Here is a 51696-nt window from a genome sequence, read left to right on the forward strand (position 1 = left end):
GTGCCCCCGCAGGGCCAAGTTGTAGTAGTTGCTCGACGCCACCGTGTAAGCCTGCAGCGAGACGAAGATCTCGTCGGCCCCGGCAAGGCCCCGCCCCTTCAGCGACACGAAATCATTGGCGGCGAGCGCACCGCTGGCCACGCCCCCCACCACGGCCCACTGTTGGCCAGCGGCCACCAGCGCCGCATCTGCCGTGAGGAAGTCACGAAGCTGCTGCAGCAGGTCGCGGTGATTGGCGGCGGTTCCCGTTTTCCATGCCATGTTCAGAACTCCAGAAGCTTGCGGATCGCCGCCGAGTTGCGGTCGATTTTGTTGACGAAGGTTCGGTCGCTGGTCGGGTCGTCCAGGTAGTGCTCAACCAGGGCCGGGTCGACCACGTTGACCATGCGCAGGCCAAGCTGGGCGGCTGGCGCCCGCGAGGGGCTGGCCATCGAGTAGGACGGCGCGGCGCTGACGACTGGCGCCACCACCGGCCCGCCGTCGGCATAGCCGTTTCGCCAGCCATCGATCGCCGCCATGCCCACCCGGTTGAACGCGGACAGGAACGCCATTGCGCCTGGCTGGCGTACCACCTCCTGGCGATGCACGAACTCGCCGGCATGGACGATGCCGGCGGGCTGGTATTTGCCGCCAGGACCGGTGTAGCCACCGGTAGCGAAACTACTGGCCGCACCGATCGCATTGGCGGTGGCCATTGCAGCTGCAGCAGCCTGCATCTGAACAGCGGCGGCGGTGACCGCTGCTGCGCCGCTGATCAGGCCGGCGCTGGATGTGGCCAGGGCAGTAGAGCTGGTGGTCACGGCGGCGGCGCCGGCGGTGACGCCGGCAGCGGCTGTGGACAACGCTGCCGCAGAGGCCTGGGTAGCCGCAGCGCCTGCCGCCTCGGCGCCGACGTCGACACCCTTGTCGAACACCATCGAGGTGATGCGATTGGCAAGCTGCTGTGACCATTGTTCTGCGACGAACTCGGCCAAGCCGGTGGACACCGACAGGAAGAAGCTGCGCACGATATCGCCCAGTGATCCGCTGCTCGATGCCAAGGACATGAACGCTTCCTTGAAGGCGCTCTGGAACGTGCTGCGGACGTTCTGCTGCAGCAGGTTGGTGGTTTCGGCCATCTCCCGGAGCTTGAGCTCGATCTGCTCGACGGCCGCCAGTGCTTGGGGATCGCCCAGGGCTGTTGCTGCCGCGCGCATCTGAGGCACGAGTTCGCGCAGCGTGCCCAGCTTGTCTCGGTACAGGTTGACGATCCGCTGCTGTGCATCGCCCTCGGTGGTCAGCCCGGCCTGCAGCTCGACCTGGATGCGCTGCTGCTCCAGCGCAATCTCCCCCATCGTGCGGTTGTAGACCTCCTGCAGTTCCTTCAGCTCGGCGTTCGCCTGGGTCAAGTTCAGCAGCTTTGCGACGTCGGCCGCATCGCCCGTCTTGCCCAGGTTCTCCAGCTGCTGCTGCAGGCGCGTCAGCTCTTTGGTGGTCTTGGTCAGCTCGGCGTCCTGGCCGGTCCCCTGCAGCTGCGCCAGCCGCAAGCGGACGTCGACCATCTGCTTGGCCATCTCGATTCGCTGGCGCTCTCCGTCCAGAAGCTGGGCGTAGTCGACCAGCTCGCTCTTGAGCGCTGCGCTGGCGTTCTTGTAGGCGCCTTCCTCGATCTCGTAGCGGATCCGCGCGGCCTCGCCGGCCTTGGCTTGGCCTTCTTCCAGGTCGCCAAGCATAGAAACCTGCTTTTGCAGGTTGTCCAGCTCTCGGCGGCCGGCTTCTTCGGCCTTTTGGCCGTCGCTCTTCGGGGCCTTCCTTCCAGCGGTGCTGGAGGTTTCCTTGGCTTTGTCCTGGAGGGCTTTCTTGGCTTGGTCGTAGGCGCCACCGCTAATGCTGCCATCTGCCTTGAACAGCACGTCAGTCAGCAGCGGGCTATCGCTGTCCCCAGCCTCGGCCGCGTCACGCAATGCCCGGAACTTTTTGTTCAGGTCATCCAGCGCCTTGCCGTACTTCTCCGCCTTGGGCGCGCCGGCGTCGAGCTGGTCCTGGATGGCCTTCGACGCGGCAATGCCTGCGTTCTGCACGTCCTGGTTCTTCTTGTCGGCGGCAGCGCGGGCCTCCAGGCCTGACCGCTCCGATTCAAGGGACGCGATCAGCGCATTGGTGTTGCGGATGCCCGCCGTCGCTCGCCCCTTGTCGCCCGGGATGGGGCTGTCGGCTAAGGTCTGGAAGAACTGCAGATCTTCCTTTGCACGCTTGAGACGGGCGTCCACATCGTCACGACCGACGTCCTTGATTACCTGCCAAGCACCAAGCACGGCTGACTTGACCCCCACCCATGCGCGCTCCAGCATGCCGGCTGTGGCGCGAGCTTCTGCGACCCGGCGTTCGTGGACCTCTGCGAAGGCATCGATCGCGGCACGCGCAGCATCGGTCTGCCGGCCCTGGTCTTCAAGCGCCCGAACATGTTCGTACACTTCCAGGGTCAGGAAGTTGTACTGCTGGTTGAGCTCCTGCAGCTGCGCGCTGGGCGCCTTGGCCAGGGCGATGATCTTGGCGGTCGTCTGCTCGATGCTGTCCCCGGTCAGCTCGGACAGGTCCATTGCAGCCTGGGTGGCCGTCTGCAGGCTGTCGCTGGCGATCTTGCCGGAGTTGCCGAGCGCGATCACGGCCTTCTGCGCGTTGCCGTACTCGCCTGTGGCGCCGGCGGTGGCATTGCGAATTTCTGCCAAACGGCCTGCATATACCCCGCTCGCATTGCCGGTGGCGATGAGCGACAGCTCCAGCTGGCGATTCTCCTGATAGCCCTTCCAGGAGGCGACAGCGAACAGACCGAGGGTGGCCACCACACCGCCCAGGGCAACCCCGTATGCGCCAAGGCCGGCGGTGCCGCGCGTGCCGAGATTGAGCAGCGCACTACTGGCACCGGAGAGATTGCCCTGCAGCAGGTTGGCGCTGACGCCGGCCAGGCTGGTCCTGACTTCACGGGCGGACAGGTTCAGGTTGCGCATCTTGCGATCGGCCTGGTCGACACCGTCGCTGATTTCCTTCCAGTGGGCGCGCTGGCTGCTTACCCCGACCATTGCCCGGTTATAGGCCTCGCGCGACAGCGTGCCTGCGTCGACGGACTTCTTGAGCTTGGCCTCATCGGCGTCCAGCTTTGCCAGCGCCGCGTGCGCCGGGTCGTAGGCACGCAGCAGCTGCTGCACCTGTCGCTCTTCCTTGGTGCGCGCGGCCGCCATCTGCTCCTTGCCCGTGAGCAGTTGCTTTTCCTGCTTATCCAGCTTGCCGAAGATCTCGGCCTGTTCCTCGCTCGACACCAGGCCGGCGCGCACGGTGCGATCGAGCAGCTGCTCGGTTTCGGCCAGGTCTTCGAAGGACCGCGCGCCGCGATCGACGCGCTGCTGCAGCTCGGTGATGGACTGGATCTGCGTGGTGGTGGCGGCCTGGGAGGCGAAGGCTGCCTGGACGGCCTGGCGCGAGGCTTGCGCCTGTTCGGCCGTGGCGGCGGCACGGTGCGACTCGGCATCGCCTGCAGCCCGGCTGGCCGCCAACTGGTCCTGCAGGGCGCGCTGGTAGGCAACAGAGGCCTGTACCACCTGGCGAATGCGGGCGGCGGCCTGCTCGGCCGTTTCACCCTCGCGCTGCAGAGCCGTGGCTGCCTCGTTGGCGCCTTTGCCGACATCGGCAATGTCCTTGGCGTCCTTGCCTACGCCAGACAGTGCCGTCGATGCACCCTTGGCCGACTTCTCCACACCGGAAAGCCCGGACTGAACCGTCTGCAGGGCGCCAGCGGCCTGGTCCAGATCCGCTCGGATCTTGAGCGCAAGTTCCAGGTTGCCGTTGTTGCGAGCCACGGGCGATTACTCCAAGTCTTTGAGCAGCTTCTTTGCTGGGTCACCGCCTGCGAAGGCAGCGTTGATATCGATCAACCGGCTACGCCTGTCGCGCCGCTCGCGGTTTTCCTCTTCTTTGAGGAAGAGCATTAATTGCCGCTGGGTCAGCTGTCCGATTTCGGCGGGGTTTCGTCCGTATCCGGCTCGGATGAGGACTGCGTAGACATGCCCCCAGCCAACGACCTGGCCACGCTTTCCTGGGCGGCCTTGCGCAGTACGCGCCGGATAAAAAAATTGGCATTGGCCTGCCACCAGAGCATCGCCAGAAAATCGCCGTCCTGGTCGCTCAGTCCGGCCACCCATTCGGGCTCGACATCGGCCGCGATCGCAATCAGTTCCAGGACGTTGTCGATATGGCTGGCCAGCACCTCGCTGATGGCATCGAAGCCCGGCGGCGTGGCGGCATCGGCGATCAGTACATGCAAGTCATCGGTCAGGGGCTTGATCTTCGGCGCCAGGCGTGCGCCCTCGATAAAACCGTACTCACGGACAGTTACCTCCCGGCCATCGATCACGGTGGATCGCTCGGGGTGCAGTACGTCCAGGTCATCGGGGGCGCCCGACTTGGGCGCCCCCGACTTCTTCGTGCGGTCGACCTTGCGGGCCATCAGCCGGCCGCCTTCTTCTGCAACATGCGGCCGAAGCCGCCCAGAGCGGCATCAGCTGCACGGGTGGTGTCGTACAGGACCGCCGCGCTGAGCGCCAGGTTGCCGTACTCCTGGTTGATCAGGCCCAGCGAGCTGACCGGATCGAAGCGGACGCGCCACAGGTCGATGATCACCGGCTCTTCGGTTTCGGTGTTGATGCCATCGAACTGCAGGAAGGTCACCTTGCCCGGTGCCGAGAACAACACGATGTTCTCGGCGGCTTCGTGGCTGTAGGCCGCCTTGAACGGCTGCTGCAGGGAGCCGACGTTCTTCACTTCCACGATGTTCTTGCCGTGGCCGACCAGGTCGTAGTTGGCAGGCGGTACCGTCGCCGGGGTCGTGGCGCTGTCGGTGAGCACCAGGGCGCTGGCAAAGGGATGATCCAGGCGAACCTGGTCACCCGCCACGAGGCCCGAGGGGAACACCTCGCCAGTCACGGTGGAGGCCGCGATGTCGGCTACCGTGGCCTGGAAGCCCAGTGCCAAGTTGGCCGCAGACCAGTAGTCCAGGGTCAGGTTGAGCGCGGCGGTGGTACCGGTTGCCAGGCGGCCGATCTGCAGGCGCTTGCCCGAGAACGATTCGTTCTTGTCGGTGTTGCTGGTGGCCAGCTCCAAGGTGGCCTCCGGGACGTTGCCGACCCAGCGCATCTTGCCGATCTTGCCGGCGGCGTCGACCTCGCCAGTACGGATGTATCCCTGCAGGGAAAAAAGCGAACCGCTCATGATTACTTCTCCTTCGTGGCGGCGACGACTTCCTGAGCGACCAGCCAATCGCGCTCCGGTTCGGTCACCTTGATCTTGGCGCCAACCTCATAGGCGGCGCCGGCATGGGTGTGGCTCTTGGCGAGGGTGACCTCGACCTGCTTGGGTTCCGGCTTTTCGCTCACGGTTTTGCTCCTCCAATGGAGTGTTGGGTTTGATAGACGTCGGCCCACAGGGCGGTGCCGGCGTCGTAGTCCTGGATGTCGCCCTGCAGGAGCTGGCATGCCCGGGCGCCCCGGACATCGGGCACCCATCCGATCAAGACGCCACGGGTGGCGCTGAGCATTGCGGCGAGGTCGTCAGCCACCTGGGACCCTCGCTGCTCGCGGTAGTTGCGCACCGCCAGCACCACGGCGAAGGTGACCACCATGATCTGGCTGACCGCTGCCATCTGGCCGCGCGGCGCATGCCCGGGCTCGTTCGGCTGGCCCTTCTCGCGTGCCAGCACCACGTAGGCACAAGGGGCTGGGAAGTCTTGCAGGCTGGTGATCGACTGAAAATCCGCAGAGCCCTCGACGCTGCGTAGCGCCGGGACGGAAGTGCGCAGCCGGTCCTGCACCAACCGGACATCGAACGGTGCGGCGTTCATTCGCCGTAGTCCCGCAGCGTGCGACCAGAGAACTGCCGCTCGGGGGCGCACCATTCGGGCGCGCCACCACCAGCCGGCGGCAACGGATCATCGACGCCCAGGCTGAACTTCCCGTCTCGGGTGAGTTCCAGGAACTTGATGGCCTGCTGGTAGTCGCGCACCACTGGATCGGTGCGCTCCTGGGTATTGACTCGGTCCTTGTGCAGCAAGTACCTGGCGATCCAGCGCGCCCAGGTCGATACGATGCCCGGCACAGGATTGAGCGGCACTTTGTAGGCGACCGGCTTTCGCATGACCAGGTAGCCATCGATCACCCCGTCAGCGTCGACCAACGCCGTACTGATCACCGCCAAGGCTTCATCGGCCACCAGGATTTCGTCCGGGTCGAACTGGCTCCGGTCTTCGTCGCGCAGCGTGGCTTCCATCAAATCGTCAGCGACGATCCTATGCCGCTCCGGCGTAGCGACCTGTGCCAGCTCGCGGGCGAGCTTGGCTGCAGCCAGATGTGTGGGCGTGCAATACATGTGACGGGCCTACTCGGTATCGTCCGGCAGCTCGCGGGGTTTGTCGCCCACGACACCGGCAGCCAGGTACAGCGGGGCTTCCTCGATCGGCAGCTCGATCCAGGCCCGTGGCTTCACGACACGGCCGCGGAACTTGAAGGGCGTCAGTACTTCGAAAAATGCCGTGGGCTGCAGCCAGCCCGGCGCCGTGTTTTCCAGCGAGGCGGCGACCGGAGCACCAGTCACGATCAGCTGGATGGGGTTCTGGATAGCAGAGTGGATGTCCGCCTGGTTGGGGGATTCAGCGACGGTGGCAGCCTGCGCGCCTTCCTGCAGATCATCAGCCTGCGGGGGAAAAATCTGCGCGGCAGCTGCCTGATCTTCCGCCGAGGGGGATTTCGCCGCCGCCGGATCTTGCTGCACGGCCGCTTCCTGCGCACTTGCTGTCTGGGCCGCAGTGTCCGGCGCTTCCTTCTTGCTGGATCCGGCGGCGTTGTTGGTGCCTTGGCGCTTGGCCACGGACATTCTCCTGGTGGTGGCAGGGTTGGCGGCGGCTCGCCGCCAACCCTGCGGGTCAACGTCTGCGATCAGGCCGCCGGGGCGCCAGCGTTCTGGATCAAGTAACCAGCCAGCAGGCCGGTCAGCACCGGCGTGCGATCGGCATCGACCGGGTACACCCAGGAGCGGGCGTTCTCGTCGCGGTACGGCTTGCGCACCAGCGGCATCCCGGTGATCGAGTAGGTGTAGCCGTAGCTGGGACGAGCATTGCTACGGCTGTTGCCACCGGTCGGCGGGGCCACATAGGCCACGATCACGTCGTCACCCCACACATCGCCCAGATCATCATCCTGGCCCGTCGCGCCCACGGCCTCACCGACAACCACGCTCTGCACGCCCCAGAGACGGGCCAGAATTTCGGTGGTTACCGCGTCGCGACCGGTGTACTTCAGCCGGTCGATAATCGATTTGTTCGACTCCAGGCCTGCGAAAGCAGAGGCCGAGAGCAGAACGGTGTTGGGACGTACACCGATCGAACCCCGCACGGCGTTCTTGGCGGCGCTGATGTCCTGGGTCGGATCGCTGCTGTCACCGGTCCAGCGGTCGGCACCCACCAGGGCGGCCTTATGGCTGTTGTCGTAGTTGGTGGCGTTGCGGGCGATTTCGGCGCACTCGTACTCGTGGGCCAGCTCATGGGTGTCAAGCACCAGGTCGATGGCGTCGCTGGCCAGGTCCAGACCGGGCACCGCCGACGCATCGTTCTGGTTCTCGTCGGGAACCAGGGCTTCCAGACCCGCAGGGGTGATGGCATAGGGCTTGCCGGCGTACCCGAAGGTGATGCGCTTGGTCGCCGAGCCTGGAGCGCGCTTGGTGTTGTAGCGACGGAAGCTTTCCTTGCCGAACTCCAGCACCTGGCCGCCGTAGGCACGAACGGTAGCGATCGGGAAAAGAAGGCGGCCGACGTTGCCCGGGCGCAGATAGCCCTGGGCATGGGTGGTCAGGATCGGATCGATTACGCGGGTCTGAGCGAGCGTTTGCTGGGTCATGACGGGATCTCTTGGATTCGAAGGAGGTGGACGGCGGCACAGCGCCGCTCAAACTGGTGGTTACGGCGCAGGCGCGGCCGGGCCGTTCGGGATCAGCAGCACCTCAATGCGATCGCCATCGGCGGCCGCAGCCTGGAGCGCCTGCGCCACCGCGATGCCGGTGGTGCGACTGACGGCCTTCCCGGCCGCGCCGACCTGGACGAAGGCGTTCTTGGCAATCGCGCCACCGGCGGTGATCACGGTGGTGCCGATCACGTCGGTAGCCACCAGCTCGCCAGGCATTGCCGAGGTGGTGGCGGCGCCAAACGCATTGCTGCCTGCGGCCGGGTAGTCGCCACCGGCGGTGATGAAACGCTCGGCGGCCAGCGCGGCGACCGCGCTGATGGCCAAGGTCAATACGGAGATCTTCTGGGTCATGATCGTGCGCTCCAGGCGCGGGATGCGTACAGGGGACAGAGCGAGTCAGGTTGTGGCGCGGTCAGCGCGCACCCACCGCCTTGGCGGCGGCCAGGTAAGTGATGCCGGGGTTGGCCTGCTGGTGTGCGAGCGCCTTGCGGTGCAGCTCCATGCCGGCAGCGTCAACCTGCAGGCCGCCGGGCTGGGCGAAGTCAGCCGGCGCGCTGGTATCGATGCCGTCATGACGTGACTTTTCGGAAAAGTCGACCGCCTTGGGCAAGCCAGCCAACAGCTCGCGCAGCACCTGCTCGGCCGGCTTGCTGACCTGGCCATCGCCCTCGGCGAAGTTCAACGGCTGGGCGTCTGCCGGCAGGGCGAGCAGCAGCTCGACGATGGCGTCCTTGTTGCGCGGCAGAACCTTGCCGTCGTTCACCAGGACTTCCGCGAAGGACGCGGCATCCTGGCGGCGGGCGGAATTTTCACGCTCGGCAATGGCCTTCTCGCGCGCTTCCAGGTTGGTAGCCTGCTTGTCGAGCACCTGCTGGCGCTCGGCGAACTGGGCGGTATCTTTTTCTTGGGACATGGGTTCGCTCTCCGTTTGGATCTGGTCACGGTTGTTGGTCACCGCAGTGATGACATTGATGAGGCGGCCCCGGTGCGGGGCTGCAGGGACGCCGCGTTCGGAATAGCTGATGGAGGCACGGCTGCCATCGTCATCGCGCGTGGTTTGCTCGATCGAACGGATCTGCCACTGCGGAATGACCAGGTCAGCAGTCTCGAGGCCTTCCTTGTCGATCAGCCAGTCGCGGAAGCGCTGGAACAGATCGGTCAGGTTCCAGCCGAGCGAGGTCAGCGACATCGCGAAGCACGCGCTTTCCCCGCCATCGGAGAAGGACGCCGATTTCAGACCTTTGATGGCCGGCGGCTGGGCCCCGAGGAAGCCGATGTGGCGCAGGTAGAACTTGCCGGGGGTCGGGTTGCCAGGCGTATCGGGGAGGAAGATCGAGGCGCTGATCTTCTTGAAGCGTCCAGCGTTCACCATTTCGGCGAAGGTGGCGTCGACCTCGTGCGGCTCGGCGAACAGAACGCCATCGCGCGAGGACAGCGATTTGCCCCAGCCATAGGCCGGGTCATCGGTCTTGGGATGGCCGACAACGATGGGCGCTTCGTGAAGCGCGGTGTCATAGCTGTCGGCGATCTGCTGCACGTCCGCCTCGCTGAAGGTCAGCGTGCGGCCGTCCTCGGCAACATGAGTGCCAGCTTTGAAGATCTGCAGTGCGGCGGTGGGCTTGTTCATGGCGCCATCGTCGGCGCCGGCCGGGCTCAGGTCATTTGCACGGGTTCACAGCATTTTGCCTCGCGTGTACGCGGGCAATTGCCGTCACGGAAGCATACGTCGTTGCATGAGGCGCTCAGTCGTGCTGAATCGCGCACAGAGCGCTGTCAGACACTTCCCCACCCCGATGCACGTGTGCGTGTGGCGGGCGGCGCTCTGCGGGCCGCCCATGCGCTTCTACGTGACTATTGCGAAAACAGGCCCGCGAGGTGATCGGAGGCAATCGCAACGACTTCCTTCTCATCTTCCGACGACAAACCCAACCACGGACGCGCCGTCATGTTGACCTGGTATGCCGGCATCGTGACCCATTGCTCGAAGTTGGATTGCTTGAGCGGAACGAATCGATTTCCAACCTCACCGCTGCGCTCCTGGCGGAAGTGGACGCGCGTGGATCGAGCGGGCCGATTGATCTTGCCGCCGAACTGGTGGATTGCACCATAAGGCGCATTGGTGCCCACGAAGAGTGTGTCGCCCACGACCTGGTGTGACAGTTGGTCGCCGAGCATATGAAAGTCGAATTTGAGGATGGGTACGCCTGGGCGCTTGCGGTCCTTGTATCGCTTGTAGGACGGCGATAGCGGTGCCCAGGGCGTGCCATCCGGTGCCACCTGACGCGCGCCGCGATCGCGCGTGGCACGGAGAAGATACTCGCCGATATCCGACAGCATCAGCCGCATGCCGTCGGCGCGCATGGCTTGGATAGCCTTTGCAATGCCCGGGCTGGCGGTGTCTTTCGTGATTTCGATGTTCGCCATCAAACCTCCCCCTGCAGCAGCTGCAGGGTGCCGCTGGCCACCTCGCGCCGAAGCTCTGCATTCGTGACCATTCGGGGCTGTGCCAGCACGGTATTGACCCCGCTATCGGACACGGCGACATCGATCACCAGGTGCTGGCCCCGACCGGTAGCGAGTACGTAGCGCAATCGGCCGAAGAGCACATCCAGCAGCACAGCCAGTGGACTGCGAAGGTGTGTGGGCAGATCCGCAACTGCAATGGCCATTGCACCTGGCACCACCTTGGGCAACTGCGTGGCCAGGACTTGGATGGCGGCGGTGGCCGGCTGCAGCCCAGCCTGCACCATTGGCGGGAGCATCTGCGGCGACAGCGCGCCGACCAGGTATCGCGCCGGGTGGCTGGCCTCGGATTCGATCGCAGCCCGCCATTTGGAGTATCCAGCCTGCAGCGCGTCGGCTGCGCGCGGCAGGGCCAGGCTCTGGGCAGCACTGGCCGCCGCCGGGGCGGCAGGCAGGCGCGCAGTGGTTGCCAAGGCGCTCTGCAAGGCAGCATCAAGCTGGCCGGCAAGCGATGGCGGTGTGACGGGGCCACCACGGCGCGTCGGCCAATGGTCCGCGCTTGCACCTGGCGCATAGCCGAAGCCAGGATCCACGCCGGCTGGTGTCAATACCTCCCTGGGCCCACCAGGACTGCGCTGACCGATCAAGACTGGGTGCATTTCCATCGGCGGTGCCTGGTCGGGGCCATCCTTGCCCAGCCTGCGCAGGTCACGTTCGTTCAGGGCATCGACATAGCACTGGCAGCCGTAGCCGTTCGCCGGGAAGTGCCAGCGCCACCAGGGGTCATCATGCCGAAGCACCAGGCCGTTCCAGGACACGTGCAGTGGACGCGGCTGCTCGACGGCGTCGTTGTGGTTGTAGCGCCAGAACGGTCGAACCCTGATCAGCGCCTGCAACTGGGCCCAGCGGCCAGCGTTATAGCTCTGGCGCAGGTTGGTCTCGTAGATGACCCGGGAGCGCCAGTTCCGACCGCCTTTGTAGTCCCAGCCGTAGGTGGCCACGATCCGATCGAAGTCGGAACGGAACTGCTCCAACGTGCGCCCCTCGCTAATCGATCGCTCGATCACCTGCCGGAAGTCGGCCAAGAGCGCGTCGCGGTTTGCACCGGCCACCATAAAACTGGTGTCGTGCTGGGCTCCCCAAACGTCCAGGTAGCTCTCGGTGAGCACGTTCGCTTTGCGGCGGAAGAACTCGATCTGCTCCTGGAAGGGCAGCTGTCCATAGGCGAGCGTAGCCATCGGTCAGGTTCCGTCGCCCTGCACGTCGAAACGGCCGGCCAGGGTCGCTGCGGTCATCGCATCGGCCATCACCGCAGCGTAGTCGTCCAGGGCGATGTCCGGCTGCAGTTCGAACAGCCGGTCTCGCAGATCCTCCAGCGACTCGGCCTGGTTGACCAGGTTGCGGACCAGATCGACCCAACCGCCACCGACCGCAGCCAAGCGGCGATCCAGCTGGCGTGCCAGGGGCGACGACGGATCCAGCGAGGCGCGATTGCCATCGGCAAAAGAGGCCGGATAGTGCCGGCGCAGCAGGGCGACCACAGCATGGCCAGCATCGGCAAACTGCGGCCCATCCAGGGCCGTAGGCGGCGATGCCGGCTCTGCCGGCGGCTGCACCGTCTCGTAGTTGGGGCCATAGGTCTGCTCGATGTAAACCTGCTTGGGCCGGTAGCCCAGGCGCAGCAACTTCTCATCGCGGGACGCCATTGCGTCCAGGTCTTCGGACTCTTCCGTGACGCGGAACACGCGCGGGATCGCCGCCCCTGGGAAGTTCCACTCGGTAAGCCAGCGCGCCGGCCCCCTGGTGAAGGACTCGCACACCAGATCGGCATCGGCCTTGATGATGTCGGCACGCACCTCCCGCTGCAGCTGATCGTTGCCCAGCTTTCCGGGCGTGCCTTGGGTGCTGGCCGTCTGGCCGAGCACGACCTTCTGGATGGTTGCATCCATGTAGTCCTGCATGGCCTTGTAATCGGCGGTGCCGCTGCGGCCGGCTTCCAGCAGCATCAGCTCCATGCCCTTGGGCATGATGATGCCGCTGTCAGTCTGGATGGCCCGGGTGGCCTGCAGCAGTTTGTTGCGCTCAGCATCGGTGGCTTCGGCCTCGTATTTGCCCACCGCCGTGGGCATGCCGAACTTCTCCAGGAAGATCAGCCAGAACTTCAGCCCGTTGCGCTTGAACAGCACCGGCCAATACAGCCAGTGGGCCAGGCCCAAGCCATAGGGCTCGTCGTCGTGATCGGCGCCGCAGCAGTAGTTCCAGAAGTACGGTGCGGACGCCGGCACACCCTCCGCCATCTGCGACTGGGTGAGCAGACGTAGGTCGCCCTCTTTGCCGAAACGGAAGCGGCGGCGATTGCGCACCTTGATGGCCTCCAGGCCGATGCGGCTTCCATCAACTTTGTAGAGAATCTCCGCCGGGGCATAGCCGTAGAACACGCCGAAGAGCATCTTGCGGGTCACATTGTCCCAGCCAACGTTGTGCAACTGCTCGCGCAGATAGTCTGCCGCCACCCGGTCGATGCGCTTGTCGCCGCCTGGTTCAACCTGCCATTCACAGGCCACCACGGAATCTTGACGTGACCCGAACGTGGTCTTGACTTCCGGGTCGGAAAGCACCTGTTCGTAGATCTGCAGGTCATAACCGCCGCGATTGCGCAGCACGCTGTCGAAGGGCAGTAGCAGCGGCCCGGTGTAGCCCCGGGTAATGTCGATACCGTCGGCGGTGGTAGCGATCTCGCGGCCGATATCGGGGCGGGAGCTGGTCATACGAATCCTCCAAAATCATTGCCGCCGGCCACGGTGCCGAAGCCCTGGTCGGTCACTGTGCCGGCCACGCCGTCGGCGCGGCCATCGCCGATGTAGGCGCGCTGTCCAGTCGATTGGTACTCGACGGGCGCGTGCACTACGTGGTTTAGCGCCGCGAACTGCATCAAAGCCCCGGCGATCGCGCCGTCACCGTGACGGACCAACTCAGCGTCCTTGAGGTCTTTGCGCTCCAGCTTGGGGACCATCGGAATACCGTCAACAAACTCCACGGCGCGATGGTCATCCTCCAGCGAGGCGTCCCTGGGCAGGGTGATGTAGCCATCTTCGAAGAGGGCGATGTACTTGTTCATCCACTCGCCATACCAGGGGCGCGACAGCGTAACCTCATGCACCGGGCCGCCGTCGTAGCGCCCGGTTTCTTTGTTGAGTTCGGCACGGCCGTACCTGTCGCCCGTGTACTCCATCAGCGTCTGGCCGGGACCGGTGGCATCACCGGCAAACGTCCAGTTGTTCAGATAGTCCAGCAACGCCCACAAAATCTGCTCCTGCTGGCGGGTAGGCGCATTGGCCAACTCGATCAGGAACGGGGCGTCTCGGCGCAGGTCTTGGCTGATCTTGGCTGGCACGATCACCGAGAAGTGGCGATGGCGCGCGAAGTCCATGCCCACCGCCCAGCGGCCGCTGAACCCCGTCCCGGCCTGTTTCATCGCCGGCAGCAGGGTGATCGCAATCCAGGAGGCGCACCAGATCTCGCGCTCCTTTTCCGAGCGTTTGGGAAAATCGTCATCGAACACTATGCGAAGCACCGTCCGGACCTCGGGCATGGCCCGTTCGATCCATACTGAGGGAATGGCCGAACCGTCGCCATCGCGCGGGATGACGTCTAGTTCCTCGCGCATAGCCGCCTTACGGGGGCCATAGGCTGCGCGGATGCCGGTGTACCAGTTCTTCTTGCCTTGAGCGGTGGCCGGGATGCCACGCATGGCGCAAACACGCTCATACAGGCCATTGGAGACAGCATCATCGAAGGTGATGCGGATGACCCCAGCGCGCTTGCCATAACGCCCGGCCTGCACGTCCTGGACGAGCTGGTTGAATGGGTTCTTCTTTCCACGATGGGTGGACCACACTCGGATCCGGCCGCCCCAGATCAGCAGCGCGGTGGCTGACTCAAGCACCTTGGCCACATTCTTGTGCAGCGCTGCCTCATCGATATTGACCACGCCCTGCAACCCGTGAATGTTCTCCGGGCGGGAGGACAGTGCGGTGATGCGATTGCCACTGGCGAAGCGGACGCGGAACGCCTGGATCTGATTACTGGTTCCATCGGGCCGCTGGTCATGGAAAATGTGTTGCTCGATGCGCGTGGCCTGGCCACGGGCGATGATGGGCGCGAACTTGGCCACGTAGCCAATGTATTCCAGGCCCTTCTCCCGGGTGTCGGCCATGTACCAGACAGAATCACCGCCGGCATCCTTGGTTGTGGCGGCAGTGATGGTATCGGTCAACGCTTGGGCGAAGGTGATGCCGGTGCGGCGCCCCTTCTCGCAGACCGCGATATCCAAGTCCTGCTGCATGCGGATCCAGTCGGACTGGTGGGCCATCAGCACGCCGGCCGCGGCCGGATTGAAGTCAGCCGACACCTGGCGCACGCACTCGGGGAGTTCATCCCAGTCAAGTACTCGTTCGGTATCCGCCAAGGGCGCAGGCACTGCCACTTACTTCACTCCCATGAGGACGGTCTCACGCCAGAAGCCGGCATCGTCGGCGGAAAGGCCACGGGCCAAGGCCGCGCCCTCCACGCGCTGGGCCGCCTCCAGGAGCGCGGCCTTCCTGACTTCGACGCCCCACTTGTTGCGGCTCACAGATGCGCGGGTGAGGGTTGCAATGTTCTTCGCGGCCTTTCCCAGGATGGCAATGCGCTCGCCGGGATCGTCCTCATCCGCTGCTTCCTGCAGGGAAAGCAACGCCTCAAAGATCTCGGTCTGCACCAGGCTGATGATTGCGTTGCTGCGCTCGTCGGCATCGTCCGGGGCGGCCTGGGAAATAAGCCGGGCCGCTTCCGTGCTGGCACGGATGGACGACAGTCTGCGCTGAAGGTTCTGGCCGTAGACCCCGACAGCCGACTTGCCGATGGTGAAGCCGTGGTCGGTGAGCCATTCGGCCAGCTGCACGTAGCCGCTGAAGCCGTTGGCGATGAGCTTCTGCTCCAGCTCGGCCCGGATGTGATCTGGAAGTTGCTCGATGGCGCTGCGCGGGGGCATGACTACCTCACCAGTACTTTTCGGGGCGGGCAATGCCTGGCTCGCACTGGGCGGTGTACTCGACGATGTCGGTTCCCAGGCGGGTGAGGTCCGCCCACCAACGTCCATCCGGCTTCTTGTCCAAGGACACCATGCAGCGGTCCTTGACGTATTCCAGGGCGCGGCGCACTTCCAGCTGCGTGGCGTCCGGGTACAGGGCCTGTGCGGTGCTGATGAGGATCTCCTCATAAGCGCCATACGGGGACGCGTTGTGCAGTGCGAGCAGCATCACCCAACGCATCTGCTCCCGCCGAACTTTCTCCATGTCCAACTTAATGCTCACGTTTTGCCCCTTGAATCTGGATCGTCTTGATGTCCGAGTTGATCGCGTCGAGCTTTGCCTCGATCACGGTCTGGCCACGGATGTAGTCCTCCCGCCGGAGATATCTTTCCGGCAGCTCCAGGCGAAGCTGCAGCAGCTGCCGTTCCTGGTCACGCCAGCCTTCAGCGGCACGTTCGAAACCCGCCATGCGCTGGTCGATGCTGGCTTTGATCTGGCCGGTCCCCCATTTCACGAGACCGACCAACATGCCCGCACCAGCAATCAGCAACGAGATCACCTGCCACAGTTCGAGCACGATCTTCATTCCCCGGCGTCTCCTGCCGTGCGACTGGTGGGCGCCAACAATTTGGCGCCACCGAGACGGCCTGACGTAGCTCGGTCATCGTTCACTCGCTGCAGCAGCTGCTGCCAGGAAAGCTCACGAATCAGCGCATCGAAAGCGCAGGGAGTGGAGGTTCCATCCGGCAACTTGCAGTTGGCCGACGGCGGCGGCGGCGCTTGCAGCGGCTCGGTCAGCGTGGCCGGGAGCTCGGCGTACACGATTACCGGCCACTCGATCAGTTCAGTGCGGACCGGTGCTTGCTTCGTCTCCCCACAGCCCCCGAGCCAGAGCAGCGCAAACAGCAGTAGTGCGCAGCGCGTTGCAATCTTCATCGGATGTCACCTTGTTGTTGAGGGCTTCCTGCCGCCTGGCGGCTCGGCGCTCAAGCATGGAGATTCGGTCAGCACGGGCATCGAGCTCGGCGATTGCGGCCTTCTGTTGTGCCAACTTGGCGGCCGCCTCTCGCTGGAGCGACGCGCGCAGGGACACCGCTGTACCTGCATTGGCGTCTGCCCTGGAGGTTTCGTCGGCCTTGCTTGACGCCAGTGCTGTCACCTGACCCTGGAGGTGTTGCACCTCATCGTCGCGCCACTGGTAGCCGGTGACGAACCCACCACCGATGAGCGCGGCAAGGATCAGGAAAATTCCCGCCACCTGCAGGCCCAGGCGGTTCATTCGTGGACCGCTTTGCGCGCACGGCGCAGCCGCCACCAGGCGTAGATGCTCGCCCCAACACTGACCACGACTGCCGCGCCAGCAATGATCCGGATCGAGCTGGGCAGTGCGCTGGTGGCCATCGCCACGGCATTCATCGACTGCACCGCCGGCAGCAGCTGGTTGACCCCTTCCACTACTGCGGCCGTGCCGCCGGCGGCCAGCGCGGTGACGGTGGCAGTGGTGGCGGCCTGCGGCGTCGCCACCAGCGCGGCACCCCCCGGCCTTACGATGCCAGCCAGGCGCAAACCCTCTTCGATCACATCCGAGGGGTACGGCTGGGATCCGTTTTCGTGACGGATGATCGCCTCCACCAGCGGGCGCATCCGGTTGTATTCATGGGTATTGATGAACTGGTCCACGCGTACGCCCAGGGCACTGGCAACCTGATTGGCGTAGGCGCCCGTATCGTTCTCCACCGGTGGCGCCCAGCGGGCAATGATCTGCTTGACCGTGTTGCAGCCGTGCCTGTCCTGGTAGTTGATCAGCAGGATGCACATCGCACGGATGCCCCAGGCCGGAGTGCTGAACACTTCGAAGCGGCTTTCAGCGCGCTGCGCGGCCGTCATCTTGTCGCGCGCCATCCGCCCCTGCCACTTATTGGCACTGCTGCGATCAATGTTTCCTGGATTGTTGTTGCGGATGCCACGCGATGCCATAGCCAGCTCCTGTTGAGAGATGGCCGGCGGTGCAGGACGAGGGTCTGCCCCGCCGGCCTGGTGCGCCCCCACGAACGCACCAAATCGATAGGGCCAGTCTCCGCGCACGTGCCGCGCGGGTCATTTGCACGAGTTCACAGGAAAACCTCGCGCGCGCGCGAGATAGTCGTGGACAGCTACCAGTCCTGGCATCAAGGCGTAGGCATGCTGCACGCAAACAAAAAGGCCGCCCAGTACGGGCGGCCTTCATGGACTGCATCGAGACGGCGATCTACAGGGAGTAGTCGAAACGAATCTCCCTGGGATCCGAGCCTGGGCGCTTGACAATGGCAGTCACCTTTCCAGGTCCTGGCTTCTTCTCTGCCCCTTGGGTTTCACTGAGATTTTTGAAGGAAAGACTGATCTCACTCACAGTTTCATCCGCTTCAAGACCGTCGATAGACGGGGGCGCGGTGTCCAGCCTCAACTTGTACTTACTCATCGTTCGCTCTTCTCGTGCACCAATTGGCGCGATTCCCTTGCCGGTTCGACCATCAGACGCGCCCTATCTGCGTCGGCGAGTTGCACCCCGCTCAACTGCAAAATCCGCTGGAAGGTTCCGTCTGTACTGAACACCAAAACGACGCGCTTGGATTCGGCGCTGGTCTTGCCAGACCACATGCTCGACTTGGCCAGCACGTGGCTCCAGCCGTAGGCAATGGCGCCACTCTTGCCAACCGTCGAGGATTGCGGCTCCGCACCAAGCAGCTCGACAGCCTGGGGCAACGTCGTTTGGCCCACCTGCAGCTTCGACACGTTGGCGGCGTCGAAGTCCTCGCCGATGGTGGCCTTTGCACCAGTCAACAGAACCACGGCCGCAATGGCCAAGCAGAACTTTCTCATGACGATTTCCTTTTGGTGACTGGATGCTTCCGTTCTACATCTGGAGGGGCGCCAACAGCTCGAGCCTGGTCATCCAGGACAGCGGCGGCGAAACCGTCAATCGTGCTGAGCAACAGATCCGATTGCCCCAACGCGGCGCCTACCAATACGTCACGCACCAGCATCTGGTAGCGAGCGGGTAGATCCAAGGCGGCCGCTTTGTGTGACGCGTCGGACAGCAACTTCATCCGGCGCCCGAGTTCGGCGTCTTCCGGGCGCAGGAAGACCGGGCGATCCCCGGTGGTGAGGAACTCAGGGCGAACGTGAAGTTTCTCCACTAGAGCCCGCAATTCATCGGGGGACAGCTTTTTGACCCTCCCCGTGGTGAGGCTTTTCACCCGATCGACAGACACGCCAAGGCTTTCAGCCAGATCGACCTGCCTGAATCCCCCGTCTTCCATGATCTGGCGGATGAGTGAAGAAACCACACGAAACCCCTTGCAAGGTGTAATTTTTACACTTAGGATTGTTCCTGAGACGTCAACGGCGTTTTGCCACCCCGGAAACAAGAAACGAAGGATAACCCATGCGTTCCACAACCCCCGGCTTTGATCTTCACAAGCGGGTACGTGCCGGCTTCCTCTTGCAGGGCACGACCCTGACCCAGTGGTGCCGCGAGAACGGCACGCACATCTCCAACGCGCGCGGTGCGCTGCTCGGCACCTGGGACGGGCCGAAAGGTCGGGCGATGCGCAGCCGAATCGTCAGTGCGGCGCGTATCGAAAAGATCGAGCACAGCGCGGTGCAGGCATGAGCACCCCATCCCAGCAGCCGGTCCGCCGTGCGCTCCGCCTGCTGTTCGTACTGCAGGGGCACACCCTTGAAGGCCTTCGGCTCAAGCAGATGGCCGACGCGCTCCAGGCGACTCCGTCGACGGTCCTGCGTGACCTGGAGGTACTGGCCGACGAGGGCATCGCCGAGCGGATCCCGGGCCGTGATGAGTACTGGCGCCTGTCCCCCCGACTCATCCAACTGGCCCGCGCCCACGAGCAGGAACTGGCACGACACCGCCAGCGCCTGGAAGAAACCGAACAGCGTTATTCCCGCAACCCCAACTGATACAGACGAGGCAAGCAATGACTGATAAGAAGAGCGCCGGTCGCAACGCACTGGCAGCAGCTGAAAAGGCCGGCCCCGAGTTCATTGGCAAAACGCCGATCGAAGACGCGCAGGCGATGGAGGCGCTCCATACGCGCCAGACCCAGCTGGTTGAGCAGTTCGGCGACGGCCTGCCGTGGCACCCGGACCACTACGAAGCGGCGATTCGAAGCGAACTGAAGCGCGGCTGCGATGCCTTCCTGCGGGCTGGCCGCTACCTTCTGGTGGCTCGGGAGTGCGCACTCCACGGCGAGTGGAGCGGGCTGCTGGAGCGCCTCGGCATGGAGAGCCGCCAAGCCCAGCGGATGATGGAGGCCGCTCGCCGAATTGCCCTGCTGCCAAATGCGACGCGGGCGACGCATTTGATCGAGGCCACAGGATCTCAGTCGAAGTTGATCGAGCTGCTCTCCCTGCCGGATGACCAGTTCGTAGAGCTGGCCGAAACCGGGGCCACAGGCGGGCTTGACCTCGACGAGGTTGAGGAAATGACCCGGGATGAACTTCGCAAAGCGGTACGCGAGGCGCGTGCCGATCTGGAGGCGAAGGACCAGCGCATCAGCAAGCTGTCCGATGACCTGAACAAAGAACACGAGAAGACCATCAAGGCCCAGCGCAAGTGGAAGAGCGCCAGCCCCGATGAGCAGCAGCTGCAGCTGCAGCATGCAGTCACTGATGCGGAAGCCACCATCGTCGCTGAACTGGGCGCGAGCAAGAGTGGGCTGCGCGGCGCGGTCATCGCGCTGGCCGACCACTGTGACCAGAACAACCTGGACTGCGATGCCTTCCTGGGCGACGTATTTGCCCGACTGCTGGACGGGGTGCGCAAGGTGCGGGACGACGGCCAGATTGCAGCGCGGATTCCGATCCTGCGCGACCTGGGCATGGAGGGCTGAGAATGTCTGCCGAGGCTCTCATCAGTGCGGCCGCCAGCGAACTGCTGAGCGCGCCGCACGGCAGCAAGGGTCGCATCGCGGCGCAGCTGGCCGAGCAGATGGGTTGCTCGGTTCAGACGGCCTACCGCCGCCTCAGTGCCGTGATGGCATCAGTCAAGCCGCGCAAGCGCCGCAGCGATGCCGGGGAAATGTCGCTGTCCCGGGAAGAAGCAAGGACCATCGCGGCGCTGGTCGAAGAAACCCGGCGCCTCACCGGCACCGGCACGCTGCCGGTGGAGGATGCCGTCGACATCCTGCGCGCGAATGGCAGGATCGAAGCCGGCCGCGTCGACAAAGGCACAGGCGAGTGGCTCCTGCTCAGCACCTCATCGATCTGCCGTGCCATCCGGCATTACGGCTATCACCGTGACCAGTTGGCCGCGCCGTCCCCGGCGGCGCGCCTCTCTAGCCCACACCCGAACTACCTCTGGCAGATCGACGCCTCGGTAAGCCGCCAGTTCTACCTGGCTGACGACGGGGCACAGGTGATGGACAAGCGGGACTTCTACCGGGGCAAGCCCGGCAACTTCACCAAGATCGCTGACCGCCGTCTGTGGCGCTACGCCTGTACCGACCATGCCAGCGGTGCGATCGAGGTGTTCTATGTCCTTGGTGCAGAGTCCAGCGCCAACCTGCTCAGCGCGTTGATTCATGCGATGACCAAGCGGCCCGGCGGAACCATGCACGGCATCCCCAAGATGCTGATGATGGATCCCGGTAGCGCGGTTACCGCCGGCACCACGCGCAACTTCATTGCCGCCTGCGGAATCGAACTGATCGTCAACGAAGTGGGCAACGCCCGCGCCAAAGGCCAGGTCGAGAACGCGAACTACCTCATCGAGACGCATTTTGAAGCCGCACTCAAGACCCGCGCGCCGGTCACGAGCCTGGAGGAAATCAATACCCTGGCTCAGCAGTGGTCTCGAGCCTACAACGCGACGAGGATGCATACCCGCACCGGTATGACCCGACGCGATGGCTGGCTGCGCATCACGCCTGAGCAGCTGGTTCTCGCTCCTTCGGTGGAAGTACTTCGGCAAATGGCCACGACCGCGCCGAAGCTGTGCACGGTCCGAGACTGCCTGATCCGATTCAAGGGCGAGGTCTTCGACGTGCGCGGCATTCCCGGCTTGATCAATGGTCAACGGGTGAGCGTCGTAGCCAATGCCCTGGACACCGCAGGCAGCATCCGTGTGCTGATGCCCGGCGAGACGGACACCGCGCCGGTCCATCACCTGGCGCCGCGTGTTGGGCGCGATGCATGGGGCTTCCTTGAAACTGCCGCGCAAGTCGGTACCGAGTTCAAGGCTCTGCCCGAGACACCTGCCGATGCGGCCCGCAAGGAGCTGGAGAGGGTTTCGATGGAGGTCACCACGGACGCTGAGGCAGCGGCAGCACGTAAGTCCAAGCGACTGTTCCTGAACGGGCAGATCGACCCTATGAAGCATCTGCGCGAAGCCCTGATCGCTCCCAGCCTGCCGCGCGCCGGCACCGCCTCCACCTTGAGCGCGCCGGTAGTCGCGGAGCGCCGCATCGAACCAGAGCCTGTTCGCGCAGAGCTGGCCCTCCTGAACCATGTAGAGGCAGCCATGCGCCTCAAGCCCCTGGTCGAGCGGATAGGTGTTGCCTGGGAGCCTGACTTCTACGCCCAAACCGCCACGCGGTGGCCGGAGGGCATGCCGGTCGACCAGGTCGAATCCTGGGCTGTCGAGCTCGCCACCCCGAAGCGCAGCGGCCTGCGGGTTATCGAAGGAGGTGTGGCATGACGCTGCGGCTGAAAACGCTCCTCGCCGACGCCTTCATCAAACAAGGAGCGCTCGCAGAGGCGATTGGCCTGAGCCGGCCCGCACTGAGCGCCCTGATCAACCACGGCCAGCTTCCTGCCCGATACGACCGGGCTGTTGTTGCGGCATCGATCACCAAGTTCCTGCAAAACCACAGCGCGCCCAACGCGGTGCGCTGGGAAGAAGAAGAGGAGCCGCCGTGCGTCAACACGGCGGCCCCGGATTCCCCACTCGACAACCCCGCTATCAACGAAATCACCGACGAGGAGATTCAGATGCTACTCCGTAAGCAGACCCTGACGCCGCAGGCCCGCCGCCACTTTGGCCTGACGGCCGATCCTTTCGCCGACCCGGCCAGCGCCGACGAGGTGTTCCTCAGCGCCGATATCCGCTATGTGCGCGAGAGCATGTACCAAGTCGCCCGTCACGGCGGATTTATGGCTGTCATCGGTGAATCCGGTGCCGGCAAGTCCACCCTGCGCGAGGAGCTGCTCGACCGCATCCGTAGGGAAGAGCAGGCAATCATCACCGTCGAGCCCTACGTCCAGGCGATGGAGGGTACCGAAAAGAACGGCAAGACCCTGCGCAGCCTGCACATCGCCGAAGCCGTGATGTCGGCCGTGGCACCTCTGGCCAAGACCATGAGCAGTCCGCAGGCGCGCTTCGCGCAGCTGCATGCGGCACTGCGCGACAGCGCAAGGTCCGGCCATAGCCACGTGCTCATCATCGAAGAGGCTCACTGCCTGCCGCTGGCGACGCTCAAGCACTTGAAACGCTTCCGCGAACTGAAGGACGGGCTACGTCCACTGCTGTCGGTGATCCTGATCGGCCAGCCCGAACTGCAGGTCAAGCTGTCCGAGCACAACCCCGAGGTGCGGGAAGTGGTGCAGCGCATTGAGATCGTCAACCTGCCGGCCCTGGATGCGGAACTGGAGGGCTATCTCACCCACCGGTTCAAGCGCAATCATCTGCCCCTTGAACGTGTCCTGGACAGGTCGGCAATCGAGGCGCTGCGCGCCAAGCTGACGCCAACTCGTGGCGCCGCTTCGTTGCTGTATCCGCTGGCGGTCCAGAACGCCATCACGGCAGCAATGAACCGCGCCGCCGACCTGGGCGTTCCGGCCGTGACCGCCGACGTTGTGCGGGGGGTGTGATATGGCAGCTACGCCTCGTACTGCACGCCTGTCCCTCTCGCAGCGCATGTACGTCCGCGCCTTGCTGATCGAGCGCGAGCTCCCGGTCGATCGTGTGACGGCCATGCATCGTGCCGTACTGGAGAACGCCGGCATCTGCTGGCGTCCGGGGCAATCGATCGATTCGCTCCTGGACACCATCACCCAGGACGGGCTGGCCGCGCTGACCGACGAGCTACGCGAAGACGCAATCGAGGAGGGCTGACATGTCCACCTACGAACACGGTTGGGGCTGGCCGCTCCGGGCAAACAAGCCGCACTACTTCATCGAGGGCAGTTCGCTGTGCGGCCGCTGGAATGGCTACGGCGGCCCCCTGGAGAGCGGGCGCGGCCGGGACCAGCATGACTGCCAGGCGTGCGTCTCCGCGCTGGCGAAGTCACCAGCAGCGCAGGCACCCGCTGCGCCCGACGCCACCACGGACGCCTTCGGCGGCGTTCTACACACGGAGGTTCGTCACTGATGCAACTGGCCCTGCTACCTCAAGAGTTGACCCCTGATGCGGTGCTCTCGGTGCTGCAGGGCCGACGCGGCGCCGCCAACGGGATCACCGCACGTGACCTGGTCTACGTGCTTTCGCAACGTATCAACGCGGGCGATGAACGAAAGCTGCGCCAGATCATCGAAAAACTGCGACGCGACGGCTACCCGATCTGCGCACATCCCGCTTTCGGATATCACTTCGCCGCGGACTCCACTGAGCTTGAACGCGCCTGCTCCTTCCTGGTGGGGCGCGCCATGACATCGCTGCAACAGGTGTGCGCCATGAAGCGCGTGGCCATGCCCGACCTGTACGGCCAACTTGGGCTTAAAGCGCCCGACAACGACGAGGAATCCAACCATGACGCGTGACCGCAAATCCGATGTCCTGCTCGCCGCCGCGACCACCGCGCGTGAGCTGGAGAACGCCGGCATCCAGGTGCTATCCCATTACAGCAACGGCCGCCGCGCTGTGCTGATCATTGATCGCCCGCCGCCGATGATCAGGGGGGCACTCAAGCGGCGCCAGCCCAACGGCATGGGAGGGCAGGACCGGATCATGGCCGCCGAGTACCAGGGCATGCAGTTGGAGTGGACGCAGCGCGCTCCGGCGCTGACGGAGGTGGCCAATGGCTGATCAACCGCGATTCATGGTGGTGCCGTTGGAGTGGGCCGCCGGGCCAGGCTTCGTCGACCAGGAAGAAGCGCTGGGTGTTGCCGCAATGAAAACGCGCGCCGATAGGCAGCACCGGGCAATTGTGCGGGTGGTAGCGACGGTCACGCCAGACCCGACGCCTGCGGTGGTGGTGACCAAGTTCGAAGACGCAATTGCCGACGACGTCGAGGTGAGCCCGTGAGCGTCGAGAACTTGAATGTCCTGGCCCAGGCGGCGATAGCGAAGGCGCTGCAGAAAGGTGTGGTGTTGGATTCCCGCAGCCTGGCCGACCTCGTGATGGCGCAGGGCTATCGCTACCGCCCCTATGTCCAGGGCCTGATCAACCGTGCCTACCTCGCGGGGATGCTTGTCCGCATCGGTAGCGATACCCCGAAGAAGTACTGCCTGGCCAGCGACTGGAAGATCGATGAGTCGTCGCTTCTGGTCGCACAACAGCACGGAGGCCACTCGCCCGGCCGCGTGATCCGACAAACGCCAGCTGATAGCGCCGCGAAGGCCGTGCTGGCACACCATCCGCTCGCCTATGAAGGCCCCGCCTTCGACAAGGAATCTCTGGCTCCGAGCCTGGGCACCGTCTGCATGTCCCAGGAAGAGCTTGAGGGTGAGCTGCCGCCCTGGCTGGGGCACCGGATTGTTGACTCGCTGCACGCCCACTTTGATCGAATTTTTGACGACGCGGAATAGCGCCTGGCGCCACACGTCATCCACCCACAGGAGCAACACAATGACCGATATCACCGTACCTGCAGGATTCCGCAGGAACAACCAGGGCCACCTGGTTCCGGAGAACCAGATCCGACCGATCGACCAGGCCCGGGATGAGCTTGTCCAGGGGATCGTGGTCGGCGCCAAGGCGCTGCGCAAACTGCTGGTGAAGTTCCGCCGGCAAACGTTCGATGACGTACAGGCGTTCGTGCAGCTCAGCGCCGAGCAGTATGAGGTCAAGCTTGGCGGCAGCAAGGGAAACCTGACCCTGATGTCCTTCGACGGCGAATACAAGGTGATCCGCGCGATCTCCGAGACCATCAACTTCGATGAACGCTTGCAGGCGGCCAAGGAACTGATCGATGAATGCCTTCGCGAGTGGACCGAGGACGCAAAGCCGGAGGTGGCGGTGCTGGTCCAGGACGCGTTTCGCGTCAATACGAGCGGCGAGATCCGCACCGGCAGCGTGCTTGGCCTTCGTCGCTTGAATATCCAAGATGCCCGCTGGCAGCGAGCGATGCGCGCCATCGGGGAAGCGGTCCAGGTGGTGGGCAGCAAGACCTACCTGCGCATCTACCAGCGTGACGAGCGTGGTGCCTATCAGCCCATCAGCCTCGATATTGCGGCGGTGGACCATGAATGACACCACGCCTCCTCAGGCTGGCTTCGTGCTGATGGTGCTGGCCAGCGACATTGCAGACGCATGCGTCCGCTCCGAGGTGGAACTCTATGCCCACGAGCTCAAGGACGACGCTGGCCACCCCATGTTCGACACCCGTCGTCCGGCGTACCAGGCCGATGACCTGAAGAGGGTGAACCAGGCTCTGCAGTACATCGAACTGCGTGGCGATGTGTTCCCCTGGGTGCTGAAGCGCCGCCTCGACTCGCCCACGATCGTGCAATTTTTTGACAAGGAGAACGGTGATGGACGGTGAGCAGCGAATTGAGACGTCCTGCCCACACTGCCGTCAGCCCTCTATGAGCGCCACGCTCAGCACGGCGTCACACGACAGTGAGCTACTCAACCTGGTTCTGGAGTGCAGAACCACCGATGGCGGCTGCGGCTCTGTGTTTTCCCACATCATGGCCATAGCTGATATGCAGGGGGTGAAGTGATGTTCTTCCGCAATCTCACGCTGTTCCGTTTCCCGACCGCAACCGATTTCTCTGAAGTGGACACCCTGCTGCCGCAGGTGCTGCTCAAGCCGGTCGGCCCGCTTGAAATGAATTCGCGCGGCTTCATCTCGCCGTTCGGCCGCGAGGAAAAGGCCGTGTTCTCGCACCGCATCGGCGACGCCCTGTGGCTGACCGTGGGCGGTGAGGACAAGATCCTGCCGGGCGCGGTGGTCAACGACCTGCTGGCGCGCAAGCTCGAGGAAATCGAGGAAAAGGAAGGGCGCAAGCCCGGTGGCCGCGAGCGCAAGCGGATGAAGGACGACCTGCTGCACGAGCTGATGCCGCGCGCCGTGGTGAAGAGCTCGCGCACCGATGCGCTGATCGACCTGGCCCACGGCTTCGTGGCCGTGGACAGCTCCAGCCGCAAGACCGGCGAGAACGTCATGTCCGACATCCGTGGCCTGCTCGGCAGCTTCCCGGCGATGCCGCTCAACGCCGAAGTGGCGCCGCGCTCGATCCTGACCGGCTGGATCGCCGGCGAAACGCTGCCGACCGGGCTTAGCCTGGGCGAAGAGTGCGAGATGAAGGACCCGGCCGAGGGCGGCGCGGTGGTTAAGTGCCAGCACCAGGAACTGCGCTGCGACGAAATCGACAAACACCTGGACGCCGGCAAGCAGGTCACCAAGCTGGCCCTGGTGTTCGAGGACAACCTGTCCTTCGTGCTCGGCGACGACCTGATCGTGCGCAAGCTGAAGTTCTTGGACGGTGCACTGGACCAGCTCGAGCACGCTGACGATGACGGCCGGCGCGCCGAACTCGATGCCCGCTTCGCGCTGCTGAGCGGTGAAGTGCGACGTCTGTTCCTACTGCTGGAACAAGCATTGCGGCTGTCTAGCGCTGAGGTAAGCCATGAACGTTAAGCGCTACAAGATCGAGCAAGAGTGGGGTGATGCCGAGGTCACGCTGGATGTCGACCATGACAGGTTGACACCGAAGTTGGCCACGCAGATCAACAGCTTCTGGACGGGGGCCAGCGATCGACTGGACAGTGCCGGCGGCGACGTTGTGCTCGCTGTGATCAAGCTGGCTGCAGCAGAGTTCCTGGGCTGGGTGTTGGATGTCAACACCAGCTATTCCACGATGGGTATGCAGCAGGAGTTCGATGACCTGGAAGGTTGGCCGTCGTCTACACAGGCCGGGATTCGTCTTTGGGATTGGGATGGTCGGCCCGACCTTGACCCGGACACATTGAAAGTCTCGGAAGTGGAGGTCGAACGTGGCTGACCGACAGGCGCCGCTCACCAAGAAATCACAGGTAGTGGCTGTGATTGAGGCCGGAGGCCGGATTGCGCAAGCAGCCCGGCCTGGTCTGTTCCGCCTGCTGGACCGTGCCGGCCAAGAAATCCCCGCGTGGCAGACCGCTATCAAGGCGGCGCACGCGGCCCTCACCGACCAGGTGAAGCCATGACCCGCATGCGCCAGGCTGGGGGCGCCCGTAACCGGGTGCTGGCAGCAATCCACGCCGGTGCCAAGAAGCTGGGTCTGCCCGAAGACGTCTACCGCGACTTGGTGCAGCGGGTTTCGGCTGAGCATGGCGAAGCTGTACGCAGCGCGGCCAAATGCAGCCCGCAACAGTTGAGCGCGATCGCCAACGAACTACGTCGCTTGGGCGGGATGCCGGCCAAGCGCGACAATGCAGCGGAGCAGTGGGCAGGCCGTCCCAAGGGCGATCTCAGCCCTCAACTCGCCAAGGTCGAGGCCCTGCTGACTGACGCTCACAGGCCTTGGGCTTATGTTCACAGCATGGCCACGCGTATGTTCAAGGTTACCCGCATCGAATGGTGCAACAAGGATCAGTTGCAGAAGGTGATCGCAGCGCTCCAGTACGACGCCAACCGGCACAGCAGCAAGGCGGCGGCTCGCTGATGCTCGCTTCTTGCCCCCACTGTGCCTTCCAGGCGGAGATCGAGGCGTTCTTTACGGACGACGACGGGAAGCGTCTGGCGGCAATCATGGCTGAAGTGTCACCTGACTGCGGGCGCGCTGTGCTCGCCTATCTGCGCCTGTTCAAGCCGCCCAAGACCAGCCTGCGCGCTGCACGGGCGGTGAAGCTGGCCCGTGAGGTGGCTGACCTGGTGAAGGCCGGTACTGTCTGCAAGGACGAGCGTTCGGGAATACGTCGCCCGGCGACGCCTTCTATGTGGGCGGCCGCCATCGAACAGATGCTCAGCCAGCGTGATCGCCTGAGTTTGCCCCTGGATAGCCACGGCTACCTTCGGGCCGTGGTGTTCGGTCTTGCCGACTCCGCCGACGCCGCCGTGGAGCGCCAGCGAGAAGAGGACGCCCGAAAGGGCAAGCATCTACGCGATTCCACCGGGATCACCCCATCGCCACACAAAGAAAGCCCCTTGGAACGGCAGATGACCTGGATCGCCCACATGGTGAACATGGGCGCATTCACCCCTGAGCAGGCTGAGCACGAGCGGGCGGAAGCCCGCAAGAAGTACGCCGAGGATGCCCAATGACCAGGAACGCGATGGAGGCTCGCCGCAGCGAGCTCTTGGCCGATGCCGCCGCCCAAGCGGCCGACACCGCCCGGGAAATGGGCCTCAGCCAGGACCGCGCCGACCAGATCGGCGCTGCCGTCGCCGATCGCCTGGCCGAGAACTGGTCCGGCCAGGTGCTGTCCTTCCCCAAGGACCACGCGTTCAAGCTCTCCCTGCGGGAGCGTGAGATACTCGCCGCCCACCGGGACGGAGCCAGCTACTCTGAGCTGGCCAGGAAATACGACATGACCGAACGCGGAATTCGCAAGTTGATCCGGCGTGCCGAGCTGCGCGACCGGAACCTCAACCAGCTGGGCCTTTTCTAGGCTTCTGCTCTATTGCATGTCCTGCAATGTTGTTGCGCGGCGGGCTTTTTTTTTCCGCCTTCTTCCGGGTTCTTCCGGCTAGATATCGCAACCTCCCCCCTGATATATCTCACCCCTGCACAGATGCGCTCTGGGCTTTCGCTCACTCCCCCACATCCCCCGCACCCTCACACCGCTTCCCCTCCACACACAACCGATCCAACAACGCCAACGCCACCCCATTGCTCCACCCGAATCCGTCCTGCAACGGATACTCGCCGCCGCCGCCACCACCGGCAGAGCCATCCACCACATACTTCTCCACCAGCTTGCCGTCGCGGTCATACACCGCCTGCACGGTACGCAGGAACCGCACCCCGATCTGCCGCGCCAGCGCGTCCTGCCGGTAGCGCTGCAACCCTTCCACCGCCACCCACTGCAGCGGCGCCCAGCCGTTCGGCGCATCCCACTGCTGGCCGGTGTTCTCCGTGGTGGTCAGCAACCCGCCTTCGCGCAACAGCTGCGCCTGCACACCCTGCGCGGTCCGGCGTGCCTGCTCCGTGCTGGCCACCTTCAGCCACAGCGGATAAAGCGCGGCGGCGGTGAGGGCAGGGCGGGGCGTGCCGCGTTCCAGATCGCGGTCGGCGTACCAGCCCTGCCGCTCATCCCACAGCAACGTGTTGATCGCTCGTTTCCGTTGCTCGGCCAGCCGTGCGAAATCCCGTGCCGCCGCGCGTTCCCCCGCTGCGCGACTCGCCCGGGCAATCGTGGTCTCCAGATGGAACAGCAGGCTATTGAGATCCACCGGCACGATTTCGGTGGTGTGGATACTGCCCAGCTCTGCCGGATGGACCAGCCAGCGTGAGCTGAAATCCCAGCCCGATTCGGCCCCGGCGCGCAGGTCGCGATACACCTGTGACGGCGCGCGGTCCGGCACGGTCGCCGCCGTGGCCAGATCGTCCGTCCAGGACTCGGTGCGTGGCACCGCACGCGCATCCCAGTAGCGGTTGAGCAGGCTGCCGTCGTTCATGCGCACCACCCGCTCGCTGACCGCACCTGGGGCCAGCCCGTCGGCACCACGCATCCAGAACGCGTGTTCGGTACGCAGTTGTGGCAGGTAGCGCCGGTAGGCGTCATCGCCTTCGTGCGTGGCAAGCAGCTCGACCATCAGGCTGAAGAATGGCGGCTGCGAACGGCTCAGGTAGTAGCTGCGGTTGCCATTGGGGATATGCCCGTACTGGTCCAGCTGCCAGGCGAAGTTGTCCACCATGTCGCGCACCTGCTGCCAGCGCCCGCTGGCCGCCAGCCCCAGCATCGTGAAGTAGCTGTCCCAGTAGTACACCTCGCGGAAGCGTCCGCCGGGCACCACGTAGGGGTTGGGCAGCGGCAGCAGCGAGCCGCGCGGGTCCACCGCCGCGGTGGTGCGCGTCAGCACCGGCCACAGTCCCTCGATATGCGCGCGCAGTGTCTCGCCGGCAGGCGGGACGTAGGGGACTGTATCGCCGGGCACGCTGAAGTGTTCGGCAACGAACGCTGGCAGGTCGAACCCCGGTTGTGTCCGGGCACGCTGCCATTGCGCGACTATCGCGTTGATGTCGCTCTGGGGTACGGCGTCGGCGAAGGTCTTCTGGTCATTGAACAGATGCGCGCGCTGTACGTCCTGGAACAGCGGCTGCCATTGCTCATCCGGCGGCGTCTGCGAAGGGACCTCGGCCGCAGCCGTGGCAACGAACAGCACCGAGGCCAGCAGCAGCCCGGTCAGGCGAACAGAGGGGAGCATGCGGTGCCTCCAGATGACATCCGGGCACTCTACGGGCGCCTCCGTCAACGGCAGGTGGGGCAGGCATGCACGTTGCGCAACCGCACCATCTTCACGCAGTCTGCGGGACCCGCTACCATCCGCACGGGGGCGCGTCGCTGGGGAGCGGCGCACCGTGAAGTCGCTCATTCCATGGTGGGTAATTCGAGCCTTCCGGTCGGTGCGACCGGATGTCAGGGAGAGATCGTATGCGCAGGATGATGTTCGCGGCGGTTCTGCTGTTGGCAGTGCCGGGTATCGCAGTGAGTGCCCCACAGGAACCGGCCAAGCTGGTGGCCAGCCATGGCTATGCCTATGCCTCGTTCTCCAAGGGAGGGCGCGATGCGCTCGTGGTCAGCCCGGTGGGCAGCAAGCGTGAGATCCGTATCGAGATGGCGGCCCCCGTTCCGGCCGTTGCCAACATGCAGGCGCTGGGCATGTGGTTGCCCGCGGGCAGCTATCGCATTGCCGGTTGGGGTTTCCTGAAATGGAAGGATGGCCCGACGTTCGAGATCAAGCCCGGCCGGGTTACCGACCTGGGTGACTATGTGGCCGTGAGTGTCGGTGGTTACAAAACCGTGGTGCTGCCCATCACCCATGCGGAGCATTCGGGCGCGGTGGCAGCGGCAACGCAACCCTTTGCCTCGCTGCTGACCGACCCCGTGCCGCTTCGGCCCGCGAGCCTGGCCCTGTCGCCGGCCATGGACCCTGGCATGACCAACACCGGTCTGGGACTGATCGGCGACCTGCTGATCGCCTATGATCGCAAGGTCAATAAACCGTCCACGATCGAGGCGCTGATATCGGCCAAGGACCCGGACGAGTTTCTCCGCCTGATCCGCACCGTCACGTTGCCCGTGCAGGACGAACCGGCCATCCTCGCCGACGGCACGATGTACTTCCCGGCCGACTTCGGGCAGCTGCGCAGGCGCACGCCCGACGGCGAGTGGAGCAACGTCGGCATGGATACCCTTCGCAAGATCATGTCGGTGGAAGCGCAGGACGGGCGCCTGGTCGCGGGAAGCGACGACGGGTACATCCGCGAGAGCCGCGATGGCGGTATCACCTGGACCCCGCTCGCATCGCTGGGCAGCATGCGGTCGGTCGTGGACATCGACCATGCGGCCGGCCGCTGGGTCGTGACTACCTCGGAGAACACCGATCCCTTCGTGGCAGGGCGCATCCCGCTGGTCCCGCGGCTGCAGCCGCCGGCCAAGACGGTACGCGTGCGTGTGTATGTCGCGCAGCTCGATGACCTCAGCGATCTGACGCTTTCCCGCGAGCTGCCGTTGGAGGGCAAGGACATGTGGGGCTGGGCGGGCGTGCAGGGGCAGCTGGCGGGCAGCCGCTACTACCTGCTGGCCGGCAACACGCCGCAGCGACTGGATCTGGACACCAGGCAGTGGAAGGCGATTCCCCCCAGGGAGCGGACCTCCACGCTTCGGGTCAATCCTTCCTCGGGTGTGCTTTCGGCGCTCTGGAGCCAGGGCGCCTTCTCGAAGGTCTATTACTCGACCGATCACGGCGACACCTGGCAGCAGATTGGCCGTCCGCCCTACGTCATCCTGGACGTCCAGATGGATACCGCCACCTCGGGGTGGTCGACCCGCTGGAACGTCAACACGTGGGGTGGCGTCTGGGAGCTGTACGCCTACTCGGCAAAGAAGGACGATTGGGATATGACCGGCGAGGCGCCCTTCAACTGCAAGCCCCTGCGGGCAAGCGCCCAGGCGCCGGTGCTGTGCATGGCCACGGACTCCAGCATCTTCGCCTTGCGCGACGGGGCCTGGAAGGTCGAGTTTTCCGCGCAGTAAGCCGGCCATGGGGCCGTTCAGCCGGCCGAGGGCCGCTTGCGCCGGGGCGGATTGACCCCCGGCGCCCGCCCCCTTAGAATTGCCTGCTCAGCCGGAATAGCTCAGTTGGTAGAGCGGCGCATTCGTAATGCGTAGGTCGTAGGTTCGATTCCTATTTCCGGCACCAGCACCTCGAAACCGGACCTCTACGAGACAAACCGGATTCACCCCGAAACGCCCGAGCCACAACGGTTTCGGGCGTTTTTTGTTTACGTCATCGCAACGGTTCACCCCGACTCGCCCGCGCCACCTCCCCACGGATTCCCCATAAGATGCTCCCCATGGCGAGCATCCAAAAACACGGGAACAAGTGGCGTGTGCAGGTCTACGTGGCCGGCGTGCGTGATTCCACGACCAAGCCGACCAGGCAGGAAGCGGCACAGTGGGCACTTGAACGCGAGGCCGAACTGAAGGGCGCGAAGTTGCCTGACAGAACGCTGTTGGATGCGCTCCGCCGGTTTGCCGACGAAGAGTCGAGCAAGCGCGCTGGGGAGAAGTGGGAAGTGCTGAGGCTGCGCTCGTTCGAGCGGGAGGGGATGGCGGATCGACGCATCGCCGCTCTCGCAGCCAACGACTTTGCCGACTGGCGGGACAAGCGCCTGACCCAGGTAAAGCCGGCTACGGTGGCAAGGGAAATGAACTTGCTGCGCTCGGTGTTCGAAGTGGCGAGGCGGGACTGGCGCTGGATCCGCGAGAATCCGATGAAAGACGTGCGCTGGCCGAAAACGCCGAAGGGCCGTGCACGTCGCATTACCCCCGACGAGGAGCGCGATATCACCGCGGCCTTCGGTCTGCAAGACGAGCTGTCCGCCACGACGGCCACGAAGCGCGTGGGCTTGGCGTTCCTGTTCGCGATGGAGACGGCCATGCGCTCAGGCGAAATCCTGGCGATGACCTGGCCAAACATCCATTTGGACACGCAGTTTGTGCATCTGCCCAAGACGAAGAACGGCGACTCGCGTGACGTGCCGCTGAGTCGCCGTGCTGTGGAGATCCTGCGCGCGCTGCCGCTGGGTTTCGGTCCGGTGTTCCAGCTGGAAGCCGATGATCGCGATGCTTTGTGGCGGAAGGTGCGCGATCGTACGGCCCATCGGTCCATCCACTTCCATGACACCCGGGCCGAGGCCATCTGGCGTTTGTCCAAGAAGCTGGACATCCTGCAGCTGGCCCGAGTGATCGGTCACCGCGACCTCAAGTCTCTGATGATCTACTACGACGAGTCAGCGTCGGAGATGGCGCGCCGGCTGGGTTGATTTTTCGCTCGTCCTGCGCCCACCGGTCTACCTCGGTCTTTCGCCATTTCTTCTCGTTTCCGATCACCAAGGGCGCCGGGAAGGACGAGCGGCAGGCCACGCGCTCGAGGAAGCCACGACGGTTCGGAGTGCCGTCCGCCGTGGCCAGGCCCAAGAAGACCGCGCAAGAGTCGGCGCTGAGCCAGCGGTCGCCCTCGATCAGAGCGGCTAAGGCGGCCAGGGTAGAGTCATGCTCCGTCATGGGGAAACCTCCTTTCCTGCAAGGCGTTCGTCTTGGTAGCCCTGCAGATCGATGAGAGCTCGCACGAGCGCAAGGCTGCTCTTGAGCAGCAGCGCGTCCAAGTGTTTTCCCGTGTCCATAAGCTGGATGGCCTTCAGTGCTTTATCGCGGATGAGGGTCAAGTCCTCGGCCATCGCCCGGTAATGGTTCCTCTGCACGCCCTTCGGCACCGTCTTCGCTTGGGCTTTGCTCGCGAGGATGAGCGCAGCTAGGAAGCCCGGCATGCGCTCAAGCAGCTCCCGCGCTGAACGCAGTTGGCCGCACCCCACCAAGTCCGTGAACTCGTCGATGCCGGCTACCAGCTTTTGCAGGTCGGTGACCCCTACGGCGGTCATGCCACTCGCCTCGTCGTGTTCGCGGCCGTGATTGATGCCAAGATTTTCAGATCCGCTTTATCGATGTACTCCCCGTGGCCGATTGCGGCTTGGTAGTAGACATAGAGCTTGGGTCCGCCCCGATGCATGACATAGCGCACCAACTGCCTGCCGTGGAGTTCAACGACATAGATTCCGTCGTAGCGCCACTCGGTATGAGCCAGATTGGCCAGCAGGACGTCCCCCTTCTCGAACCTGGGCGCGTTGAGGTTGTCCTGCACGAGTACGTGCGCAAACCCCTCGGCGGGCGGCGGGAACATCACTGACGTGTGCGCCTGCAGCTCGCATGGAACGCTCGGAGCGATCATGAGATCACCTCCCGCGCCCCGTGAATGCGGCGCATGTTGTGAACCGTCTCGTGCAGCTCGTTGAAAATCTTCAGCCCACGAACGCGCACCGCTTCGATCGTGTCGTGCCGACCCTGCAGGTGGATCTCAAGAAGCATGTCCCGGCAGAAGGACTCCAGCTTCTCGCCGGCGGGACCCGCCGGCCATCCAATGGGGAACCCACGCTGAGGCCGAGCGGGGAAAGGAATCACGTTCGTACAGGTGTTCACGCCTCCCCCTTCGACTGGAGGGTCGCCATCTGGTATTCGTCCATGCGGATTTCTTCTAAGCAGCCCTCGGATACGTTCAGCAGCTCGAAAATGGCAAGGTTCAAATTCTCGGTGACGCTGGGTGACAGGCCTTCGTAGGTGTACTCGTCATAACAATCACGGGCCAAGTCAGAGCGGGTCTTGTCCTCGTGCAGGACACTGTGGATCGCCTTTATCCCCTTGATAGAGCGCTCGATCCGGAAAAGGCGATTGGTGATCGCCATATTTAGCGGATTTTTTTCCCATGCCTGATCGTAATATTCCCTGCCGCTCGGGTGGGAGAGGGAGGGGGCGTCCAGGGCGTCATCAACCGCAGCGGCGACTGCGCCCAGGTCGAGCGTCGGGGGTACACTATTGTTCGCCATGTTGGCATCCTTGATCTTGGTCGTGATGGGACTACTTGGCAGACGGCTCGGGCGTTGACGCGCTCGGGCCGTCACTGTTTTGGTGCGCTGACCTGCAGGTGGCGGGGGGCGCTGATGACGACCCGGAGGTTCCCGTCGCGCGCCTTGAGAACGACGGCTTCTATGCTGTCGCCGATGCGGATAATTCCGCCTTCCTTCTGGTTTACGACCTTCGCCCCAGGCTGGGACGGCGGCGCATTTGCGCCTGTCAGGTTTTCCTTACACATGAATCAGGTTTCCTTTATTCACTGATGTGAAGTAGGCTGTAACGGTGCGAAGACCTCGCCCGATGCTTTTTCGTGGTCAAAAATTAGGCGCTGGTTCTGCCTGTGTATCTCGGCAACCCGAAGCGGTACGACGACCGCTGCGAGGAACACCAGCGAAGCCCAGGCGATGCGCGGAACGCGAATGGGCCTGCTTTCTCGGCTCATGGATCACCCCTCGAAGCGCTGGTAGTAGCCGGATCCACTGCGCGTGGCGATGAAGAGGCAGCCGTGCGCGGCCGAGATAGCGCTCAGCGAGAAACGTTCCCAGCGGCCCCAGCTATGACGGCTGTGCATGTGACGGGTGAGGTTCTTGGCTTTCATGCCGGATCACCGTTTACGCCGGTTGGGCAGACGCGGACGGCTTCGACGACTTCGCCGTACCGGTTGGCCCAGCTGGCGACAGCGCGGGTAGCTGCGTCTTCCGCGTTGACGCCTGGGACGATGAACATCTCGTCGCCATTGCTGAGGATCACGGTATAGGTTTGCTCGGGCGCTGCCGGGTGGTATTCACCGGTGACCGCGAGGTTGTTGTTGCCCTGTTGCATCTTGTGCCTCCCATCTGCCGGCGTCGTGCCGCGATGGGGCTAATCTATGGCATCCCATAGAACGGTGTCAATGGGATTCCATAATAAATTTTATGAATGCGGGTTCCGCTTGGACTTCGCGAGCTCGATCGCCTCCAGCAGGATCCCCGCCTCTTCACCCGGCCAGCTCTTTGATTCAATAATCTTGGACCGCATGGCTTCGAGCTGCTCTTCGCTGAGGGTGAGCAGATCCCATGCGGCTGCACGCACACGGTCGTGCCGCCGGCTGGCCCATCTGCGTACCACCCATAGCGCGATCGGAAAGGCCGAAATAAAGGCGGCAAGCCCGATCCATCCCAGGAGAGTCATTCCCAGCTGCCAATCCACCTAACACGGCCAACAATCTGGACCGGATCACGGGGGTTGTCCAGACGCTTCGGCCTGTTCCAGTGGTGATCACCCGCAGGGTTGTCGCTTTCGACGAGAACGAGGTCGTCCACCACCTTCAGGCGTTTGGCGTATATCTCGCCTCTCCATTGGACGATGAAGATCGCCCCGTGCTCGGGCCGCGTGTCGTCTTCATCGAAAAGAATCGCATCACCGTCGCGAATCCGGGGCTCCATTGAATCGCCCTTTCCGTAGTAGACGGAGAGCCTTTTGTTCAACAGGCCCTTTCGCCTCAGGCTATTGGTGCGGAACTTGAGAGCATGGGTTTCGGAGTACTCCTGCGCCTCGGTGCCGGCGCCCAGGCCAACGGCTTGGGAGTACGCCGTCACGTCGCTCCAGTCATCGGACTGCTGCGGCGAGTGGGGGTCATCCATGCTTCCTTTCCCGGTCAACAGCCACTTGGCATCCACATTGAGAGCCGCGGCGATGGCCGGCAACCTGGTGGTGCCTCGCTGGTCCCCGTTCTCGATCCCGGCAAGAGTGGGATATGCGATACCGGCCTGTGCAGCCAGCTGCGCCCTGGTCAGGCCAGAGCGCTCGCGCGCGGCCTTAATTCGTTCACCGATTGTGTCCATAGTGTCCATTATTATGGAAAGCCATTATGGAATGCAGTTGACTTTGCATTCTGGGATACCATAATGGCCCAATGAACATGACTTGGAAAGAGCTGATCGAGGCCCTGGAGGCCCGGGGATGGCTGGTAACCCAGCTCGCCGGCCAGATTGGGAAGTCACCCGCCGCGATCTGCGACATCAAAGCCGATCGCACGAAAGAGCCCAAGGGGATGGCGGCAGTCATCCTCTACCAGCTCTACACGACCAACATGCCGCCGCCTGCTCGCGCGGCGAAATAACTCCAATCAGAGTGATTTAGGCCCGAGCCGAAGGAACGGATCAGGCGCAGTGAAGGAGAGCGTGCATCCCGGGCGTGGTAGTGGCCGTTCGGGTGTCTGGCGCGAGAACCCATCGTCCAGATACGACGAAGCCCCCGCTGTCGGCCAGACAAGTGCGGAGGCTTCGTTGAGACCGAGGTCACTATGCCACACGATCACACCGGGGAAAACCCGACATCCGCCCCGCGCCATATCAGCGAGTGCATGCGGGACGCAATGGCTCACGCCCGTGACCGCAGCGCCCACCCGTTGGTCACCCTCGCAGAGCGCCTACCAGATGGCCGCATCGCGGTCCTGGTCTTCGACCGCACCCGACAGCACGACGAACCCATGTACGACTTCTACTGCAGCGGGCCGGAATCAGCGTTGACGTGGATCGCGCAGATGGCCGGCAAGTCGTGGATCACCACCGAGCACCTTGGCGCCTTTGCGGCGCTGATCGCCGAGGCCTTCCCCTGCGGTGCAGGAGAAGGTCAATGAACGCGGTGGTTGCTCAGTCCTGCGGACCAGCCAAAGAGTCTTGGTCCGGATATCCCAAAACGTACTTCGTTTCGACCCAAGCGTCGCCGCCGTCTCGCATCGGAACCTGCTCAACGGAGAGCAGGCGCCAGCCCTCGTTGAGCAACTTGTTCACCGCGTCGTCGCTCCGCTGGGAGGTCACTTTGGTCATGCGGGTGAGCATCTGTGCAGTCGTTTCGGCCATGTCATTCGTCCTTGGATGGGTGTCGGGCGATCATACAGGAGGCCCCCGCCGTGGCTGAAGCAACAGACGCTCGCCTGTCCACCAGCCTGCCAGGCCATCCCAAAACCAAAAAGCTCGCTCGCCGGCTTGGTGCTGCCGGCCCGCTGGGTTGCATCTACCTGTTCCTCTGGACCGCAGCGAACCGAAGCGACGGCGACCTCAGTGGCATGACCGACGAAGATATCGAGCTGGCGGTCGACTGGACCGGCGACGACGGTGCGTTCGTTGCCACCATGATGGACGTGGGGTTCTTGGAGGGCGCCACCTGTGCTCGCCGCGTTCACGACTGGGCTGAACACAACCCGTGGGCAGCGGGTGCTGGCGATCGGAGTCAGCGCTCCAAGTTTGCTGCAGCTTGCCGCGACTATGGACGCGCCCGAGCAGAAGCCATGTATCCAGAGTACGTCGCGAAGCTCGCAGCAGACGCTCCTAAGACCTCGGCTAAAGGTCCGGCGGACGGGGAAAACTCAACCGGCGGAGATGCAGTTACGTCTAGCGGATCGTCCATTAAACAATACAAAGATGATCTAACGGACGAATCGGGATCGTGCCCGACTCCTTTCCCTTCCGATACCGATACCCTTCCTCCCCATTTCACTCAAGAACAATCCACTGGCGTGGATTCGTCAGCAGCCGGCGATGAACCCGCCGCTGCTGACGGCGATCTGCTGGGTGACAAGGTCCAAGGCGGTAAGCGGCGCGCCGTGCCGGCCTGTCCGCATGACGAGATCATCGCCAGCTACATGCGCATCCTGCCCGAGTGCCCGGTTGTGAGGGTCTGGAGCGAGCCGCGCAGGAGGCACATGCAGACCAGGTGGAAGGCCGATGAAGAGCGGCAGACGGTCGAATGGTGGGACGGCCTGTTCGAGTTCATCCGGCGCAGCGACTACCTGATGGGCAAGGTGAACGGGTTCCAGATCAGTCTGCCGTGGCTGGTCAAGTCCGAGGAGAACCTTGCCAAGGTCCTTGAGGGCAATTATCACGGAGCGCGCCCATGATGGCCCGGCACGACGCTACAGTCCCGCCGCACAGCATCGACGCTGAGCAATCCGTCCTCGGCGGCCTGATGCTGGCGCCAGAGGCATGGCCGCTGGTTTCCGACATCCTCACCGAGGAGGCCTTCTACCGCCGCGACCACCAGATGATCTACCGCGCGATTCGCGAACTGTCCGACCGCGAGCGTCCGTTCGACGCGGTGACGCTGGGTGAGTGGTTCGCAGCGCAGGGCAAGATGGAGCTGGTGGGGGATGGTGCGTACCTGATCGAGCTGGCGAGCACCACGCCGTCGGCAGCGAACATCGCCGGCTACACCGAGATCGTGATCGAGCACTATGGGCGGCGGCGGATGATCCAGGCCGGCGCGGATATGATTGCCGCGGCACAGGGCAGGGATGGGCGGGAGTTCGCCGAAATCCTCGCCGATGCCTCCCAGCAGGTGGCTGACCTGCAGCCGGCGCAGCGAGGCGGGCTGCGCCTGGTCGCAGAAAGGCTGAAAGGCTGGTGGGAGCAGTGGAGTGAGCGCTTCGAAAATCCAGAGAAGGCCATGGGCATCAAGACGCCCTGGCCTGAGTTCAACAGGATTACGAGAGGCCTGCTGCCCGCAACCGTTTACCTGATCGCAGCACGCCCAAGCATGGGCAAGAGCGTGGCCGCACTGAATATCGCGACCCATGCAGCTCTCAACGGCACCACGGTGGGCCTGTTCAGTCTGGAAATGAGCACGGACGACTGCCTCAATCGCAGCGTTGCATCGGAGGCGCGGGTGCCTCATGACTACGTGTGCGCGCCATCCAGGGATCATGAAGACAGCGAGATCTACAACAGCAAGCTGACGCCGGCAATCAGGGCGCTAAAGCAGGCGAAGTTGTACATCGATGACACGTCGTCATTGAGCATCCGGCAGTTTGAGGCTCGCGCACGGCGAATGAATCAGCGCACGCCACTGCAGCTTCTGGTGGTGGACCATATCCACGACTTCGAGGTGGATCCGCGGATGGCTCGTTTCGAGTACGGGCGCATCCTGCAGAAGGGGAAAGACCTGGCCAAGGAATGGAACATCCCGTTTGTGGCCTTGGCACAGTTGAACCGACAGTTGACAGGTCGCCAGGAGAAGCGTCCCACGTTGGCTGACCTTCGCGAGTCGGGCGAGCTCGAGCAGAAGGGCGATGTCATCGTGCTGCTGCACCGCGAGGACTACTACGACACGCCGGATCAGAAGACGCACCTGCAGGGCGTCGTGGAGATGCACTTCGCCAAGGGACGACATATCAAGTCGGGCGCTCGGATCAACCTTCGCAATCGGTTTGACCAAATGCGCCTGGACGAGTGGGACGGGCCGCTGCCGCAGGCACCGCAAACGTTCAATGAGGCTGACCGTGGCAGGACGTATGGTGGCATCGCGCGCCCGATGCCAGGGAAGGGCCGGGGGTATTCCCGTGACTGACCTCATGCCCACCGGGCCGCAGGCGCTGCGCAACCTCGCCGACACCTACGAGCAGCAGGCCCGGGTCTATGACCTGCGTCTGTGGCGCTCGCGCGGGGAGCGATCCACCGTGGCGGAGGCGTTCCGGCATGCCGCATCGATCGCACGGCAACAGGCCGCCAAGCTGGAGCGCCTGGCCAAACAGCTTGGGGAGGATGGACGTGGCAGCTGACCGCATCGAGCTGCGATTCCGCGCTGACCGCTGGCTCAAGGACCGGCGGCTGCGCTCCTGCAGCCCGGCAGCACGCGGCGTGTGGGTGGACGTGATGCTCCACCTGCTCGCCCAGGAGCGCCCTGGCGTGGTGATGGCGTCGGTGGCGAGGATCGCGAAGGACACGGGCGCCGACGTGGCAACGGTCAGGGAGCTGGCCACGGCCGGCGTGCTGCGCGGATCGGATCAGCGGGGCGCAGAGTTCACCTGGGCGCCGTCGCATGCAGGCAGGAAGGGCGAGCCGATTGTGCTGCTGTCGGTGGAGCAGGGCGCGTGCTGGTACTGCCCCGAGCTGGTGAGGGAGGCGCATGTGCGTGAGAGGCGCACGGCGAGCATTCGCGGGGTGGTGCCCATTCGCCCACCAATGGCTAGCAATGGTGATGTGCCCGCCGTAGTTTCATTGGCCCCAGCCGATCCTGCTGCCGGTGCTCGCGCGTGCCTGGCAATGCGCAAGGCAGGTATCACCAGCACCGCACCGGGACACCCGTCGCTACTGGCAGCAATCGCAGAGGGCGCAACCATGGACATGTTCGCAGCAGCAGCCCGTCGCGGGGCAGTTTCGGGCAAGGGATTCGTCTGGGTTGTGGCAACGGTGAGAGGGGAGTTGATGGGCGCGAATAGGTCCGCCTCGCGCGCGCGCGCGTTTGGCGGGGGCGGTGGGTGAGCAGACGGGGGGATGGCATGAGCAGGCACGTCGTGAAGGACAGCCGCATCGACTGGTTCCAGATCCTGGCCGACCTCAACCGGCTGGGAGTGCCGGTGTCGTCGGTGTCGCAGCAGACCCGCATCCCCAAGTCGACGATTCTGGGGTGGAAGCAGGGGGCCGAGCCGAAGCATGCGGACGGCGAGCTGCTGATCGACCTGTGGATAGGGCTGACCGGCAACAACCGGCACCAGGCGCCGAGGACTTAACTTCCGGCAGTTGCGTGAAGGTCCGGTTTGAAACGCGACCTTTCTCCGGTTTGGAACCGGGGTATTCGCCCTTCTGGGTGGAAACTGCCTTCTCAAATCACTCTGATTGGAGTGAATTGACTGGGTGGTGGATTGCCACCCAGCCTGCAACCGTCCACCGTAAGGCGCACGGTTGGCGGGGGGATTTCCTCAAATTGAGGAAAAGTGGTCACCGGGGTGGCACTTGGTACTTGCCGTTCTTGACGCCATCGAGGATCGCTTCCTTCACCTTGCGGAACTCATCCTCGGCCGTGCGGTACAGGTGGCCGGGCAGTTCTGCCTCACCGATGCGGCCCTGCAGCTGCGTGCGGCCCATCTCGAAGTTCATCTTCAGGATTTCCACCATCGCCGCAGGTTCGTTCCTGCGCGGGCTGCCGATGAATGCCAGGAGCGCCTTCTCCTGGGCAACGTCGCGGCCAATGGAGCGTGCGAGTTTCGTCTGATCGTCCGTGTTCAAGCGCGGTTCTCCGCTGTTGGGTGAGGGCCAATCGTACCGCCTGCGGGCGGCCCGGGGCATTGGCAGATAGTCGGGAACCCGCACTGATCGCTGAGCAGACTGGCCGCACACCCACTGTGCTGGAGCCGCCCATGCCCGCCCCCGATCTCAAGCCGCAGACCCCCGGCGAACCGCTGACCGATACCCCGTCCGATACCCCGGCCGATCCCCAGGCCGCCAAGCGCGCCGAGCTGGAGGCCATTGCCGCCCTCAACGCTCCGGAGGTCATCGAAGGCCTGGCCACCATGACCCCCGACGAGCTGCGGCTGCTGCACGCGATCGAGACGGACGGCAAGGGCCGCGTCACCGTGCTGGGCGCCATCAACGCCGCGCTCGCGCCGCCCAAGGCCACCGTCACCCCATCCAGCTACGAAATCCCGCTGCCGCCGGAAGTGTCCGGCGTTGTGGCCGGCGCGCTGTTCGACTTCCTCGGCTTCCTGACCACCCGCGACAAGGTGATCAGCCTGGGCTCCACCGAAACCCCGCATGACGCGATGGACGCGCTCGAGGAATGGGCCTCCACCCGTGGCCTGCAGCTGGACGAGCCCGCCGTAGCGGACTGGCAGGAGCGCGGCACGGAGCTGGCCACCCAGCAGGACGTCGGCAAGTCTGCAGGCGATGCAGGTGATCCCGCGACCATCGGGCCGCGCCGTGCCGTGCTGACCGAGCAGGGCTGGGTCGTACCCGAAGCGCCGAAGAAGGCCTGAGCCATGTGCAGCACGCGCCAGATCCTCTCGCCGTCCGGCTCGCTGTTCAACAAGAACCGCAAGTACGTCGACCCGCTGGGCATCACCAAGACCGCCGTGGGCGATCCGACCGGCCGCATCCGCAAGGAGACAGCCAAGGTCGAGGCCGAGAAGGCCGCTGAAGCGAAGGCCAAGGCCGACGTGGCGAATCAGTACCCGAACGCCCTGGCCGCTGCTGCTGATGCGGCGAACGAAACCACCTCCTCCTCCCTCAACGCTCGCCTGAAGCGCCGTAGCGCGTTCGCGGTGAGCCTGATGGGGCAGGGCGGCACGCAGTCGCTGCTGGCCAGCGGCGGAAGGAGCTGAGCATGTGCGGATCGAAGAAGGCCCCCAAGGTGGTAGAGCGCGACCTGGTGGCGGAGCAGCGAGTGGCCGAGGCCAATGCCGCATCGGAGGCGAACATGGCACTGGCATCCCGCCGGCGTCGTCGCCGTGAGAGCAGCCTGCTCACCTTGGGGGCTGATGGCCTGATGGGCGTCGGCTCGACTCCGAGTCTGCTGGCCCAGGCGCAGGGCCGCTCGACCCTCGGGGGTGCCTGATGGCTACCGGTGCCAGCATCTGCAAGCGCATGACTGATCTGAAGGGCCAGCGCCAGCCGCACGAAAACGTGTGGCGCGAGTGCTACGACTACACCTTCCCGCTGCGGTCCGATGGCTTCGACGGCAACACCGTCGACGCGCAGCAGGCCCAGGCGCGGAAGGCGCGGATCTTCGACGGAACCGGGACGGACGGATCGCGCACGCTGGCCTCGGCGATCATGTCCGGCCTCACCCCGGCAAACTCCCGATGGTTCGAGCTGGACATCGAGGACGAGACCCCGGAGGAGAAGCGTTTCTTCGACGAAGCGGCCGAAACCCTGTGGATGAACATCCACCAGTCCAATTTCGACGCCGAGGCCTACGAGGGCTGCATCGACGCCGTGGCTGCGGGCTGGTTCGTCCTCTACATCGACGAGGACCGCGAGCGTGGTGGCTTCACGTTCGAGCAGTGGGCGATCTCGGGCTGCTACCTGACCAGCACCCGGCGCGACGGGCTGATCGACACCTGCTATCGCGAGCACACCATGTCGGCGTCGGCCGCGGTTGCCACGTTCGGCCACGACAACCTGAGCGAGCAGACCCGCAAGCTCGCCAAGGACAAGCCAGATGAGCGTGTGGCCTTCATCCACGCCATCGAGCCCCGGCAGACTTACGCCGTCGGCGCCCGCATGGCCAAGAACCTGCCGTTCGCGTCGGTGGTGGTGGAAGCCAAGACCAAGCACCTGGTCCGCGAGTCGGGATATCACGAGTTCCCCATCGTCGCGCCGCGATGGATGCGGATCCAGAACAGCTGCTACGGCGTGGGGCCGGTGTTCGATGCTCTCCCGGACATCCGCACCCTCAACGAGCTGAAGGGCATGCAGCTGGCGGCCGCCGACCTGGCCGTTGCCGGTATGTGGATCGCCGAGGACGACGGTGTGCTCAACCCGCGCACGGTCAAGATCGGCCCGCGCAAGATCATCGTGGCCAACTCCACCGACTCCATGAAGCCGCTGTCCACCGGCAGCGACTTCCAGATGGCGGAGTACCTGGTCAGTAACCTGCAATCGGCCATCCGCAAGATCCTGATGGCCGACCAGCTGCAGCCGCAGGACGGCCCGGCCATGACCGCCACTGAGGTACACGTCCGCGTCGAGCTGATCCGCCAGCTACTCGGGCCGATCTACGGCCGCTTGCAGGCCGAGTACCTGCGCCCGCTGGTGGAGCGCTGCTTCGGCATCGCCTACCGGGCCGGCGTGCTCGGTGCAGCTCCTGAATCGCTGTCCGGGCGGGACTACTCGGTGAAGTACGTTTCGCCGATGGCGCGATCGCAGCGACTGGCGGATGTGACCGCGATCGAGCGTCTCTACGCGTCCGCTGGTGCGGTTGCCAAGATGCGCGGGGATACGACGACCCTCGACCGGATCAACGATGCCGTGGCGATGGAGATCACCGCGGAGGGGCTGGGCGTGCCGAGCCGGGTACTGCTTACGCCCGAGGAGTTCGAGGCCAAGCAGCAGGCACAGGCCCAAGCTGCGCAGGCAGCGAAGCAGCAGCAGATGAGTGAGCAGGCCATGTCCACCGCCGCAGATGCGCAGATCCAGCGGGCGACCGCCGCATGACCGATGCGATCAAGCCCACCCCCGAGATGTACGCCCGCGTTTTCGAGAACCACGCAGAAGGCGCCCTGATCCTGGAAGACCTGGCGCGTCGGTTCCACCGGCCTGCCGTACTGGACGGCGAGAACGCCGCCCTCAAGACCTACCACCGCGAGGGCGCCCGCTCCGTGGTGGATTTCATCGTCACCCAATGCAACCGAGCCAATGGAGTAACCGCTGATGAGCCAGACGAACACGAATGATGGGAACCAAGGCGTCCCCGAAGGTGCAGCTGCCGCGTCGGGCCAGGGTAGTGCGTCGCTGCTCGAGGGGGCAGCAGGAGCGAATGCCAACGACTGGATCCCGGAGAAGTTCCGCACCGCCAAAGAAGGCGGCACGGACCTCGACATCGAAGCCTCCGCCCGCAAGCTCGCCAGCAGCTACGCAGAGCTGGAGAAGATGCGCCCGACCGGCACGCTGCCCAAGACCGCCGACGAGTACGTGATCGAGGGCTTGCCGGACGGCGTGAGCGTCGACGAGGTGAAGGGCGACCCGCTGTTCAAGGGGATCATCGACCGCGCCCACTCAAAGGGCATCCCGCAGGAACACGTCAACTTCTTCCTGAGCGAATACTTCGGTTTCGCGCCGGAGCTGCTGGCCGGCAATGCCCGCATGTCGCAGGAAGAAGCCCGCGGCGAGCTGGCAAAGGTGTGGACCGACGACCAAGCCATGCAGAAGAACCTGGGACAGGCCGCGCGCGCCGCCAAGGCTTTCGCCTCCGAAGGCGACGCCGCCGGCAGCTACAGCCGTCTGATGGACAAGTTCGGTGACGACCCCGACTTCCTGCACTTCGCTGCCGCCGTGGGCGCCGAGTTGCAGGAGGACCAGCCGATCAATGGCAACGCCGTCGCCGAGCAGGACTGGGATGGCCGAATCGCCGCCATCAAGGCCGACCCGGCCTACATGGACGGCAAGCACCCGCAGCACGACCAGAAGGTGCAGGAGCTGTCTGCCCTGTACCAGAAGCGCTACGGCACCCAGTCGCAGCGCCTCGGCGCTGGCGCCACCCGTTAATCGGATCACAGCCAAGGGAACGCAATGAACGACCAGACGATCGAACAGGAAATCCAGGCCAAGGGCCTGACCGCGCCGCGCATCACCCCCGATGACGTGGCGGCAGCCATCTCCGGCGAGACCTACACGGTTCTGCCCAACGGGCGCACCACCGTGTGCCAGCTAACGCTCTCAAACGGCTTCACGGTCGAGGGCATCAGCGCTGCCGTGAGCATCGAGAACTTCGATGCCGAGATCGGCAACAAGGTTGCCCGCCAGAACGCGGTCGGGAAGGTATGGGAGCTGCTCGGCTTCCGCTTGCGGGACAAGCTGGCCGGCTGACGTCCAGCAGCTGGACACCATCGAAGCCCCGCCAAGCGCGGGGCTTCTTCGTTTCTGGAAATAGTCGGGAAACCGACCTCACACAACGCCAACACTCGCAGGCATCTGGCCCGAGGTGGCACTCGGATAACCAGCCAAGCCCGCGCACCGATGCCACGCGAACCGCCCGGCCCCGCCAGGGACAACCGAGCAGGCACGAACACCCCTTCATCCCTTCGGAGTTTCTATGAGCCAGTACATCACCGAAGCGTTCGTGCAGCAGTTCGCCGACAACTTCAAGCACGTCGCCCAGCAGACCGAATCCCGCTTCCAGAGCGCTGTGACCCTCGAGCCCGGCATCGTGGGCATGTCGAAGTCGGTCAACCGTCTCGGCCAGCGCAAGGCCCAGCGCCGCCTGGTCCGCCACGGCGACACCCCGATCAACGATCAGCCGCATTCCACCCGCTTCATCGACCTGTTCGACTGGGAAGACGGCGACATGATCGATGACCTGGACAAGGTCCGCATGCTCGTGGACCCGACCAGTGACTACGTCAAGGCGATGGTCAACGCCATGAACCGCACCAAGGACGAGGTCGTCATCGGCGTCCTGGGTGGCAACTCGCGCAGCGCCACCGGCAACGTCGCTCTGCCGGCGTCGCAGAAGATCGCCGTGGCCGGCACGGGCCTGACCAAGGCCAAGATCATCCAGGCCAAGACCATGTTCCGCCAGAAGGAAGCGGATGCCATCGGCGGCGAAGAGCTTTACATGGCCTACAGCGCGCAGGCGGCGGGCGAGATCCTGTCGGACTCGACGCTGACCTCGGCCGACTTCATGGCGAGCAAGTTCCTGGAATCGGGCGACGTGGTGGGCAAGTGGCTGGGCTTCACCTGGATCCCGTCCGAGATGCTGCCCAAGGTCGGGAACACCCGCTTCCTGTACGCCTGGGCGAAGTCCGGCGTGGCGCTGGGCATCGGCAAGGACACCACCACCCGCGTCGGCGAAGACCCGGGCAAGGGCTTCAACGTCCGCGTGTACGCCAAGCAGGCCATCGGTGCTACCCGCATCGAGGAAGAGAAGGTCGTCGAAATCGCGGTCCAGGAAGCCTGACCGCCGGGCGGTGATCTCGGTCGCCGCCCTCCACCCCATCCCAGTACGAGGAACACATCATGGCCGTAGTCAACAAGGGGAGCGCGGCGATCACTGCTCGCGACTCCGCAGCCGCCCCCGGCGTCTCCCAGCTCGCATCCACCAAGGTCGCCACCGGGCGCGTCAAGGAATCCATCGGCGTCATCGCGGTGGCCAACGGCGACAGCACCGCGAGCGTCCTGCACTTCTTCACCATCAACTCGGGCTGGCGCGTCGGCGCGGTCCTGGCCTCCTGCACGGCGCTCACCGGTGCCGCGGCGGACATCGGCCTGTACGACCTGCCGACGCGTAACGCCGGCGCTGTGGTCGATGCCGACTTCTTCGCGTCGGCGCAGGATCTCTCGGCGGCACTGGACGGCACCAACGTGCTTCGCGAGTCCGGCCTGATCACCGTCGAGAAGCTGGAATGGCCGGTATGGCGCCTGCTGGGCCTGGCCACCGATCCGGGCATCCAGTACGACGTCTGCGCCACGCTCACCGCCGGCGCCACCGCTGCCGGTTTCGTGGCGCTGAAGGGCCACTTCATCGACGGGAACTGATCCCTCCGGATCGGGTGCAGTACATGCCGGGGGCCACGTGCCCCCGGTTCTACATGAGGACCAGCAGCGATGATTGAGACCGCAACCGACGTCAGTATCTGCTCCAACGCGCTGCTGTCTCTCGGGGCCAAGCCGATCGCCAGCTTCGACGAGGCCAGCTACGAGCCGAATCTCGACCGAGCAAAGCTCTGCGCCGGCATCTACCCCGGCCTGAAGAAGTCGATCCTCCGCGGCCATCCCTGGAACTGCGCCATCAAGCGCGTGCAGCTCTCCCCCGACGCATCCGCACCGGTGTTCGGGTTCCGCAGCCGCTTCCTCCTGCCGGGCGACTGGCTGCGCACGCTGGCAGTGGGCGACGAGCGCAACGGGCAGCGCATTACATACCGCTCCGAGGGGCGCTATCTGCTGGCCGATGAGGTCGTGTTCCCGCTGGTCTACATCGCCGACGTACCGGAGAACGAGTGGGATTCGCTGCTGGTGGACGTGATGACCGCAGCGATGGCCGTGCGCTTGGCTTACCCGATCACCACCTCCGGCAGCATGGTCGAGCTGAAGACCGCAGAGCTGCGCAACCTGATGGACAAGGCGCGGGCTGTGGACGGGCAGGACGACCCGCCCGAGACCTTGGGCGACTTCCCGCTGCTGGCGGCGCGCGCGGGCGGCTTTGGGAGGGCTTGGTAATGCGCGCAGCGATGATGAAGACCAACTTCACCGCCGGCGAGCTGAGCCCGCGCCTGTACGGCCGCTCGGACATCGACCGGTACAACAACGGCGCCAAGGTGCTGCTCAACGTGTTCGTGCTGGTGCAGGGCGGAGTCATCGGTCGATACGGCCTGCGTTTCACCCAGCCGGCCAAGCACGGCGATAAGCACGGCGTGCTGATCCCCTACGTGTTCAACCGCGACCAGGCCTACATGCTGGAGGTGGGCGACGCCTACATCCGCGTGTACCTGCAGAACGGGGCGCAGGTGCAGACCGAGACCTCGCCGGGCGTGTTCACCCCGTACGAGATCCAGAGCGACTATGCCGAGGCCGACCTTGATTCGATCGACTACGTGCAGAGCGGGGACACGATGTTCCTGTTCCACGTCGACTACCCGACCCGCCGCCTGCGCCGCTTCGGCAACGCCGCGTGGGTGCTGGAGGACGTGCCGTGGGTGAACCTGCCGTATGCCGAAGTTGGCACCCGGCCGGCGGCGTCGCTCACCCTGGACAGCCTGGCTCTCGGCCCCGGCAGGACGCTGACCGCAAGCGCCGGGGCCTTCATGGCGTCGGACGTTGGCCGCGAGATCGAGACCGAGGGCGGCTTGGCCCTGATCACTGCCTTCACCAGCGGCACGGTCGTTATTGCCGACGTGCTGACGCCGTTCCCGAGCCTGGTCATCGCCGACGGTGACTGGCTGATCACCGGCAGCCCATATGCCACCCTGACGCCGACTTGGCCCGCCGGCAGCGGCACCGACCTACCCGCCGTGGGCGCAGCGATCACGCTGACGCTGGGGCAGGCTGGCTGGCGCGCTGAGGACGTGGGCAAGTGGGTCGACATCAACGCCGGCCTGATACAGATCACGGCTGTGTCGTCCTCGACAGTGGCCACCGGCGAGCTGCGCCGCGTCATGTCCGCACTCGTAGCTTCCCCCGCGCTCGCCTGGACCCTGATGGGCAGCGCCTGGGGTGGGAAGAACGGCTATCCCCGCACCGGCACGTTCTTCGAGCAGCGCCTCTGGTGCGCCGGCTCCCGCATGTTCCCGCAGACCGTGTGGGGCTCGCGCATCGGTGAATACCTGGACTTCGAGCTGGGCGCCGAATCCGACGACGCCATGTCGCTCTCGGCGGCCAGCGAGCAGCAGCACACGATCACGCACCTGACTGGCCTGGGCGCGCTGGTCACGCTGAGCAACGGCGGCGAGACCACGATCCGTGGCACCGACGACTCGGCGATCGCGCCCAACGCCAAGAACAAGATCAAGCCTCAATCGAACTTCGGCTGCAGCATCGTGTCGCCAGAGCGCATTGGCGGCGAGCTGCTGTTCGTGCAGCGCGGCGGGCGCAAGATCCGCGCGCTCTCCGCCGACAAGATCGACTCCGACCAGTTCGGTGCCCCGGACATGACGGTGCTGGCGGAGCACATCACCCGCGCTGGCGTCGCTGGGCTGGCCTACCAGGCAGAGCCGGACCCGCTCCTGTTCACCCTGATGGCGGATGGGCAGCTGGCAGTCCTCACCTTCGACCGGGACCAGGACGTGATCGGCTGGGCCCGGCAGTCCACGCAAGGCCGCTTCGACGCTGTGGCCACGCTGCCGACCGAGACTGGCGACCAGGTGTGGGCCATCGTAATACGCGAGGTGGGTGGTCAACAGGTCCGGTATGTCGAACGCTTCGACCCCTCGCTCAACACCGACAGCGCCATCACCGGCGTTGACCCGGCGGGCAGCACCGTCTGGACCGGTCTGGCCCACCTGGAAGGCATGACCGTGAAGGTCAAGGCAGATGGCGTGGAGCTGCAGGACCGCGTGGTCAGCGGCGGCGAAATCACCCTGGAACGCGCAGCGAAGACGGTGGAGATCGGCCTGCAGTACGTGTCCCGGGTCGAGATGCTGCGCCCCGAGGTGCAGACGCAGGAGGGAACCTCGCAGGGCGGCAGTGTCCGGATCTCCGAAGTCACCTGCCGGTTCCTCGAAACGATTGGCGCCACGGTGAACGGGCAGCTGATCTTCGGGCGCCCGCTTGGCCTTGGCGTACTGGACAAGCCGCCGCAGCCATTCACCGGCGACGTACCGGTGGAGACGTTGGGCTGGGGTCGGGGCGACTTCCACGTCGTCGTCGAACAGAAGCAGCCATATCCATTCCACCTGCAGGCCGTAATTTCAACCACCACGGTGAACGCCAAATGATCCGCTCCGCCACGCACGCCGACATCGGCGATCTTCTGGTCCTCTCCGAAGCGATGCACGC

75 protein-coding genes and 1 tRNA gene (1 of these 76 only partly in view) are annotated in these 51696 nt (G+C 64.6%); 41 read left to right on the forward strand and 35 right to left on the reverse strand.

All coding sequences use genetic code 11. The features are described from left to right. The 23 genes from ACREPD_RS04605 to ACREPD_RS04715 form a co-directional block, all read right to left on the reverse strand. The coding region (locus ACREPD_RS04605) for a hypothetical protein (RefSeq protein WP_431598212.1) at positions 1-261 on the reverse strand (261 nt) is incomplete at its 3' end. Between the two features lie 2 nt (positions 262-263). Continuing rightward, entirely contained in the window at positions 264-3833 is a 3570-nt protein-coding gene (locus tag ACREPD_RS04610; RefSeq protein WP_431598213.1) for a phage tail length tape measure family protein, read from the reverse strand. A 143-nt stretch (positions 3834-3976) separates the two neighbouring features. After that, positions 3977-4480, reverse strand: coding sequence for a DUF6631 family protein (locus ACREPD_RS04615; protein WP_431598214.1), 504 nt, complete (start codon positions 4478-4480; stop codon positions 3977-3979). Next, a complete protein-coding gene (locus ACREPD_RS04620; protein WP_431598215.1) occupies positions 4480-5241 on the reverse strand; it encodes a hypothetical protein in 762 nt (253 codons plus the stop codon). Before ACREPD_RS04620 ends, ACREPD_RS04615 begins: the two co-directional genes overlap by 1 nt. A gap of 2 nt (positions 5242-5243) precedes the next feature. After that, positions 5244-5405 (reverse strand): DUF7210 family protein, encoded by a 162-nt coding sequence (locus ACREPD_RS04625; protein ID WP_431598216.1) that lies wholly within the window; start codon positions 5403-5405, stop codon positions 5244-5246. Beyond that, on the reverse strand, positions 5402-5869 hold the full coding sequence (locus tag ACREPD_RS04630; RefSeq protein WP_431598217.1) for a phage tail terminator protein: 468 nt from the start codon (positions 5867-5869) through the stop codon (positions 5402-5404). Before ACREPD_RS04630 ends, ACREPD_RS04625 begins: the two co-directional genes overlap by 4 nt. Then, complete coding sequence (locus ACREPD_RS04635; protein WP_431598218.1) at positions 5866-6393, reverse strand: gp436 family protein; 528 nt, start codon at positions 6391-6393, stop codon at positions 5866-5868. The genes ACREPD_RS04630 and ACREPD_RS04635 overlap by 4 nt, the downstream gene beginning before the upstream one ends. Positions 6394-6402: 9 nt before the next feature. Next, on the reverse strand, positions 6403-6891 hold the full coding sequence (locus ACREPD_RS04640) for a hypothetical protein (RefSeq protein ID WP_431598219.1): 489 nt from the start codon (positions 6889-6891) through the stop codon (positions 6403-6405). A gap of 68 nt (positions 6892-6959) precedes the next feature. Continuing rightward, positions 6960-7916, reverse strand: coding sequence for a hypothetical protein (locus ACREPD_RS04645; protein ID WP_431598220.1), 957 nt, complete (start codon positions 7914-7916; stop codon positions 6960-6962). A 60-nt stretch (positions 7917-7976) separates the two neighbouring features. Further along, positions 7977-8333 carry a capsid cement protein gene (locus ACREPD_RS04650; protein ID WP_431598221.1) on the reverse strand — a complete coding sequence of 119 codons (357 nt, stop codon included), beginning with the start codon at positions 8331-8333 and terminating at the stop codon, positions 7977-7979. Positions 8334-8394: 61 nt separating this feature from the next. After that, the gene (locus ACREPD_RS04655; protein WP_431598222.1) at positions 8395-9609 is read right to left on the reverse strand and encodes a hypothetical protein; all 1215 of its coding nucleotides are present in this window, start codon (positions 9607-9609) and stop codon (positions 8395-8397) included. 224 nt (positions 9610-9833) lie between these two features. Beyond that, on the reverse strand, positions 9834-10406 hold the full coding sequence (locus ACREPD_RS04660; RefSeq protein ID WP_431598223.1) for a phage virion morphogenesis protein: 573 nt from the start codon (positions 10404-10406) through the stop codon (positions 9834-9836). After that, positions 10406-11683, reverse strand: a complete 1278-nt coding sequence (locus ACREPD_RS04665; RefSeq protein WP_431598224.1) for a phage minor head protein — start codon at positions 11681-11683, stop codon at positions 10406-10408. The genes ACREPD_RS04660 and ACREPD_RS04665 overlap by 1 nt, the downstream gene beginning before the upstream one ends. A 3-nt stretch (positions 11684-11686) precedes the next feature. Further along, a complete protein-coding gene (locus tag ACREPD_RS04670; protein ID WP_431598225.1) occupies positions 11687-13213 on the reverse strand; it encodes a DUF935 domain-containing protein in 1527 nt (508 codons plus the stop codon). Further along, positions 13210-14913, reverse strand: coding sequence for a hypothetical protein (locus tag ACREPD_RS04675; protein ID WP_431598226.1), 1704 nt, complete (start codon positions 14911-14913; stop codon positions 13210-13212). The genes ACREPD_RS04670 and ACREPD_RS04675 overlap by 4 nt, the downstream gene beginning before the upstream one ends. An 18-nt stretch (positions 14914-14931) precedes the next feature. Continuing rightward, positions 14932-15477 carry a DUF3486 family protein gene (locus tag ACREPD_RS04680; RefSeq protein ID WP_431598227.1) on the reverse strand — a complete coding sequence of 182 codons (546 nt, stop codon included), beginning with the start codon at positions 15475-15477 and terminating at the stop codon, positions 14932-14934. 7 nt (positions 15478-15484) lie between these two features. Continuing rightward, on the reverse strand, positions 15485-15799 hold the full coding sequence (locus tag ACREPD_RS04685; protein WP_431598228.1) for a hypothetical protein: 315 nt from the start codon (positions 15797-15799) through the stop codon (positions 15485-15487). Next, a complete protein-coding gene (locus ACREPD_RS04690) occupies positions 15789-16103 on the reverse strand; it encodes a hypothetical protein (protein WP_431598229.1) in 315 nt (104 codons plus the stop codon). Before ACREPD_RS04690 ends, ACREPD_RS04685 begins: the two co-directional genes overlap by 11 nt. Before the next feature lie 258 nt (positions 16104-16361). Continuing rightward, positions 16362-16796 (reverse strand): hypothetical protein, encoded by a 435-nt coding sequence (locus ACREPD_RS04695; RefSeq protein WP_431598230.1) that lies wholly within the window; start codon positions 16794-16796, stop codon positions 16362-16364. Beyond that, on the reverse strand, positions 16793-17494 hold the full coding sequence (locus tag ACREPD_RS04700; protein WP_431598231.1) for a hypothetical protein: 702 nt from the start codon (positions 17492-17494) through the stop codon (positions 16793-16795). Before ACREPD_RS04700 ends, ACREPD_RS04695 begins: the two co-directional genes overlap by 4 nt. Before the next feature lie 271 nt (positions 17495-17765). Next, positions 17766-17975, reverse strand: coding sequence for a hypothetical protein (locus tag ACREPD_RS04705; RefSeq protein WP_431598232.1), 210 nt, complete (start codon positions 17973-17975; stop codon positions 17766-17768). Beyond that, complete coding sequence (locus ACREPD_RS04710) at positions 17972-18376, reverse strand: hypothetical protein (protein ID WP_431598233.1); 405 nt, start codon at positions 18374-18376, stop codon at positions 17972-17974. Before ACREPD_RS04710 ends, ACREPD_RS04705 begins: the two co-directional genes overlap by 4 nt. After that, positions 18373-18843: a helix-turn-helix domain-containing protein gene (locus ACREPD_RS04715; protein ID WP_431598234.1), complete on the reverse strand. Its 471-nt coding sequence runs from the start codon at positions 18841-18843 to the stop codon at positions 18373-18375. Before ACREPD_RS04715 ends, ACREPD_RS04710 begins: the two co-directional genes overlap by 4 nt. A 98-nt stretch (positions 18844-18941) precedes the next feature. Here ACREPD_RS04715 and ACREPD_RS04720 point away from each other — a divergent pair, with 98 nt between their 5' ends. The 19 genes from ACREPD_RS04720 to ACREPD_RS04810 all read left to right on the forward strand — a co-directional run bounded on the left by ACREPD_RS04720 (position 18942) and on the right by ACREPD_RS04810 (position 29269). Then, the gene (locus tag ACREPD_RS04720; protein ID WP_431598235.1) at positions 18942-19169 is read left to right on the forward strand and encodes a hypothetical protein; all 228 of its coding nucleotides are present in this window, start codon (positions 18942-18944) and stop codon (positions 19167-19169) included. Beyond that, complete coding sequence (locus ACREPD_RS04725; RefSeq protein ID WP_431598236.1) at positions 19166-19474, forward strand: helix-turn-helix domain-containing protein; 309 nt, start codon at positions 19166-19168, stop codon at positions 19472-19474. Before ACREPD_RS04720 ends, ACREPD_RS04725 begins: the two co-directional genes overlap by 4 nt. Before the next feature lie 17 nt (positions 19475-19491). Continuing rightward, a complete protein-coding gene (locus tag ACREPD_RS04730) occupies positions 19492-20406 on the forward strand; it encodes a hypothetical protein (RefSeq protein WP_431598237.1) in 915 nt (304 codons plus the stop codon). A 2-nt stretch (positions 20407-20408) separates the two neighbouring features. Next, positions 20409-22211, forward strand: coding sequence for a hypothetical protein (locus ACREPD_RS04735; protein ID WP_431598238.1), 1803 nt, complete (start codon positions 20409-20411; stop codon positions 22209-22211). Continuing rightward, on the forward strand, positions 22208-23383 hold the full coding sequence (locus tag ACREPD_RS04740; RefSeq protein ID WP_431598239.1) for an ExeA family protein: 1176 nt from the start codon (positions 22208-22210) through the stop codon (positions 23381-23383). The genes ACREPD_RS04735 and ACREPD_RS04740 overlap by 4 nt, the downstream gene beginning before the upstream one ends. A 1-nt stretch (position 23384) precedes the next feature. Then, a complete protein-coding gene (locus tag ACREPD_RS04745; protein ID WP_431598240.1) occupies positions 23385-23627 on the forward strand; it encodes a hypothetical protein in 243 nt (80 codons plus the stop codon). 1 nt (position 23628) lies between these two features. Further along, positions 23629-23883 (forward strand): hypothetical protein, encoded by a 255-nt coding sequence (locus ACREPD_RS04750; RefSeq protein ID WP_431598241.1) that lies wholly within the window; start codon positions 23629-23631, stop codon positions 23881-23883. After that, complete coding sequence (locus ACREPD_RS04755) at positions 23883-24272, forward strand: hypothetical protein (RefSeq protein WP_431598242.1); 390 nt, start codon at positions 23883-23885, stop codon at positions 24270-24272. Before ACREPD_RS04750 ends, ACREPD_RS04755 begins: the two co-directional genes overlap by 1 nt. After that, positions 24262-24537 carry a hypothetical protein gene (locus tag ACREPD_RS04760; protein ID WP_431598243.1) on the forward strand — a complete coding sequence of 92 codons (276 nt, stop codon included), beginning with the start codon at positions 24262-24264 and terminating at the stop codon, positions 24535-24537. Before ACREPD_RS04755 ends, ACREPD_RS04760 begins: the two co-directional genes overlap by 11 nt. Beyond that, the gene (locus ACREPD_RS04765) at positions 24530-24757 is read left to right on the forward strand and encodes a hypothetical protein (RefSeq protein WP_431598244.1); all 228 of its coding nucleotides are present in this window, start codon (positions 24530-24532) and stop codon (positions 24755-24757) included. The genes ACREPD_RS04760 and ACREPD_RS04765 overlap by 8 nt, the downstream gene beginning before the upstream one ends. Next, positions 24754-25260, forward strand: a complete 507-nt coding sequence (locus ACREPD_RS04770) for a hypothetical protein (RefSeq protein WP_431598245.1) — start codon at positions 24754-24756, stop codon at positions 25258-25260. The genes ACREPD_RS04765 and ACREPD_RS04770 overlap by 4 nt, the downstream gene beginning before the upstream one ends. 40 nt (positions 25261-25300) lie before the next feature. Beyond that, complete coding sequence (locus ACREPD_RS04775) at positions 25301-25924, forward strand: DUF3164 family protein (protein WP_431598246.1); 624 nt, start codon at positions 25301-25303, stop codon at positions 25922-25924. Continuing rightward, positions 25917-26216 carry a hypothetical protein gene (locus ACREPD_RS04780; RefSeq protein ID WP_431598247.1) on the forward strand — a complete coding sequence of 100 codons (300 nt, stop codon included), beginning with the start codon at positions 25917-25919 and terminating at the stop codon, positions 26214-26216. The genes ACREPD_RS04775 and ACREPD_RS04780 overlap by 8 nt, the downstream gene beginning before the upstream one ends. 180 nt (positions 26217-26396) lie before the next feature. Beyond that, positions 26397-27317, forward strand: a complete 921-nt coding sequence (locus tag ACREPD_RS04785; protein WP_431598248.1) for a recombination-associated protein RdgC — start codon at positions 26397-26399, stop codon at positions 27315-27317. After that, positions 27307-27681, forward strand: coding sequence for a DUF2528 family protein (locus ACREPD_RS04790; protein ID WP_431598249.1), 375 nt, complete (start codon positions 27307-27309; stop codon positions 27679-27681). The genes ACREPD_RS04785 and ACREPD_RS04790 overlap by 11 nt, the downstream gene beginning before the upstream one ends. Continuing rightward, a complete protein-coding gene (locus ACREPD_RS04795; protein WP_431598250.1) occupies positions 27674-27865 on the forward strand; it encodes a hypothetical protein in 192 nt (63 codons plus the stop codon). The genes ACREPD_RS04790 and ACREPD_RS04795 overlap by 8 nt, the downstream gene beginning before the upstream one ends. Then, the gene (locus ACREPD_RS04800; protein ID WP_431598251.1) at positions 27862-28323 is read left to right on the forward strand and encodes a phage protein GemA/Gp16 family protein; all 462 of its coding nucleotides are present in this window, start codon (positions 27862-27864) and stop codon (positions 28321-28323) included. The genes ACREPD_RS04795 and ACREPD_RS04800 overlap by 4 nt, the downstream gene beginning before the upstream one ends. Next, positions 28323-28922 carry a hypothetical protein gene (locus ACREPD_RS04805; protein WP_431598252.1) on the forward strand — a complete coding sequence of 200 codons (600 nt, stop codon included), beginning with the start codon at positions 28323-28325 and terminating at the stop codon, positions 28920-28922. Before ACREPD_RS04800 ends, ACREPD_RS04805 begins: the two co-directional genes overlap by 1 nt. Then, positions 28919-29269, forward strand: a complete 351-nt coding sequence (locus ACREPD_RS04810; RefSeq protein ID WP_431598253.1) for a Mor transcription activator family protein — start codon at positions 28919-28921, stop codon at positions 29267-29269. Before ACREPD_RS04805 ends, ACREPD_RS04810 begins: the two co-directional genes overlap by 4 nt. A gap of 142 nt (positions 29270-29411) precedes the next feature. Here ACREPD_RS04810 and treA read toward each other — a convergent pair whose 3' ends face one another. After that, entirely contained in the window at positions 29412-31028 is a 1617-nt protein-coding gene (gene treA, locus ACREPD_RS04815; protein WP_431598254.1) for an alpha,alpha-trehalase TreA, read from the reverse strand. A gap of 281 nt (positions 31029-31309) precedes the next feature. Between treA and ACREPD_RS04820 the strand changes: the two genes are divergently transcribed. From ACREPD_RS04820 to ACREPD_RS04830, 3 genes are all read left to right on the forward strand, one after another. Continuing rightward, a complete protein-coding gene (locus tag ACREPD_RS04820; protein ID WP_431598255.1) occupies positions 31310-32860 on the forward strand; it encodes a hypothetical protein in 1551 nt (516 codons plus the stop codon). A 90-nt stretch (positions 32861-32950) separates the two neighbouring features. Then, positions 32951-33026 (forward strand) — tRNA-Thr (locus ACREPD_RS04825). A gap of 154 nt (positions 33027-33180) precedes the next feature. Beyond that, positions 33181-34152: a tyrosine-type recombinase/integrase gene (locus ACREPD_RS04830; RefSeq protein ID WP_431598256.1), complete on the forward strand. Its 972-nt coding sequence runs from the start codon at positions 33181-33183 to the stop codon at positions 34150-34152. A 237-nt stretch (positions 34153-34389) separates the two neighbouring features. On the opposite strand, the gene ACREPD_RS04835 is transcribed toward ACREPD_RS04830, so the two are convergent. The 9 genes from ACREPD_RS04835 to ACREPD_RS04875 form a co-directional block, all read right to left on the reverse strand. Then, entirely contained in the window at positions 34390-34767 is a 378-nt protein-coding gene (locus ACREPD_RS04835; RefSeq protein ID WP_431598257.1) for a hypothetical protein, read from the reverse strand. Beyond that, positions 34764-35114, reverse strand: a complete 351-nt coding sequence (locus ACREPD_RS04840) for a hypothetical protein (protein WP_431598258.1) — start codon at positions 35112-35114, stop codon at positions 34764-34766. Before ACREPD_RS04840 ends, ACREPD_RS04835 begins: the two co-directional genes overlap by 4 nt. Further along, positions 35111-35251, reverse strand: coding sequence for a hypothetical protein (locus ACREPD_RS04845; protein WP_431598259.1), 141 nt, complete (start codon positions 35249-35251; stop codon positions 35111-35113). The genes ACREPD_RS04840 and ACREPD_RS04845 overlap by 4 nt, the downstream gene beginning before the upstream one ends. Positions 35252-35358: 107 nt before the next feature. Beyond that, positions 35359-35766, reverse strand: a complete 408-nt coding sequence (locus ACREPD_RS04850; protein WP_431598260.1) for a hypothetical protein — start codon at positions 35764-35766, stop codon at positions 35359-35361. A 71-nt stretch (positions 35767-35837) separates the two neighbouring features. After that, positions 35838-36032, reverse strand: a complete 195-nt coding sequence (locus ACREPD_RS04855) for a carbon storage regulator (protein ID WP_431598261.1) — start codon at positions 36030-36032, stop codon at positions 35838-35840. A 207-nt stretch (positions 36033-36239) separates the two neighbouring features. Further along, positions 36240-36392 (reverse strand): hypothetical protein, encoded by a 153-nt coding sequence (locus tag ACREPD_RS04860; protein ID WP_431598262.1) that lies wholly within the window; start codon positions 36390-36392, stop codon positions 36240-36242. After that, positions 36389-36616, reverse strand: coding sequence for a hypothetical protein (locus tag ACREPD_RS04865; RefSeq protein ID WP_431598263.1), 228 nt, complete (start codon positions 36614-36616; stop codon positions 36389-36391). Before ACREPD_RS04865 ends, ACREPD_RS04860 begins: the two co-directional genes overlap by 4 nt. A 90-nt stretch (positions 36617-36706) precedes the next feature. Then, positions 36707-36964, reverse strand: a complete 258-nt coding sequence (locus tag ACREPD_RS04870; RefSeq protein ID WP_431598264.1) for a hypothetical protein — start codon at positions 36962-36964, stop codon at positions 36707-36709. Next, positions 36961-37626, reverse strand: a complete 666-nt coding sequence (locus tag ACREPD_RS04875) for an XRE family transcriptional regulator (RefSeq protein ID WP_431598265.1) — start codon at positions 37624-37626, stop codon at positions 36961-36963. The genes ACREPD_RS04870 and ACREPD_RS04875 overlap by 4 nt, the downstream gene beginning before the upstream one ends. Positions 37627-37688: 62 nt before the next feature. On the opposite strand from ACREPD_RS04875, the gene ACREPD_RS04880 reads away from it, so the two are divergent. Both ACREPD_RS04880 and ACREPD_RS04885 read left to right on the forward strand, forming a co-directional pair. Then, positions 37689-37895, forward strand: coding sequence for an XRE family transcriptional regulator (locus ACREPD_RS04880; protein WP_431598266.1), 207 nt, complete (start codon positions 37689-37691; stop codon positions 37893-37895). A gap of 255 nt (positions 37896-38150) precedes the next feature. After that, positions 38151-38414, forward strand: a complete 264-nt coding sequence (locus ACREPD_RS04885; protein ID WP_431598267.1) for a hypothetical protein — start codon at positions 38151-38153, stop codon at positions 38412-38414. 13 nt (positions 38415-38427) lie between these two features. Here ACREPD_RS04885 and ACREPD_RS04890 read toward each other — a convergent pair whose 3' ends face one another. Continuing rightward, positions 38428-38637 carry a hypothetical protein gene (locus ACREPD_RS04890; RefSeq protein WP_431598268.1) on the reverse strand — a complete coding sequence of 70 codons (210 nt, stop codon included), beginning with the start codon at positions 38635-38637 and terminating at the stop codon, positions 38428-38430. Between the two features lie 50 nt (positions 38638-38687). On the opposite strand from ACREPD_RS04890, the gene ACREPD_RS04895 reads away from it, so the two are divergent. The 5 genes from ACREPD_RS04895 to ACREPD_RS04915 are packed head-to-tail and all read left to right on the forward strand — an operon-like array spanning position 38688 to position 42281. Beyond that, entirely contained in the window at positions 38688-39674 is a 987-nt protein-coding gene (locus tag ACREPD_RS04895; RefSeq protein ID WP_431598269.1) for a hypothetical protein, read from the forward strand. Then, complete coding sequence (locus ACREPD_RS04900; RefSeq protein ID WP_431598270.1) at positions 39671-41119, forward strand: replicative DNA helicase; 1449 nt, start codon at positions 39671-39673, stop codon at positions 41117-41119. Before ACREPD_RS04895 ends, ACREPD_RS04900 begins: the two co-directional genes overlap by 4 nt. After that, positions 41112-41330 carry a hypothetical protein gene (locus ACREPD_RS04905; protein WP_431598271.1) on the forward strand — a complete coding sequence of 73 codons (219 nt, stop codon included), beginning with the start codon at positions 41112-41114 and terminating at the stop codon, positions 41328-41330. Before ACREPD_RS04900 ends, ACREPD_RS04905 begins: the two co-directional genes overlap by 8 nt. Next, complete coding sequence (locus ACREPD_RS04910; protein ID WP_431598272.1) at positions 41320-42033, forward strand: hypothetical protein; 714 nt, start codon at positions 41320-41322, stop codon at positions 42031-42033. The genes ACREPD_RS04905 and ACREPD_RS04910 overlap by 11 nt, the downstream gene beginning before the upstream one ends. 17 nt (positions 42034-42050) lie before the next feature. Next, the gene (locus ACREPD_RS04915) at positions 42051-42281 is read left to right on the forward strand and encodes a hypothetical protein (RefSeq protein WP_431598273.1); all 231 of its coding nucleotides are present in this window, start codon (positions 42051-42053) and stop codon (positions 42279-42281) included. Positions 42282-42489: 208 nt separating this feature from the next. Here ACREPD_RS04915 and ACREPD_RS04920 read toward each other — a convergent pair whose 3' ends face one another. Further along, positions 42490-42777, reverse strand: a complete 288-nt coding sequence (locus ACREPD_RS04920; protein WP_431598274.1) for a hypothetical protein — start codon at positions 42775-42777, stop codon at positions 42490-42492. Between the two features lie 131 nt (positions 42778-42908). Between ACREPD_RS04920 and ACREPD_RS04925 the strand changes: the two genes are divergently transcribed. The 12 genes from ACREPD_RS04925 to ACREPD_RS04980 form a co-directional block, all read left to right on the forward strand. Continuing rightward, positions 42909-43523 (forward strand): hypothetical protein, encoded by a 615-nt coding sequence (locus tag ACREPD_RS04925; protein WP_431598275.1) that lies wholly within the window; start codon positions 42909-42911, stop codon positions 43521-43523. Positions 43524-43526: 3 nt separating this feature from the next. Continuing rightward, entirely contained in the window at positions 43527-43868 is a 342-nt protein-coding gene (locus ACREPD_RS04930) for a hypothetical protein (protein ID WP_431598276.1), read from the forward strand. A gap of 95 nt (positions 43869-43963) precedes the next feature. Continuing rightward, positions 43964-44101: a hypothetical protein gene (locus tag ACREPD_RS04935; RefSeq protein ID WP_431598277.1), complete on the forward strand. Its 138-nt coding sequence runs from the start codon at positions 43964-43966 to the stop codon at positions 44099-44101. Positions 44102-44130: 29 nt separating this feature from the next. Continuing rightward, complete coding sequence (locus ACREPD_RS04940) at positions 44131-45702, forward strand: portal protein (RefSeq protein WP_431598278.1); 1572 nt, start codon at positions 44131-44133, stop codon at positions 45700-45702. Beyond that, positions 45699-45941 carry a hypothetical protein gene (locus tag ACREPD_RS04945; protein WP_431598279.1) on the forward strand — a complete coding sequence of 81 codons (243 nt, stop codon included), beginning with the start codon at positions 45699-45701 and terminating at the stop codon, positions 45939-45941. Before ACREPD_RS04940 ends, ACREPD_RS04945 begins: the two co-directional genes overlap by 4 nt. Beyond that, positions 45919-46752, forward strand: a complete 834-nt coding sequence (locus tag ACREPD_RS04950; protein ID WP_431598280.1) for a hypothetical protein — start codon at positions 45919-45921, stop codon at positions 46750-46752. The genes ACREPD_RS04945 and ACREPD_RS04950 overlap by 23 nt, the downstream gene beginning before the upstream one ends. A 24-nt stretch (positions 46753-46776) precedes the next feature. Next, positions 46777-47073, forward strand: coding sequence for a Gp49 family protein (locus ACREPD_RS04955; protein ID WP_431598281.1), 297 nt, complete (start codon positions 46777-46779; stop codon positions 47071-47073). 226 nt (positions 47074-47299) lie between these two features. Beyond that, on the forward strand, positions 47300-48163 hold the full coding sequence (locus tag ACREPD_RS04960) for a phage capsid protein (RefSeq protein WP_431598282.1): 864 nt from the start codon (positions 47300-47302) through the stop codon (positions 48161-48163). Positions 48164-48222: 59 nt separating this feature from the next. Next, complete coding sequence (locus ACREPD_RS04965) at positions 48223-48741, forward strand: hypothetical protein (protein ID WP_431598283.1); 519 nt, start codon at positions 48223-48225, stop codon at positions 48739-48741. Between the two features lie 69 nt (positions 48742-48810). Next, positions 48811-49422: a hypothetical protein gene (locus ACREPD_RS04970; protein WP_431598284.1), complete on the forward strand. Its 612-nt coding sequence runs from the start codon at positions 48811-48813 to the stop codon at positions 49420-49422. Beyond that, positions 49422-51635, forward strand: coding sequence for a hypothetical protein (locus ACREPD_RS04975; protein WP_431598285.1), 2214 nt, complete (start codon positions 49422-49424; stop codon positions 51633-51635). The genes ACREPD_RS04970 and ACREPD_RS04975 overlap by 1 nt, the downstream gene beginning before the upstream one ends. After that, a protein-coding gene (locus tag ACREPD_RS04980) for an N-acetyltransferase family protein (RefSeq protein ID WP_431598286.1) crosses the window boundary here: on the forward strand, positions 51632-51696 show its beginning. The gene runs 382 nt beyond the window's last position; the window shows 65 of its 447 coding nt (coding positions 1-65); the start codon lies at positions 51632-51634; its stop codon lies beyond the right edge, outside the window. Before ACREPD_RS04975 ends, ACREPD_RS04980 begins: the two co-directional genes overlap by 4 nt.

Source organism: Stenotrophomonas sp., from assembly GCF_050737075.1.
Lineage (GTDB): Bacteria > Pseudomonadota > Gammaproteobacteria > Xanthomonadales > Xanthomonadaceae > Stenotrophomonas.

Coding starts and splice junctions, on each gene's coding strand:
- ACREPD_RS04670 (WP_431598225.1), bottom strand. CDS start 13,213: ATGACCAGCTCCCGCCCCGATATCGGCCGCGAGATCGCTACCACCGCC.
- ACREPD_RS04735 (WP_431598238.1), top strand. CDS start 20,409: ATGTCTGCCGAGGCTCTCATCAGTGCGGCCGCCAGCGAACTGCTGAGC.
- ACREPD_RS04775 (WP_431598246.1), top strand. CDS start 25,301: ATGACCGATATCACCGTACCTGCAGGATTCCGCAGGAACAACCAGGGC.
- ACREPD_RS04840 (WP_431598258.1), bottom strand. CDS start 35,114: ATGATCGCTCCGAGCGTTCCATGCGAGCTGCAGGCGCACACGTCAGTG.
- ACREPD_RS04835 (WP_431598257.1), bottom strand. CDS start 34,767: ATGACCGCCGTAGGGGTCACCGACCTGCAAAAGCTGGTAGCCGGCATC.
- ACREPD_RS04760 (WP_431598243.1), top strand. CDS start 24,262: ATGACGCGTGACCGCAAATCCGATGTCCTGCTCGCCGCCGCGACCACC.
- ACREPD_RS04810 (WP_431598253.1), top strand. CDS start 28,919: ATGACCAGGAACGCGATGGAGGCTCGCCGCAGCGAGCTCTTGGCCGAT.
- ACREPD_RS04645 (WP_431598220.1), bottom strand. CDS start 7,916: ATGACCCAGCAAACGCTCGCTCAGACCCGCGTAATCGATCCGATCCTG.
- ACREPD_RS04720 (WP_431598235.1), top strand. CDS start 18,942: ATGCGTTCCACAACCCCCGGCTTTGATCTTCACAAGCGGGTACGTGCC.
- ACREPD_RS04650 (WP_431598221.1), bottom strand. CDS start 8,333: ATGACCCAGAAGATCTCCGTATTGACCTTGGCCATCAGCGCGGTCGCC.
- ACREPD_RS04805 (WP_431598252.1), top strand. CDS start 28,323: ATGCTCGCTTCTTGCCCCCACTGTGCCTTCCAGGCGGAGATCGAGGCG.
- ACREPD_RS04740 (WP_431598239.1), top strand. CDS start 22,208: ATGACGCTGCGGCTGAAAACGCTCCTCGCCGACGCCTTCATCAAACAA.
- ACREPD_RS04900 (WP_431598270.1), top strand. CDS start 39,671: ATGATGGCCCGGCACGACGCTACAGTCCCGCCGCACAGCATCGACGCT.
- ACREPD_RS04870 (WP_431598264.1), bottom strand. CDS start 36,964: ATGACTCTCCTGGGATGGATCGGGCTTGCCGCCTTTATTTCGGCCTTT.
- ACREPD_RS04965 (WP_431598283.1), top strand. CDS start 48,223: ATGGCCGTAGTCAACAAGGGGAGCGCGGCGATCACTGCTCGCGACTCC.
- treA (WP_431598254.1), bottom strand. CDS start 31,028: ATGCTCCCCTCTGTTCGCCTGACCGGGCTGCTGCTGGCCTCGGTGCTG.
- ACREPD_RS04890 (WP_431598268.1), bottom strand. CDS start 38,637: ATGGCCGAAACGACTGCACAGATGCTCACCCGCATGACCAAAGTGACC.
- ACREPD_RS04875 (WP_431598265.1), bottom strand. CDS start 37,626: ATGGACACTATGGACACAATCGGTGAACGAATTAAGGCCGCGCGCGAG.
- ACREPD_RS04635 (WP_431598218.1), bottom strand. CDS start 6,393: ATGTATTGCACGCCCACACATCTGGCTGCAGCCAAGCTCGCCCGCGAG.
- ACREPD_RS04850 (WP_431598260.1), bottom strand. CDS start 35,766: ATGGCGAACAATAGTGTACCCCCGACGCTCGACCTGGGCGCAGTCGCC.
- ACREPD_RS04790 (WP_431598249.1), top strand. CDS start 27,307: ATGAACGTTAAGCGCTACAAGATCGAGCAAGAGTGGGGTGATGCCGAG.
- ACREPD_RS04845 (WP_431598259.1), bottom strand. CDS start 35,251: ATGCTTCTTGAGATCCACCTGCAGGGTCGGCACGACACGATCGAAGCG.
- ACREPD_RS04800 (WP_431598251.1), top strand. CDS start 27,862: ATGACCCGCATGCGCCAGGCTGGGGGCGCCCGTAACCGGGTGCTGGCA.
- ACREPD_RS04780 (WP_431598247.1), top strand. CDS start 25,917: ATGAATGACACCACGCCTCCTCAGGCTGGCTTCGTGCTGATGGTGCTG.
- ACREPD_RS04680 (WP_431598227.1), bottom strand. CDS start 15,477: ATGCCCCCGCGCAGCGCCATCGAGCAACTTCCAGATCACATCCGGGCC.
- ACREPD_RS04885 (WP_431598267.1), top strand. CDS start 38,151: ATGGCTCACGCCCGTGACCGCAGCGCCCACCCGTTGGTCACCCTCGCA.
- ACREPD_RS04695 (WP_431598230.1), bottom strand. CDS start 16,796: ATGAACCGCCTGGGCCTGCAGGTGGCGGGAATTTTCCTGATCCTTGCC.
- ACREPD_RS04860 (WP_431598262.1), bottom strand. CDS start 36,392: ATGAAAGCCAAGAACCTCACCCGTCACATGCACAGCCGTCATAGCTGG.
- ACREPD_RS04755 (WP_431598242.1), top strand. CDS start 23,883: ATGCAACTGGCCCTGCTACCTCAAGAGTTGACCCCTGATGCGGTGCTC.
- ACREPD_RS04930 (WP_431598276.1), top strand. CDS start 43,527: ATGTGCAGCACGCGCCAGATCCTCTCGCCGTCCGGCTCGCTGTTCAAC.
- ACREPD_RS04730 (WP_431598237.1), top strand. CDS start 19,492: ATGACTGATAAGAAGAGCGCCGGTCGCAACGCACTGGCAGCAGCTGAA.
- ACREPD_RS04970 (WP_431598284.1), top strand. CDS start 48,811: ATGATTGAGACCGCAACCGACGTCAGTATCTGCTCCAACGCGCTGCTG.
- ACREPD_RS04940 (WP_431598278.1), top strand. CDS start 44,131: ATGACTGATCTGAAGGGCCAGCGCCAGCCGCACGAAAACGTGTGGCGC.
- ACREPD_RS04660 (WP_431598223.1), bottom strand. CDS start 10,406: ATGGCGAACATCGAAATCACGAAAGACACCGCCAGCCCGGGCATTGCA.
- ACREPD_RS04630 (WP_431598217.1), bottom strand. CDS start 5,869: ATGAACGCCGCACCGTTCGATGTCCGGTTGGTGCAGGACCGGCTGCGC.
- ACREPD_RS04880 (WP_431598266.1), top strand. CDS start 37,689: ATGAACATGACTTGGAAAGAGCTGATCGAGGCCCTGGAGGCCCGGGGA.
- ACREPD_RS04620 (WP_431598215.1), bottom strand. CDS start 5,241: ATGAGCGGTTCGCTTTTTTCCCTGCAGGGATACATCCGTACTGGCGAG.
- ACREPD_RS04700 (WP_431598231.1), bottom strand. CDS start 17,494: ATGGCATCGCGTGGCATCCGCAACAACAATCCAGGAAACATTGATCGC.
- ACREPD_RS04665 (WP_431598224.1), bottom strand. CDS start 11,683: ATGGCTACGCTCGCCTATGGACAGCTGCCCTTCCAGGAGCAGATCGAG.
- ACREPD_RS04690 (WP_431598229.1), bottom strand. CDS start 16,103: ATGAAGATCGTGCTCGAACTGTGGCAGGTGATCTCGTTGCTGATTGCT.
- ACREPD_RS04745 (WP_431598240.1), top strand. CDS start 23,385: ATGGCAGCTACGCCTCGTACTGCACGCCTGTCCCTCTCGCAGCGCATG.
- ACREPD_RS04865 (WP_431598263.1), bottom strand. CDS start 36,616: ATGCAACAGGGCAACAACAACCTCGCGGTCACCGGTGAATACCACCCG.
- ACREPD_RS04855 (WP_431598261.1), bottom strand. CDS start 36,032: ATGTGTAAGGAAAACCTGACAGGCGCAAATGCGCCGCCGTCCCAGCCT.
- ACREPD_RS04615 (WP_431598214.1), bottom strand. CDS start 4,480: ATGGCCCGCAAGGTCGACCGCACGAAGAAGTCGGGGGCGCCCAAGTCG.
- ACREPD_RS04785 (WP_431598248.1), top strand. CDS start 26,397: ATGTTCTTCCGCAATCTCACGCTGTTCCGTTTCCCGACCGCAACCGAT.
- ACREPD_RS04925 (WP_431598275.1), top strand. CDS start 42,909: ATGCCCGCCCCCGATCTCAAGCCGCAGACCCCCGGCGAACCGCTGACC.
- ACREPD_RS04945 (WP_431598279.1), top strand. CDS start 45,699: ATGACCGATGCGATCAAGCCCACCCCCGAGATGTACGCCCGCGTTTTC.
- ACREPD_RS04955 (WP_431598281.1), top strand. CDS start 46,777: ATGAACGACCAGACGATCGAACAGGAAATCCAGGCCAAGGGCCTGACC.
- ACREPD_RS04725 (WP_431598236.1), top strand. CDS start 19,166: ATGAGCACCCCATCCCAGCAGCCGGTCCGCCGTGCGCTCCGCCTGCTG.
- ACREPD_RS04975 (WP_431598285.1), top strand. CDS start 49,422: ATGCGCGCAGCGATGATGAAGACCAACTTCACCGCCGGCGAGCTGAGC.
- ACREPD_RS04960 (WP_431598282.1), top strand. CDS start 47,300: ATGAGCCAGTACATCACCGAAGCGTTCGTGCAGCAGTTCGCCGACAAC.
- ACREPD_RS04935 (WP_431598277.1), top strand. CDS start 43,964: ATGGCACTGGCATCCCGCCGGCGTCGTCGCCGTGAGAGCAGCCTGCTC.
- ACREPD_RS04710 (WP_431598233.1), bottom strand. CDS start 18,376: ATGAGAAAGTTCTGCTTGGCCATTGCGGCCGTGGTTCTGTTGACTGGT.
- ACREPD_RS04950 (WP_431598280.1), top strand. CDS start 45,919: ATGAGCCAGACGAACACGAATGATGGGAACCAAGGCGTCCCCGAAGGT.
- ACREPD_RS04915 (WP_431598273.1), top strand. CDS start 42,051: ATGAGCAGGCACGTCGTGAAGGACAGCCGCATCGACTGGTTCCAGATC.
- ACREPD_RS04830 (WP_431598256.1), top strand. CDS start 33,181: ATGGCGAGCATCCAAAAACACGGGAACAAGTGGCGTGTGCAGGTCTAC.
- ACREPD_RS04765 (WP_431598244.1), top strand. CDS start 24,530: ATGGCTGATCAACCGCGATTCATGGTGGTGCCGTTGGAGTGGGCCGCC.
- ACREPD_RS04655 (WP_431598222.1), bottom strand. CDS start 9,609: ATGAACAAGCCCACCGCCGCACTGCAGATCTTCAAAGCTGGCACTCAT.
- ACREPD_RS04750 (WP_431598241.1), top strand. CDS start 23,629: ATGTCCACCTACGAACACGGTTGGGGCTGGCCGCTCCGGGCAAACAAG.
- ACREPD_RS04705 (WP_431598232.1), bottom strand. CDS start 17,975: ATGAGTAAGTACAAGTTGAGGCTGGACACCGCGCCCCCGTCTATCGAC.